This window comes from Hydrogenophaga intermedia, from assembly GCF_000723405.1.
GTDB classification, from domain to species: domain Bacteria; phylum Pseudomonadota; class Gammaproteobacteria; order Burkholderiales; family Burkholderiaceae_C; genus Hydrogenophaga; species Hydrogenophaga intermedia.
The window spans coordinates 1-55,558 of record NZ_CCAE010000024.1; the positions used below are offsets into that span (position 1 = coordinate 1).

Genomic DNA, 55,558 nt, shown 5'->3' on the forward strand with positions numbered 1-55,558 from the left:
CCCCCCGCGACCGCGTGATCACGGAAACGCTGGCGGCCTGCGGGGGCAACATCGCGCGCGCCGCGCGGCAGTTGGGGGTGTCGCGCGGGCTGCTGTACCGGCGGCTGCGCGCCCCGCCCGAGGCGGCGCCCGCCTCGGCCGACGCGCACTGAACGCTCGCACGGAACGCCCTTAACGCGCGGCGTTGAGTTCGGCCTGCACCTCGGCGCGCAAAGCCTCGGCCCAGGTGCGGCGGTCGCGACCACCCGCGCGCTGCGGGGTGCCATAGCGCACCACCGCGCGCACGGTGTCGGAACGCAGCGTGCGCCACACCGAGGCGATCAGCGTGTCGTCGCCCACGAACACCGGTCCGGGGTGCGGCTGGCCTCTCTCGCGGTCGAGGTAGCGCAGGGCCACCGGTTGCACCGGCGCGCTGGCCGAGATGGCGGCCTGCAGCAAGTTGGCGTGAAAGGGCAGCAATTGCGTGCCGTCGCCCGTGGTGCCCTCGGGAAACACGGAGACGGTCTCGCCTTCGCGCAGTCGATCCGCCATGCGGTGCACCACGCGCAACGCGTCGCGCCGGTTCTCGCGTTCGATGTAGAGCGTGCCCGCGCCGGTGATGAGCGAGCCCAACAGCGGCCAGTGCTGGGCGTCGGCCTTGGAGACGAAACGGCTGGGATGCGCGGCGTTCATCACCAGGATGTCGAGCCAGGAGAGGTGGTTGGCCACCACCAGCACGGGGCCGTGCGCTGGCGCCTGGCCCTGCACGTCGAGCGCAACGCCCATGATGGCCAACATGCGGCGCGACCATTCGCGAACGATGAGCTGGCTCTGCGCGTGCGTGAGGCGGCCGAACTCGGTGCGGATGATCCACAGCCCGCGCAGCACATGCCACACAGCGCGCAGGGCGCGCCACGCCGCGCGCAGGTGCCCCCCCCGAACCGTGTCGCCGGGTGCGTTCACGCCAGCGCCGCCACACCCTCGGCCGTGTGCGCGATCTGCCCGGCCACCAGCGTGGCGCGCACCGACACCGGCATCTCATGGCCCTCGAACGGCGTGTGCCGGCCCTGGCTGCGCAGGGCGGACGGCGCCACGGTCCAGGGCGCGTCGGGGTGGAAGACCAGCACATCGGCCGTGCCGCCCACCGCGAGCTGGCCCACGCTGGCCTGCAGCGTGCCCAGGCTGGCGCCCAGCACCTGCTGCGGCCCGTGCGTGAGCACCGACAGCGCCTGCATGAGGCCCATACCTTCCTGCTGCGCCCAGGTGCACGCCAGGCCCAGCAGCAGTTCCACCGCGCTCGCACCAGGCTCCGCCTCGGCGAAGGGCAGGGTCTTGGCGTCGCTGTCCACCGGGTTGTGGTCGGACACGAGCGCGTCGATGGTGCCGTCGGCCAGGCCGGCGCGCAGCGCGTCGCGGTCGCGCTGCTGGCGCAACGGCGGCTGCAGGCGGAAGCGGCTGTCGTAGAAGCCGATGTCCACGTCGGTCAGGTGCAGGTTGTGCACGCTCACGTCGCACGTGACAGGCAGGCCCTCGGCCTTGGCCGCGCGCACCAGGGCGACGCCGGCCGCGCTGCTGAGGCGGCACAGGTGCACGCGGGCACCGCCCTTGATGCCGCGCATGAGTTCGAACAGGGTGTGCAGGGCGATGGTCTCGGCCGCCGCGGGCACGCCGGCCAGGCCCAGGCGCGTGGCCAGCGGGCCACTGGCGGCCACGCCCTTGCCCAGCCACAGGTCCTGCGGGCGCAGCCACACGGTGTAGCCGAAGGTGGCGGCGTACTGCAGGGCGCGCAGCAGCACCTGGGTGTTCTGGATGGTGACCTCGGCCTGGCCGAAGCCCACGCAGCCGGCCTCGGTGAGCTCGGCCATTTCGGTGAGCACCTCTCCACCCAGGCCGCGCGTGAGCGCGCCGAGCGGGAAGACGCGCGAGCGGTGCAGTTTCTCGGCGCGGAACTTGAGCATGTCCACCAGGCCGGGCTCGTCGAGCACGGGCTCGGTGTCGGGCGGGCACACCAGCGAGGTGACGCCGCCGGCCACAGCCGCGGCGGTTTCGCTCTCGAGCATGCCGGCGTGTTCCTGGCCGGGCTCCTTCAGGCGCACGCACAGGTCCACCAGGCCGGGGGCGACGATGCAGCCGCTGGCGTCGAGGGTGCGCGCGGGGTGGAAGTCGGCGGCGATCTGGCCGATGGCGATGATGCGGCCCGCTGCGATGGCGACATCGGCCATCTCGTCGCGGCCGCTGGCCGGGTCGATCACACGGCCGTTCTGGATGAGGATCTTCATGCGGGTGTCACCTTGGAATCGCGGTGGCGGACGGGATCGATCAGCTCGCGCAGCGCGGCCACGAGGGCTTCGCACTCGGGCTGCGAGCCGACGGTGATGCGCAGGTGCTCGGCAATGCGCGGCTGCTTGAAGTGGCGCACCAGGATCTTGCGGTCGCGCAGGTCTTGCTGCAAGCGGGGCGCGCTGTGCCGCGGGTGCCGCACGAGCAGGAAGTTGGCGCGGGACGGCAGGCACTCGAAGCCCAAGGCGGTGAGTTCGCGCGCCAGCCACTCGCGGCTGTCGACGATGCGCCGGGTGAGGGAAGCGGTGTGGGCTTCGTCCTCCAGCGCGGCCTGCGCGCCCGCCAGCGCCACGCGGTCCAGCGGATAGGAGTTGAAGCTGTCCTTGACCGTGGTCAGCGCCTGGATGAGGTCGACGTGGCCGAGCGCGAAACCCACACGCAGGCCGGCCAGCCCGCGTGACTTGGACAGTGTCTGCACCACCAGCAGGTGGGGGAACTCATCGACCAGCGACGCGGCGCTCTCGGCACCGAAATCGACGTAGGCCTCGTCCACCACCAGCACGGAGCCCGTGTTGCGCGCCAGCAGCCAGCGGATGTCTTCGAGCGGCAGCGCGATGCCGGTGGGGGCGTTGGGGTTGGGCAGCACGATGCCGCTGTTGGGCTGCAGGTAGTCGGCCACCCGCACGCGGAAGTGCTCGTCCAGCGGCACCGGCTGGCAGGGCACGCCATAGAGCGCGCAGTACACCGGGTAGAAGGAATAGCTGATGTCGGGCACCAGCACAGGTTGGCCATGGCGCAGCAGGCCCATGAAGGCGTGGGCCAGCACCTCGTCGGAGCCGTTGCCCACGAAGACCTGCTCGGGCCGCAGCCCGTGTTGCGCGGCGATGGTCTGGCGCAGGGCCAGCGCCGTCGGGTCGGGGTAGAGGCGCAGGCGCTCGTCCGCCGCCTCGGCCATGCGCTGCAGGGCGAGTGGCGACGGCGGGTACGGGCATTCGTTGGTGTTGAGCTTGACCCAGCCCGTGCCCTGCGGCTGCTCGCCGGGTGTGTATGCGCTCAGTCCGCGCAGGGCCGGACTCCAGAAGCGCGTGGCGGGGTCGGGCGCGGTGGTGCTCACGCTTCGTTGCCCGCCACGATGCCCATGACCGCCATGCGCACCGCGATGCCGAAGGTGACCTGCGGCAGGATCACGCTCTGCGGGCCGTCGACGACGGCGGAGTCGATCTCCACGCCGCGGTTGATGGGGCCAGGGTGCATGACGATGGCGTCGGGCTTGGCCCACTTCAGCCGCTCGGGCGTGAGGCCGAAGCTCTTGTAGTACTCCTGGCTGGAAGGCAGCAGTGCGCCGCTCATGCGCTCGTTCTGCAGGCGCAGGGTGATGACCACGTCGCAACCCTTGATGCCTTCTTCCAGCGTGTGGCACACGCGCACGCCCATCTGCGACAGGTCGCTGGGCACCAGGGTGCGCGGGCCGACCACGCGCACGTCGGGGCAGCCCAGGGTGGTGAGCGCGTGGATGTCGGAGCGCGCCACGCGCGAGTGCAGCACGTCGCCCACGATGGCCACCGACAGCTTCGTGAAGTCCTGCTTGTAGTGGCGGATGGTGTACATGTCGAGCAGGCCCTGCGTGGGGTGCGCGTGGCGCCCATCGCCGGCATTGACCACGTGCACGTGCGGCGCCACGTGCTGCGCGATCAGGTAGGGCGCGCCCGACTCGCTGTGGCGCACGACGAAGATGTCGGCCGCCATGGCGCTGAGGTTGGCGATGGTGTCGAGCAGCGACTCGCCCTTGGCGGTGGAGCTGCGCGCGATGTCGAGGTTGATGACGTCGGCGCTCAGGCGCGTGGCCGCGATCTCGAAGGTGGTGCGCGTGCGCGTGCTGTTCTCGAAGAACAGGTTGAACACGCTCTTGCCACGCAGCAGCGGCACCTTCTTCACCTCGCGGTTGCTCACGCTGGTGAAGCTGGCCGCGGTGTCGAGGATGTGCGTGAGGATGTCGCGCGACAGGCCCTCGGTGGAGAGCAGATGGATCAGCTCGCCGTTCTTGTTGAGCTGGGGGTTGCGGGCGGGGGTCATGCTTGGATGGCCTCCAGCACGAAGCGCAGGCGGCCGCTGTCGTCGCGCGCGAGCTCGAGCGACTGGCCGGGGGGCACCTCGACCTGCGCCACGCACAGTTGTGGCTCGATCGGCAACTCGCGTCCGCCGCGATCGACCAGCACGGCCAGGCGCACGCTCTGCGGTCGGCCGTGATCGAAGAGTTCGTTGAGCACGGCGCGCAGCGTGCGGCCGGTGTAGAGAACGTCGTCGATCAGCAGCACCTTGGCGCCGTTCACGTCGAAGGGAAGCTGCGTCTGCACGCTGCTGGCCAGGCCGCGTCGCGCGAAATCGTCGCGGTGCATGACGGAGGACACCACGCCGCAGGCGCCGGGTTGTTTCAGATCGGCGTGCAGGCGCTCGGCGATCCAGGCGCCGCCGGTGGCGATGCCCACGAGCCGGGTAGCGGGCTCGGCGTCGAGCAGGGCCTGCACGCGCGTGCGCAGTTGCGCGTAGAGCGCTTCGGCATCGGGGGGGGTCAAGGCAGGCTCCTCAGGAACTGTTCCAGGATGATGCAGGCGGACGCGGCGTCGGCGTCTCGGGCGCCCTGCGAATGCGCCTCGGTGGTGCTGTAGCGCTCGTCCACCTCGAACACCGGCAGGCCGTGGCGCCCGTGCAGGCGGCGCGCGAACTTGCGCGCCATGGCGGTGTTGGCGTGTTCGGCCCCGTCGGGGTGGAAGGGCACGCCCACCACCAGGGCGTCGGGCGCCCACTCGCGGATGCGCTCGGCCGCGCGCTCCAGGCGCGCGTCGCCCGTGGCCACGATGGTGGGCTGCGGCGTGGCGCTGCGGGTGAGCCGGTTGCCGGTGGCGACACCGGTGCGGCGCTGGCCCAGGTCGAAGGCCAGGAAGGTCTGTAGCGTGGCGCAGGCCTGGGGCATCTCAGGCATGGCCGGCATCGGGCGACAGCATCCAGGGTTGCTGCAGACCCAGCAAGGCCAGGGCGCGGTCGTAGCGCTCGGCCACCGGGGCTTCGAAAATGATCTCGATGTCGGCCGCGACCGTGAGCCAGGCGTTCTCGGCCAGCTCGGACTCGAGCTGGCCCTGGCCCCAGGACGCATAGCCCAGCGAGACGAACACCCGGCGCGGGCCGGCACCGGCCGCCATGGCCTCCAGCACGTCCTTCGAGGTGGTCATCTCCAGGCCACCCGGGATGGAGAGCGTGGACGCGTAGACCGACTCACCGTCCTGCTCGGGATTCACGGCCTCGTGCAGCACGAAGCCGCGCTCCGTCTGCACCGGACCGCCCTGAAACACGGGCAGTTCCATGAGGTCCTCGCGCGAGAGGGGCAACTCGACCTTCTCGAACAGCTTGGGCAGCAGGATGTCGCTGGGCTTGTTGATGACGAGGCCGAGGGCGCCGCGCTCGCTGTGCTCGCACATGAACACCACGCTGCGGCCGAACAACTCGTCGGTCAACCCCGACATCGCGATCAGGAAATGATGGGTCAGGTTGGTCGGAGCAAAATCGGCGGCCATGCAGGGATTCTATGTCCCGCCCTCCGCCGGCCCCGGGTTCGCCGGTCACCTCGCCACCCCTGCCCCATGAGCGCCGCACGGCCGCCCGAAGGCGCTCGCACCGTAGTGCTTTGCACGGAGGTTTTCTCGTGAGCCATTTCGACACCGGCCTGATGTGGTTCCGCCGCGACCTGCGCGCCAACGACAACGCGGCCCTGCACCATGCGCTGCGCCACTGTCGCCGGCTGTGGTGCGTGTTCGTGTTCGACCGGGAGATCCTGGACCCGCTGCCGCGCGCCGACCGGCGCGTGGAGTTCATCCGCGAATCACTGGTGGCGCTGGACGCGCGGCTTCGCGAACTGGGCGCCGAGCACGGGCAGGCGAACACCGGCCTGATCGTGCTACACGACCGGGCCCAGCACGCCATTCCCGCGCTGGCGCAGCGCCTGGGCGCGCAGGCCGTGTTCGCCAACCACGACGACGAGCCCGCGGCGCTGACGCGCGACGCCCAGGTGCTGGGCGCCCTCGCGCACCAAGGGGTCCTGCTGCGCACCCACAAGGACCACGTGATCTTCGAGCGCCGCGAGGTGCTCACGCAGGCGGAGCGGGCCTTCGGTGTGTTCACGCCCTACAAGAACGCCTGGCTCAAGGCGCTCACGCCCTTCCATCTCAAGGCCTACCCGATCACCAAGCACGCGGGCGCGCTGGCGCCGCTGCCGGAGGGCCTATCGCGCCCGGTCCCCACGCTGGCCGAGATCGGCTTCGAACGCACCAACCTGGCGCAACTGCCGCTGCCCACGGGCGAAGACGGCGCGCATCAGCTCTTTGACGACTTCCTGCAGCGCATCGACCGCTACGACGAGGCGCGCGACTACCCCGCCATCAAGGGCCCCAGCTACCTCAGCGCGCACCTGCGCTTCGGCACCGTGTCCATCCGGGCACTGGCGTCCATCGCCCACGAGCTGCACGCCCAGGGCAACCCGGGCGCCAGCACCTGGCTGTCCGAACTCATCTGGCGCGACTTCTACCACCAGATCCTGTCCAACTTCCCGCATGTGGCGCAGAGCGCCTTCAAGCCCGCCTACGACGCGGTGCGCTACGAACACGGCAAGGCCGCGGACGCGCTGTTCAAGGCCTGGTGCGAGGGCCGCACCGGCTACCCGCTGGTGGACGCAGCCATGGCGCAGATCAACCAGACCGGCTACATGCACAACCGCCTGCGCATGGTGGTGGCGAGCTTCCTGGTGAAGGACCTCGGCATCCACTGGCAGTGGGGTGAGCGCTATTTCGCCGAACACCTCATCGACTACGACCTGGCGGCCAATAACGGCGGCTGGCAGTGGGCGAGTTCCAGCGGTTGCGACGCCCAACCCTGGTTCCGCATCTTCAACCCCGTCACGCAAAGTGAGCGCTTCGACCCGCAGGGCCGCTTCATCCGGCGCTACCTGCCGCAGCTTGCCGAACTGCCCGACCACGCGATCCATGCGCCCTGGAAAGCCACGCCGGTTGAGCTGGCCGCAGCGGGCGTGGAGATCGGCGTCCACTACCCTGCCCCGCTGGTAAACCATGTGGTGGCACGGGACAAGACGCTCGCGCGGTATGCGGTGGTGAAGGAACAGAAGGAAATCAACGCGACCTGAGGCCGGCGCAAACGAAGAACCCGGCGCAAGGCCGGGTTCGGTGTGCGAAGCGCAACGCGAATCAGGCGTCCGCGGTGGTCCGGGTGTACCGCGCCACCAGCACCAGCAACTCGTCTTCGGAATACGGCTTACCGAGGTAGTGGTCCACGCCCAGTTCGCGGGCGTGCTCGCGGTGCTTTTCGGCGATGCGCGAGGTGATCATGATCACCGGCAGGTCGGCCAGGCGGGCGTCGGCGCGGATGTTGCGCACGAGGTCGAAACCGTCCATGCGCGGCATTTCGATGTCGGACAACACCACCGCCGGACGCTCCACCTGGAGGCGCTCCAGGGCCTGCAGGCCGTCGGCGGCCATGACCACACGGTAGCCCTCACGCTGCAGCAGGCGCTGGGTGACGCGGCGCACGGTGATGGAGTCGTCGACCACCAGCACCAGCGGCACGCTGGCCAACGCGGTGTCCACACCGGCGTCGCCGCCCGCCGAAACCGCTGCCGTGGGTTGTGGCTGCGCCAGTTGCTTCTGAACCCAATCGGGCACCTGCGGCCCGTAGACCGTGGCCAGGGCCACCGGGTTGTAGATGAGCGCCACTGCACCCGAGGCGAGCACCGACATGCCCGCGAGGCCTGGCAGGCGCGAGAGCTGCGCGCCCAGGTTCTTGACCACAACTTCCTGGTTGCCCAGCACCTCGTCGATGTGCAGAGCCACGCGCTGCGCCGCGCTGCGGAAAATCACCACCGGCAGCGTGCGGTTCTGCGGCTCCTGCGACTGGGCAGAGGACTGCAGCAATGCCCCGCCCCAGAAGAAGGGCACGTCTTCGTCGCCATGGCGCATGCGCCCACTGGCGTATGCGGCCTGCAACTCGGCCGGTGGCACACGGCGCACCACCTCGACCACGTTGGACGGCACGCCGAACATGAGTTCGCCTGTGCGCAGCATCACCACCTGCGTGACCGCGGTGGTCAGCGGCAGCACCAGCTTGAACGAGGTGCCCTGGCCCGCTCGGGTGGAGGTTTCGATGCGTCCGCCCAGCGCGAGAACGTCGCTTCGCACCACGTCCATGCCGATGCCGCGGCCCGCGAGCTCCGACACCTCGCGGGCGGTGCTGATGCCGGCCTCGAAGATGAGCTGAGCCGCCTGTTCGTCGTCCAGTTCCGCGCCGGGCGCCAGAAGGCCGGCTTCGCGCGCCTTCTCACGAAGGCGATCGAGGTCGATGCCACCGCCATCGTCGGCGAACACCAGCGACACGTCGTTGCGCTCCTGGTGCAACTGGATGTCGATGCGGCCTTCGGCCGGTTTGCCGCGCTGTCCACGTACGTCGGGCGCTTCGATGCCGTGCGCCACGTGATTGCGCAGCAGGTGCTCGAAGGTGCCGGTCATGCGGTCCAGCACGCCACGGTCCATTTCGATGTTGCCGCCCGTGATGTCGAGGCGAACCTGTTTGCCGGTCTCCTTGGAGGCCTGGCGCACCACGCGGTACAGGCGCTCGGAGATGCCCTCGAACTCCACCATGCGCGTGCGCAGCAGATCGCGCTGCAGTTCGCGCGTCTGGCGCGCCTGAGCCACGAGGTTGTCTTCGGTCGATTCCACGGCACGTTGCAGGTTGCGCTGCAGCGTGGCCACATCGTTGACCGACTCGGCCATCATGCGGGTCAGTTCCTGCACGCGCGTGAAGCGGTCGAACTCCAGCGGGTCGAAGGATTGAACGTGGTCGCGCGCTTGTGCGAGCCGCGACTGCATCTGCGTCTCGGCCTGCAGCTCGATGTCGCGCAACTGCTGGCGAAGGCGGTCCAGGTTGCCCGTGAGGTCCTTGAGCGAGGTGCGCAGCGTGACGACCTCCGCCTCCATGCGCGAGCGCGAGATGATCACCTCACCAGTCTGGTTGACCAGGCGGTCCAGCAGTTCAGGCCGCACGCGCACGGCCGCTGCACTGCGCGCTGCGAGTTGCGCGGGCGCGATGGGTGCGACGAAATGGGCACCAAGGGCGGTCGTCTTGGCAGCGGGAATGGTGGCGGCCTGCGCCACGGAAGCGTCAGCGTCCGAGGACGTATCGGGCTGTTGCGCCTCCGGCGCCGACTGCACCATGGCACCGGTCTGTGCGTCGGGGTGCCGCAGGGCTTCGAAGCGGGCCGCAATGGCGTCAAAGGCGCTTTGCAAGACCTCCAGATCGCTGGCACGCTGAACGTCGGAGCCCAGGCGTTCCGCCGCCGTTTCCATGCGGTGGGCCATTTCGCCAAGGCGCAGGGCACCCGCCAGGCGCGCACTGCCCTTGAGCGTGTGCAGAGCCCGAAGCACCTCGCCACGCGCGGCTCCGTCTTCCGGATGGGCGCTCCATTGGCGCAGGGCGGACCCCATCTGCGGCAGCAGTTCCTGAGCCTCTTCCTCAAAGATGGGGAACAGGTCGACGTCGATTGTGTCGACGGCGTCGATGTCGTCGTCGATGTCCTGCTGCACGACACCTGAGGGTTCGGCGCGCACGGGCTCAAGTGCGACGGGAGGCTCCCAGTCGACCAGGGGTTGCGGCGCGGGCACGACGATCTCTTCGACCACCACAGGCGCCTCGACTGCAGCGGTCAGGGCGGGCTCGTCGTCCGCGGGCAGCAATTCGATATCGTCGGTGACCGTCAGGAAGACGTCGTCGAGAGCGGTGATCGGCGCGGCGGCCGGGGGTTCGCTGAAGGCCTGGGGATCGTGCACCACCCGAACGAGCGAAGCGAGCAAGTCGGGGTTGGCCTCTTTCAGGAAGCCGGCGGCGAACTGGTGCAGCAGGCGACGAATGTCTTCACCAGCCTCCACGAACAACTGGCCGAGGGAGGCCGATGCTTCGTGCCCTGCGCGCTGGCGAGCGGCGACCGAGCCCAATGCGTGCTCCAAGGCGCGCGCGATGCCGGACAACGACTCGAATCCCACCGTGCCCGAACTCCCGGCCAGAGAATGCGCCAGGGCCTCGGCCGACTCCGGCATCGGTGCGTGGGTTTCCAGCGCCCACTCCGACAGGCCTGTGTTGAGGCGACGGGACCACTCGTCGGCCTCGTTGAGAAAGACGTTGTAGAGCTTGTGGCCAATGCGCAGCGGACCGATTTCGCGCATCGGCTCCTCGGTGGGCGCATCCGCCGCCAGCGCGGGCTGGGCGACGGACAGCGGCACCGGGGCCGTGAGTTCGATCTCTTCGATCTCGGCAAACCCGGATTCGACCGCCTCGCGCGGAAAATCCTTCAACTGATCGAACTCGGGTGGCACCGTGGGCGCAGGCGACGGCGCCACGAGTTCGATTGGCACAGCAGACTGATCGATCGAATCTGCAGGGCCTTCCACCGATGCTGGCTGGGCCGCTACCGCCAGCAGATCCAGGTCGATGTCGGCCAGTTGCGGAACGTCCAGCGCGGTGTCGAGCAGGGGCTCGGGCATGGGAAGATCGCCCAGGCCAGTGGATGGTCCGGCGAAATCGGCTGTGGACGCGGGCTCGACCGGCTCGTCCAACGGAATGTCGACCTCTTCCGCGACCACAGCTTCAGGCGCCTGCAAGGGCTGCCACACACCGTGAACACGCAAGGCCTCGGCGCTCGCCCGGAAAGGCTGTGAACGCCAAGCGCCCGCCTGCTGCGCAGCGATGTCCCGCACCCAGCGTTCGAACTGGTCCAGCGATTCGCCCGACAGGCCCAGCAACGGTTCATTGGCCGGCCGCTGCTCCGCCAGCACAGCGTTGAGCAACTGCTCCATCGCCCACGCGGCCTCGCCGAATTCGTTGAGGCCCACCATGCGCGAACTGCCCTTGAGCGTATGAAACGCACGGCGTAGCGTGGTCAGGTGATCGAGGTCGGACGGCTGCTCGCGCAAGTGCGACACGGCTTCGCGGCCATTGGCCACGACCTCGCGGGCCTCTTCGAGAAAGATGTCGAGCAGGTCGTCTTCGCCGGCATCATCATCTGCAGACGCCTCCATTGCCGGGGCGACGGGCGCCTCGGGGACCGCGGCCTCGGTCAGGCCAACCAGAGCTTGAGCGCCAACCATCGCGTCATCGCGCACCACGGCTTCAGCGGCCTCGCGCGCCGCCTTGGCCACGGCTGGCTGTTCGGCCAAGGCAGCCTGATCAGCGAGCGAGTCCAGTTGCTGGCTCAAACCACTGAGGTCGTCGAGGCCGCCGAACACGCTGTCCACCACGCGTCGCACACCCTGCTGCAGCGCCTCCGCATCGTCACGCGCTGGTTGCGAACGGTCGCGGCCCACACTGGCGCGACCCATGAGGGGCACCAAACCACCCTTGTCTTCGTCAAAGACGAACAGCTTCTTGGCCAGAGACGGCTGATAGCTCAGCATATCGACCAGGAAGCTCAGCGCACTAAGATTGTCCCCCAGCTGCTGAAAGGTGCCCGCTTCACGCGCCAGCGCCTCGTCCACCTCGGTATCGAGAATCTGTTCGACGCTGCCACGCATGCGGGTCACAGCCTGCACCGCGTGATCCAGGCCCAGCACAGACAGCACGCCACGCATCTGCGCCAACTGGGTCACAGCCACGTGCAGACCGGCTTTCTCCTGCGGCTGGCGGAAGAACTGGTCGAGCGATTTCTCGACCTCGCCCAGAGACACCTTCAGCTCATCGACCACGCTGCCCATCGTTTGCCGGTCGCTGATGCGCCGATAGAGCTGCTCCATCCAGTCGTCCAGCGGGCGAGCGGGCTTGCCCTCGATGACACTGGTCAGACGCTGCGCGAGTTCCTGGGTGCGCACGGCGAGCTCGGGCTCGCTGGGGTCGAAGTCCTCGAAGGCCGCTTCAAGGTAGAGGGTGGTGGTGGCCACCTCCATCGCCAGTTCCGGGCGCACGCCACCCGGCTCGTTCACCGCGCGATCAGTGGCCTTGACCAGGGCCGACGCCAAGGGCGCACTGGGTGCGTGCAGCTTGAGCAGCGATTCGCCGATCAGGCCGAACTGGTCGCCCACCTGGCGGGCACGCGAGTTGTCGCCACCCGAGAACAGCGACCAAGCCTCCTTTGCGGTCTGGATGCGCTTGCGGGCCTGGGCGAGCACGGCAGGATCGTAGCGACCCAACGTGGCCTGGTGGTAGTCGGCCGGACGGTAGCGGTGCAAGCCATAGGCCTCGCGAACGGCCTCAAGGTGCTGGGTGGCGACACCAGCAGGGGGTTGGCTTTGGGCACAGAAGAACAGAAGGTCGTGAAGCAGCGTCTCGGACACCTGGCCCGTTCGCGACGCCAGTTGGCCGAACTGCATGAGCAGCCGCGATGCTGCTCGCTTCACATAGACGTCGAAGGGCAGGCCCTGTATCCCCGCCGACTCGAAGAAAGCGGCGGCCACACGCCAAAAGGTGCGCTGGCGAGGTTCTTCCATGGCGGCGGACAAGCCACCGCAGAGTTTGGCCAATTGCTGGCAGGCCGCGGCGCTCTGCGTCTTCACGACCAGCAACGTCAAACGGTCAAACAGCGAGCGCACCGCCGGGTTGACCTCCAGCGCCTTGGTGTTGAGCGGGGCCGGTACATCGATCGCACGATGATCGAAATCCCACAAATCCGCCGGGTGCACTCGCTCCGCGCCCGCCAGCTCGAGCACTTCGCGGTACTGATGGAACAAGGCCACCGGCTGCACCGCCTTGTGGTTGAGCACGGCCTCGAGATACTCGATCAGCGCGAAGCTGGCACGTTCGACCCGGGCCGCTGCCTGTTCGTCACAGGTGTCGGGCTTCTGCACGAAGCGCTGAACCGCGGATTCCATGCCACGCAGCACCTGCGCCGGCGCGCCCAGGCCGACGACTTCGAGCGCTCCCACGGCTTGGTGCAGCTGCTGACGCGCCATGCGCAGCGCCGCCGGATCGACCGCCTCCAGATCGCCGTGGCGCGACTGCTCGTTCTCACGCACGAATCGCCGAATGGCCTTGTTGGCCGCATCGAGCGATTTGCGCAACTCTTCGAAAACCCAGGCGAGCGGCCCGAGATCGGTGTTGGGCAAGTCCTGGAGGGCGGTTTCGGGCGCTTCGGTCATGGGGATCCCTGAAGGGTTCGACGTGGCCGGTGTCAGGCGATCTTGAATCGGGCCACCGATTGACGCAGTTCCTCGGCCATGGCCGACAGCTCGCGCACCTGCTGAGCCGTGGACCGCGTGCCTTCACCGGTCTGCTCGGTCACCGCAAAAATGTGCTGGATGCTGCCCGCCACCTCGTTGGCCGATTCGGCTTCGCGGGAAGCGGCGGTCGAGATCTGTTCAATCAGGTCGGCGAGTCGACGCGACACGCGGTCGATTTCGGACAGCGCGGTGCCGGCGTTGTCGGACAGCCTGGCTCCCGCGACCACACCCTGCGTGGAACGCTCCATGGCGGCCACCGCGTCCTGCGTGTCGGTCTGAATGGCTTTCACGAGCGCGGCGATCTGGCGAGTGGCGTCGGCCGAGCGCTCAGCCAATCGCTGCACCTCTTCCGCCACCACCGAGAAGCCACGGCCCGCTTCGCCTGCGGAGGCCGCTTGGATAGCGGCGTTGAGCGCCAGCACGTTGGTCTGCTCGGTAATGTCCGAGATCAGCTCGGTGATCTCACCAATCTCCTGCGAAGACTCGCCCAGTCGCTTGATCCTCTTGGAGGTTTCCTGGATCTGGTCGCGAATGGCGTTCATACCGCCGATGGCGTCCTGCACGGCCTGCAGGCCGGACTCGGCGGCTTCCAGTGAGGCGCGCGCCACCTGGGCCGATTCCTGCGCCTGGCTGGACACTTGGTTGATGCGCTGCGCCATGTCGAGCACCGACTGGCCGGTTTCGCGAATCTCGCGCAGCTGTTCGGTGGAGGCCGCGAGCAGCTCGGTCGAGGTGTTCTCCACCGCGGACGTGGTCTGTGCCACCCGCGTGGCCGTGGCTTGCACGTTGCCCACCAGCGACCGCAGTTCTTCCACGGTGTAGTTCACCGAGTCGGCGATGGCACCCGTGATGTCTTCCGTCACAGTGGCTTCCTGCGTCAGATCGCCTTCAGCCACCGTCTGCAGTTCGTTCATCAGGCGAAGAATGGCCGCCTGGTTGGCGTCGTTGACGCGCTTGGCTTCCTGCTCCTGCGCTTCGGCTGCCAGCCGCTGGCCTTCGGCCATCATCTGACGCTGCCGACTGTCCTGCAGCTGCACATACGCCAGGCCACCCGCGCACAACAGCGCGAACACGGTGGACAGCGCCAGGGCCAGCAGTTGACCACCACCCAGTCCGGAGCGGCCGGACAGATCCTGCTGCAACTTCTCCAGGCCCACACGCAGCGCCTCGCTGTCAGCCACGATGGCAGCCTGCGCCTCGCGTGCGGCTACCAGTCCTTGCAAGTTGCCCAGGATGGCGCCAGCCTCAACACGTGTCTCCTCGTAGCGCTGCAGCAGCACCTGCAGCCGCTCGCGTACCTGCGGGTCACGAGCGGCCACCAGCCGCAGTTCGTCACTGCCCTTGAGCAGACCGTCCGCGACCTCTTTGAAGGTGATCAGGTCTTTGCCGAGCAGGAACACGGCCTCGGGGCTCACTCCCTCCAGCGTCAGGAACTCGTTGGCCGACTTGCCGATGCGCTGCGTCAGCATCACCAGCTGACCGGAAGCAGAGATTTCAGCCGCAGGCGCGTTCTGTTGCAGCTTGAGGGAAGAAATCGTCTCAGCGATCTCCAGCAGGTCTGACGATTGACGGTTGATGGTGCGCAGCGCGGCACCCACCTGCGTCAGCGTAGCCTGCTGGCCCAGCACGGCCGAGGCGTTGCGCTCGGCCGCGTCGATGCGCGGCAACAAGTCGTCGAGCGCTCCGCCGTATTCGGGGCCCAGCGGCTCGATTGACATGTTGCTGTCGCCCTGCTTGAGACCGCGAACGCTCGTGGCCAGCACGCTGGCGCTATCGCGCACTTCGGGGAAGGCCGTCGGGCTGCCCACCAGCGCCTGCGACACGCTCTTGGCCAAGCGCTGCGACTGCATGAGTGCCTGACCACTGGCCGCCACCTGCTGACTGATTTTTTCCGCCTGACTCAGCACGAAAAAAGTGATGGCGCCGAGCACCAGCAGCGCGAAGGCCAGCAGCACAGCCAGTGAACGCTGGTGCTGTTCGGCCGGACGGCGACCCAGAATGGGCAGCGATACCAACGCATCCTTGACGACATCACCGTCGTCTTCGGTGATCAGCAGGTTGTCATCGATGTCACCCGAGTTCGCGTCCGGCGCCAGCCGCGCGGCCGCAAGTTCAGCAATCTCCTGATCGGTTACGCCGGCCAGGTCAGGCTCATCGGCCTCCTTGTTCTTCTTGGAGAACAGCCCTTGGAATCGATCAAGCGTGGCCATGGTTTACCTTCCAACTCACAACAGGTGACGAAAACGTCGGGTGCCGGGTATCGGCTTCGTCAGGCCGCGACGGCCAGAAATTCGGGTTCGCTCACCAGCAGTTGCAGATCGAGCTCTTGCCAGTCCTGCCCTTGCGCATCGACAAGAACACGGGTTACATAACCGGGCGCTTCGGCCGGGCGTTCGCCCATGGCGCTGAATGCGCCTGGATTGCGCAGACCCAACAGGCGGTCAATCCACAGCACGGCGTTCAATCCCAGTGCGCCATGCAGACTCACCAAGCGGGATTCGGACGTGATTCGTTCGGCCGGGCGCATCGATCCGCGCGCCGATCCTTGAACAAGGTCTGCCAGATCGATCACGCCATGCAAGCCGCCGCGCAGATTGGCCACACCGACGTACCACGACTTCGTGTAAGGCACCGCCTGCACCGTTGACCAGGGAAAGATCTCACCGGACTGCACCAGCGGCAGCAAGTAACGACGGCCACCTGCTTCAATCGCCAGCCACGTCGCGGTCAGCGCCTCGGATTTCGCAGCCGTGAGACGCTGAGCCAGTCGTTCCTGGAGTTCTTTCAGCGACTGTCGTTTGGCCATGCTGTTGGTGTTCTCGGGTGCGCGTCAGGCCAGCGCGCGGATCTTGGAAAGCAGCTCTTCGCCGTTGACCGGCTTGGTGACGTAATCGCGAGCGCCTTGGCGCATCCCCCACACGCGGTCCGTCTCCAGATTCTTGCTGGTGCACATGACGATGGGGATGCTGGAGTACTGCGGATCGCGCGTGATGGCACGCGTCAACTGAAAGCCATTCTGGCCGGGCATCACCACGTCCATCAAAATGAGATCGGGCTTTTCCTCACCAAGACGACGAAAGGCCTCGTCCGCATTCTCGGCGGTGCGAACGGTGTAGCCATTTTTGGTCAGTAGATCCGACAGGACCATGAGCTCGGTCTTCGAATCGTCGACGACGAGGATCTTGTGGATGGGCATCAGGAAACTCCGTTGAGGTTGGCGCCGAACTGCTGCACAGCTTGCAGCAACTGGTCTTTGGTGAATGGCTTGGTGAGGTAATCCTGGGACCCGACCATGCGGCCGCGCGCCTTGTCGAAGACGCCGTCCTTGGACGAAAGCATGACGACCGGAATGCCCGCGAAGCGAGCGTTGCGCTTGATGATTGCGCAGGTCTGATAGCCATCCAGCCGCGGCATCAGGATGTCGCAGAAAACCAGATCGGGCTGATAGTCGTTGATCTTGGCCAGGGCGTCGAAGCCATCATCGGCCAGCAGCACCTCGTGGCCGCCCTGCTTGAGGAAGATCTCGGCGCTGCGCCGGATGGTGTTGCTATCGTCGACGACGAGAACCTTCAGGGCAGGCGATGCACTCACGATGGACGGGCTCCTCAACCACAATCAGGTCCGAAGCGGCACGCCACTCCGGACCGGGACAACGGATCGACAGCCGAGAGCCGCCGTCCGATCAGATTTGAACCATCTCGAAATCTTCCTTGCGGGCCCCACACTCGGGACAGGTCCAGTTCATTGGAACCTCGGCCCAAGGGGTGCCCGCAGGCACGCCATGCTCGGGTGCGCCTGCTGCTTCGTCGTAAATCCAGCCGCAGATCAAGCACATCCAAGTCTTGCTATCGCTCATGGTTTTTGTGGTCTGTATCGTAGAATGCAACGATTGTATCCAGCCTGTTCAAGCGCTCTGCGGCGCGATTTCACAGGCGAATGGCCGGCGCCAGATGCCCTTGCACCACAGTGCCAGCGAGCCGGCTCAGCCCGCACAATCCCCTCATCATGTCCGATCCCGCCGATTCCTCCGTCGACCGCGAGGCCACGACGGCCCCGGTCGAGTCCGCTCTGCCCTGCGTGATGACGTTCAACGCCAACGACCCCAGTGGGGCCGGTGGCCTGAGTGCCGACCTCACCGCGATGGCGAGCGCCTCCACCTATGTACTGCCGGTCGTGACCGGTGCCTACGTTCGCGACACGTCCGCGATCCGCGACCACTTCAGCCTGGATGAGGAGGCCGTAGTCGATCAGGCACGCTGCGCGTTGGAGGACATGCCCGTGAGGGCCATCAAGGTCGGGTTCGTGGGAACACCAGAGAACCTCAGCGCCGTGGCCCAGATCACCAGCGACTACACCGAGGTGCCGGTGATCACCTACATGCCGGACCTGTCCTGGTGGGACGAACTCGACATCGAGAACTACCTTGACGCCTGCACCGAACTGCTGCTGCCGCAGACCACGGTGCTGGTTGGCAACCACAGCACCCTGTGCCGCTGGCTGCTGCCGGAGTGGGAGGGTGATCGCCCCCCGGGTCCTCGCGAGGTGGCGCGGGCCGCCGCAGTGCACGGCGTGCCCTACACCCTAGTGACCGGCTTCAACGCAGCAGATCAGCATTTGGAAAGCCATCTGGCCTCGCCCGAAACCGTGCTGGCCACCGCCCGCTACGAACGTTTCGAGGCGACGTTCGCCGGCGCCGGCGACACCTTGTCGGCCGCCCTGTGCGCGCTCATCGCCAGTGGGGCCGATCTGCAGACCGCTTGCGCGGAAGCGCTGACCTACCTGGACCAGTGCCTCGACGCCGGCTTCCAGCCCGGCATGGGTCATGCCGTGCCCGACCGCCTGTTCTGGGCCCACGACGACGAGCCCGCCTCAGACGACGAATCCACTGCCGATCCCGCCACGCCAGACAGCGCGCTGGACGCTGGTGACTTCCCCCTGGACACCACCCGACACTGACCCCATGCCCGACCGCAATCTGGACCTCTTCGAGAGAGCCAAAACCCTGATCCCCGGCGGCGTCAACTCGCCGGTGCGCGCCTTTCGCGCCGTCGGCGGCACGCCGCGCTTCGTGCAGCGCGCGCAAGGCGCCTACTTCTGGGACGCCAATGGCCAGCGCCACATCGACTACATCGGATCCTGGGGTCCGATGATCCTGGGCCATGGTCACCCTGCTGTGCTCGAGGCGGTGCAAAAAGCCGTGCTCGACGGCTTCTCGTTCGGTGCCCCTACCGAACGCGAGGTCGAGCTGGCGCAGGCCATCGTGGAGCTGGTGCCGAGTCTCGAAATGGTGCGGCTCGTGAGCTCTGGCACCGAGGCCAGCATGAGCGCGATCCGTCTGGCGCGCGGCGCCACCGGCCGGCGCAAGATCATCAAGTTCGAGGGCTGCTACCACGGTCACGCCGACGCGCTGCTGGTGAAGGCCGGCTCGGGCCTGGCCACCTTCGGCAATCCGACGAGCGCGGGTGTGCCGCCTGAGGTGGTGCAGCACACCCTGGTGCTCGAGTACAACAACCTCGAGCAGCTAGAGGCCGCGTTCGCCGAGCACGGCGCAGACATCGCGTGCCTGATGATCGAGCCGATCGCCGGCAACATGAACTTCGTGCGCGCCAGCGTGCCCTTCATGACGCGCTGTCGCGAGCTGTGCACTCGCCATGGTGCACTGCTTGTGTTCGACGAAGTCATGACCGGATTCCGCGTGGCCTTGGGCGGCGCGCAAAGCGTCTACGCAAAGCAGATTCCGGGCTTCGAGCCAGACATGACCGTGATGGGCAAGGTCATCGGCGGCGGCATGCCACTGGCCGCCTTTGGCGGTAAACGCGCGGTGATGGAACAACTCGCGCCGCTGGGCTCGGTCTATCAGGCGGGCACGCTGTCGGGCAACCCGGTGGCCACGGCTTGCGGTCTCGCAACCCTCGCCGAGATCCGCAAGCCCGGCTTCTTCGACGCGCTGTCGGCGCGCACCCGCCAGTTGGTGGATGGCCTCAAGGCCACGGCCGACTCAGCGGGCGTGCCTTTCAGTGTGGACGCCGAGGGTGGCATGTTCGGCTTCTTCCTCATGCCCGAGTTGCCACAGAACTACCAGACCGTCATGAAGACCGATGGCACGAAGTTCAATGCCCTGTTCCACGGCCTGCTCGATCGAGGCGTCTATATCGCGCCTGCACTGTATGAAGCCGGCTTCGTCAGCGCGGCCCACAGCGCGGCCGACGTCGAAGAGACGATCGCCGCCGCTGCCGAGAGCCTGCGCGCGCTGGCCTGAGCCCGCCGCCGGGCCAGCCGGCCGCCTCAGTGACGGAAGTGCCGCACCCCTGAGAACACCATCGCCACGCCGCGTTCGTTCGCGGCGTCGATGACCTCCTGGTCGCGCATGGAGCCACCGGGTTGGATCACGCAGCTCGCGCCGGCATCAACCACCACGTCCAGGCCATCGCGGAACGGGAAGAAGGCATCGCTGGCCACCGCCGTACCTTGCAGAGAGAGATTGGCATGGCCCGCCTTGATGCTGGCGATGCGCGCCGAGTCGAGGCGACTCATCTGGCCCGCGCCAACACCCATGGTCATGCCATCCTTGCAGAAGACGATGGCGTTGGACTTGACGAACTTGGCCACTTTCCAGGCAAACAGCAGGTCATCCAGTTGCTGTGACGTGGGTTGCTGCTTCGTTACCACTTTCAGGTCCTCGCGCTGAAGCACGTGGTTGTCGGCCGACTGGATCAGCAGGCCCGATCCCACGCGCTTCACGTCGGACAGGTTCAGTCCCTTGTCCCACGCGGTGGGACCGCCCGGAGGCAGGTCGATCTTCAACACGCGCACATTGGCCTTGGCTTTGAACACGGCCAGCGCCTCGGGTGAGTAACCCGGCGCCATGAGCACCTCGACGAACTGCTTGCTGATGGCCTCGGCCACGGCGCCATCGAGCGGGCGGTTGAGCGCGATGATGCCGCCAAAGGCGCTGGTCGGGTCGGTCTGGAAGGCCTTCTGGTAGGCCTGCAGCGGGCCGCTGCCCACGGCCACGCCGCAGGGGTTGGCATGTTTGACGATCACGCAGGCAGGCTCATCGAAACTCTTGACGCATTCCCAGGCAGCGTCGGCGTCGGCGATGTTGTTGTACGAGAGTTCCTTGCCCTGCAGCTGTGTCGCGGTGACCAGCGAGCCGGGCGCAGGGTACAGGTCTCGATAGAACGCGGCCGTCTGGTGCGGGTTCTCGCCGTAGCGCAGGTCCTGCAGCTTGACGAAGCGGCCGTTGGCCTGCGCCGAGTAGGCGTTGCGCTTCGGCACTTCGGCCGCTTCGTCGAACTCGACCGACGAGAGGTAGTCGCTGATCGCGCCGTCGTAGTTGCTGATGCGGTTGAACGCCGCCACCGAAAGGGCGAAGCGCGTCTTGTCGCTCAGCGTGCCGCTTGCCTTGAGTTCCTCGGCCACGCCAGCGTACTGCGACGCGTCGGTAAGCACCGCCACGTCCTTCCAGTTCTTGGCCGCGCTGCGCACCATGGCAGGGCCGCCGATGTCGATGTTCTCGATCGCGTCCGCCAGCGTGCAGCCTGCCTTGGCCACCGTGGCCTCGAAGGGGTAAAGGTTCACCACCAGGATGTCGATGGTCTCGATGCCGTGCTCACGCAGGGCGGCCATGTGATCGGGCAGGTCGCGCCGCGCCAGCAGACCGCCGTGCACCTTGGGGTGCAGCGTCTTCACTCGGCCGTCGAGCATCTCGGGAAAGCCGGTGACCTCGGCCACCTCGGTCACGGGCAGACCCTGATCCGCCAGCAGTTTGGCCGTACCGCCGGTGGATAGCAGGGTCACGCCGAGCGAGTGCAGCGAGCGGGCGAGATCGACGATGCCGGTCTTGTCGGAAACGGAGATGAGAGCGCGCATGGGGTAACAGAGGAAAGTTGGGAATTCAGTCGAGAAGGCCGTGATCGAGCAGCTTCTTGCGCAGGGTGTTGCGATTCAGGCCCAGCCACTGCGCCGCGCGCGACTGGTTGTACTGCGCCTGGGCCATCACCACCTCGAGCAGCGGGCGCTCCACGGCCTTCACCAGCATGTCGTGCAGGTTGGCGGGTTCGGTGCCGTCGAGGTCGCGGAAGTAGGCCTCGAGGCTGTCGCGGATGCACTCGTCCAACGTATTGGTCTTTTTCATGCGGCCAGCTTCCAGTCGGCAACGGCGCCGAAGTCCGCGTCGATCCAGGCATCAAAGGTCTGGGTCACGACGCGGCGTTGGTCATCGATGGTGTGGGTGGCGTTGACACTCGCGCGAAAGCGCGCGGCTTCGCCGGACGGCAGCGGCAACGACTGAACGTACCATCCCAGGTGCTTGCGCGCACTGCGCACGCCGGTGCTTTCGCCGTACAGGTCGTAGTGGTCGTCGAGGTGCTCCAGCAGCCAGGTCTTGACCTGCGACAGGCCGGGCGGAGGCAGGTGCTCGCCGGTGGCGAGGAAATGCGCAATCTCGCGGAAGATCCAGGGCCGGCCTTGCGCGGCGCGACCGACCATGATCGCGTCGGCGCCGGTGCGCCGCAGCACCTCGCGCGCGGCCTCGGGGGAAGCGATGTCGCCATTGGCCACCACCGGAATGCGCACGTGGCTCTTGATGTGTGCCACGGTGTCGTGCTCGGCCTGCCCCTTGTAGCCCTGCTCGCGCGTGCGGCCGTGCACGGTCAGCATCTGTACGCCAGCGCTCTCGGCGGCCAAGGCCAGCACGGGCGCGTTGCGCACCGCGTCGCACCAGCCGGTGCGCATCTTGAGCGTGACCGGCACGCCGTGCGGCTCGCAGGCCCGGACCACGGCCTCGACAATGCCGATCGCGAGGGCCTCGTCCTGCATGAGCGCGCTGCCCGCCCACTTGTTGCACACCTTCTTGGCCGGACAGCCCATGTTGATGTCGATGATCTGCGCGCCGCGGTCGATGTTGTAGCGCGCGGCATCGGCCATGGACTGCGGATCGGTGCCGGCGATCTGCACCGAAATCGGCGCAGGTTCGCCCTCGTGATTGGCGCGGCGCGAGGTCTTGAGGCTGTCCCACAGCTCGCGCCGGCTGGTCACCATCTCGCTTACCGCGTAGCCCGCGCCCAGCCGCTTGCACAGCTTGCGGAACGGCCGATCCGTCACCCCGGCCATGGGCGCGACGAACAAGGCGTTGGGCAGGACATGGGCCCCGATCTGCATGGCGTGGCGGGAACTGGCGTGGAGCGGTTCGGACGGGGGCGCCGGGCGCAGGCCGGCGGCGGAGGGCGGATTGTATCTGCTCAAAATTTCAGCACCCCAGGCAGGACTCGCCTCCAGGCGCCATCTCTTACGAAGACCGGAACCAGGCCAATTGCCTTGGTCACTTCAAGAACTATCTGCTCCGCACTGGCGGGCGCATTCGAGTTGTTCAAGCGGCAACAGAGTCCCACCTTTCAAGTCCTTCACTTTCGAGGCGATACGGTCGCTGTCGACAAGCTACTTGCACAGCAAAGTACGACTGTGATTGGCCGGCACTACCAGTCCCCGGGTGCAGGCACCGAGTACGCCCGCCAGTTGCTGGCGGAGGTCAACGACCTCGAAGTCGCTGCCGAAGCCAAACCGGAAAAGGAAAAGGCGCGATGGCTGCGTGCCACCGAAGCCGTCAAGGTATTGATGGGCAACGCGAGCTTCAAAGACACCCCGGACCTCAGGTAGCGATTGAAGCCTTGCACCGGCTGCAGAAGAACGCGCGCCTGCCACAGAGCGGAAGCCAGCTCGCCGCGGCGCGAGCTTGAAGCCCCTTCATTCCCTGCGCCGCCAGAAGCATGAACCCCTCCTGTACGGCGCGGGCTTGCGAGCACACACGCAGGGGTGGAATATCAGGCATCAGCTCGAGAGGATAGGAATCGATGACAGAATCCGCGCGCCCCCCCGCCGCGTCCATGCCCTCCTGGTTCCAGCACCTCGCCCAACTGCTCGCCCTGCCCGAGTACGGCCTGACGACCGTCTTCGTCGTGGCCTTCGTTTCGGCCACGCTGCTGCCCATGGGCTCCGAGCCCGCGGTGTTCGGGCTCATCAAACTTAATCCCGAGCTGTTCTGGCCGGCCGTGCTGGTGGCCACCGCGGGCAACACCCTGGGTGGCGCGGTGAGTTGGGCCATGGGCCTGGGCACCCACCGGCTGGTGGACCGCGCGCGCGGCAACAGCACCGAACTGCGCGCACTGCATTGGCTTGAGCGCTTCGGCCCCAAGGCCTGCCTGTTGAGCTGGCTGCCCGTGGTGGGCGATCCGCTGTGCGCGGTGGCTGGCTGGCTGCGCTTCCCGTTCTGGCCATGCCTGGCCTACATGGCGATCGGCAAGTTCGTGCGCTACCTGTGCATGACCGCGGCGCTGCTCTGGTTCTTTCCCGAAAGGCTTGCCCTGTGAGTCGCAACGCCCTGCCCCACAGCCTGTGGGCGCTGATGGTCGGTAACTTCGTCATCGGCACCGGCGTGATGGTGGTGCCGGGCACGCTCAACGACATCAGCCAATCACTGGCCATTTCGGTGCCACAGGCGGGGCAACTGATCACGGCCGCCGCCATTCTGATGGGCCTGGGCGCGCCGCTGTTCGCCGGCCTCGTGGCGGGCTGGGACCGGCGCCGCCTGCTCACGTGGTCCTTGATCTGGTATGGCCTGCTGCACGCCGCCTGCGCGCTGGCACCGAACTACGCCGCGCTGCTGCCCTTGCGCGTGTTGGCCGTGGTCTCGCCGGCCGTGTTCACGCCGCAGGCGGCGGCCTGCATCGGCCTGCTGGTGCCGCCGGAGCAGCGCGGTCGAGGCATCACCTTCGTGTTTCTGGGCTGGTCGGTGGCGTCGGTGATGGGCATGCCGCTGTCGGCCTGGATCAGTGGTGTGCTGGGCTGGCGCTGGGCCTTCGGGCTGGTGGCCGTGATGGCGCTGGTGGTCAGCGTCTGGGTGTGGCGCGCCGTGCCCAACGGTGTGCGGCCTGCCGCGCTGTCCCGCGAATCCTGGGGCCAGGCCCTGGGTTCGGCGCCGCTGATGATGGCCATCGGCGTGACGCTGCTGTCGGCGTTCTCGCAGTTCACGCTGTTTTCGTACTTCGCGCCTTACTTTGCGCAGACGCATGCGCTGGGTGGCGGCGGTTTGTCGCTGCTCTTCCTGTGGTTCGGCGCGTTCGGCCTACTGGGCAACGTGCTGGTTTCGCGGTCCATCGACCGCATGGGTGCGCCGCGCGCCGTGCTGCTCACCTTGAGCCTGATCGCCTTGTCTTTGCTGGCCTGGCCGCTGGGGCGTTCATCCATCTGGATGCAGGCCCTCGTCCTGATTCCCTGGGCGCTGGGGTGTTTCTCGGCCAACTCGGCTCAGCAGGCGCGGCTGGTGCAGATGTCGCCCGTCCTGGCACCTGCGACAGTCGCGCTCAATTCCTCGGCCATGTACAGCGGGCAGGCGCTGGGGGCGGGCCTGGGCGGCCTGTTGATTGCCCAAGGCCACATGCTCGAACTGCATCGGGTGGGGCTGTGCGTGGCGGTCTTGGCCATCGGGATGAGCCTGCTGGCGACACCGCGCGGGCGTTCGCCTGTGAGATGAACCAATTCTGACGGACCGTTCCTCAGCACCAGCACTCGCCATCGACATCGACATCGCTGGTACTTCTGTCAATCCGACATCTCAAAGACCGACCATGACACGCATTGCCTCCTATTTCAGAGCGCCCACCAAACCGAAGGTTGCGGATCGTGCTGACCGCCAGGCCTTGAAGCGCACAGTGATCGACTCCAAAACCGGAGAGATCAACTTCGATCATCTGAACAAGCTGCTGGGTCATTACCCGAACGCCCGAACGCTGTACGCCAAGAAGGACTGGCTGGGTCGGCTCTATGTTTCATTTAACGAGCCAGAGGACGGCAAGTACGAATATGCGGACAAGAAAGCGCTGGGTACCCTCGCCAAGCTTGGCCTGACGGACAGCTTCGTTGGCTACAAGCAAGCAGTCTTCGATGCCAAGCAAGATCTGCTTAGCAACCTCAACAGCCATGGCGGAGGCTTTGAGGTCACCTCCAAGTTCCGCCAAGCAGCCCTCACGCTAGAAAAGGCGCAGAAAGACGGCCCGGCGAAACAGGAAACCGCGCCGCCTGCTCCCGCGTCGCAGAATTCGCAGCCTAATTCGACGACCGCAACCTCACTCAGTATGTCCGGGCACGAACTCAAGATCGAAACACCCGCGCCAACAGTGGTAGCCATCGAGCCGATCAAGACCCAGGCGTCCGATACCCCCACCATCGACGCCGAAGATCTGGATTTGATGGATGCAATCGACAACGCCATTTCTGTACTCGATGCACGAACGGCGTTTGCGATTCAAAAGACGAACAGCGAGGTGTCGGATTCACTTGTGGATGGAGGTCGCCTCCCATTCGCGCGCACGCTGCTGAGCAATCTGCCGCAGCCGCCAGAGGTGGCAAACGATCAGCCCCTGAGTGATCTGGACAAACTGAACTACTACTTGGACAAAACCAACCTGCTGAAACAAGTCGGCAAAGGTGATCACCATGCGCTGACCGAATACCGAAGCGAACTGCTGAAAGCCGAGGAAAAGCAGCAGGCCATCTGATCAGCACCCGCAAATGGACGGCATCGCGACCCCGATTCGTCCCACAGCATGGCGTGGCGCCTTTACAAGAGGCGGCCACGCTTTGTCAGTTCCAGACCTGCCTCAAAACCTCGTCCACCCCGAGCGCAGAACACATCTCGCCTTTGTCGCCAGTATCGATCAATCGACCTAGCCCCCGGCCACGCCGAACCAATCACCCGGCCCCGGTACTCAAGCCAGCACATCCCCTGCCACCGACCGCCGAGGCCCCATGACCGAACTCCGCACCCCCGAAGACGCTGCCGCCTGCCTGGTGGCCGCGGCCGAACACAGCGAGGCCGTCGAGGCCGTGGTCGAACTGCGCGAAGCCACTTGGCTGGTGCACCTGGAGACCGGCGGCGAGTGCGTGGTGGAGTGGGCACAGCACCCCACCCGCCTGGTGCTCACCACGGCGCTGGGTGAACCTTCGGAAGCCGCGCGGCCCAAGGTGCATTCGGCCGCGCTAACCTTCAACCTGCTGTGGGGCGAACTGGGCAGCATGCGCCTGGCCAAGGACGACGAGGACGAGACCCTGCTCCTGATCAACGACGTGTTCCTGGAGGACGAGTCGAACCGGCACATCGTGCTGGCCAATGAGCTGCTGCGACTGGAAGGCCTGCGGCTGCTGTGGACCATGTACATCGAGGGAGCGGATTCGTCCAACAGCGAAGTGCCCAAAGTTCCGAGCGCCATGTTGACGCGCGCCTGAGTCGTGCCGATGCTCACTCATCTTTATTGAGGCCCCGCATGTCCACCAATACGCCCGCTTCCGATGACGCGACCGCAGCGCCCGCCAATGAAGAGGCGGATCAGCCCACACCGGCCACCACTCCCGCCCGCGGCAACCTGATCTTCCGCCGCCCCGGCGTGGCGCCGTCCGTAGCGGTCAACCCCAGAGACAGCGCCCGCCGCGAATGGCTGCTGGACCACGTGGCGCGACGCCAGGCGCGGCGCGACGCCACGGTGGCCTTGATGCGCAGCAGTCACCTGGCCGACGCGGCGGCGGCCGATCCGCAACTGCAATCGGAACTGAGCCGTCTGATGGCCTTCCTGCGCGATGCACCAGGCTCGGCCGGGCACGATCCCGAGGACTGCGCGGACGATCGCTGAACACCGCCGCTTCCCCGAAAAGAACAAGGGCCCGTTTCAGGGCCCTTGTCATTGGTTCATCGCAGCGCAGGCGATGTCTCTCAGCCCGAGAACAGGAAGTTCATGACGTCGCCGTCCTTGACGACGTAGTCCTTGCCCTCGGCGCGCATCTTGCCCGCCTCCTTCGCGCCTTGCTCGCCGCCGTGCGCGATGTAGTCGTCGAAGGCAATGGTCTGGGCGCGGATGTAGCCCTTTTCGAAGTCGGTGTGGATCACACCGGCGGCCTGGGGGCCCGTGTCACCCACGTGGATGGTCCAGGCGCGCACTTCCTTCTCGCCAGCGGTGAAGTAGGTCTGCAGGCCCAGCAGGCCATAGGCTGCGCGAATGAGGCGGTGCAGGCCGGGCTCCTCAAGGCCCATCTCCTCGAGGAACATCTGGCGGTCCTCGTCGTTCATCTCGGCCATCTCGGCTTCGAGCTTGGCGCAAATGGCCACCACTGGCGCCTGCTGGGCCTCGGCGTACGCCTTCAGGCGATCGAGCAGCGGGTTGTTCTCGAAACCGTCCTCGGCCACGTTGGCCACGAACATCGCGGGCTTGGCGGTGATGAGGAACAGGGGTTTGATCAGCGCGCGGTCTTCCTTGGAGAGGTCGAGCGTGCGCACGGGCCTGGCTTCGTTCAAGGCGGCCTGGCATTTCTCCAGCACCACCAGCAGCTTCTGCGCTTCCTTGTCGCCGGCACGCGCGGTCTTCTGCGCGCGCTGCACGCTCTTCTCGACCGTGGACAGGTCGGCCAGGCAGAGTTCGGTCTGGATCACCTCGATGTCGGCGATCGGGTCGACCTTGCCAGCCACGTGGATGACGTTCGGGTCTTCGAAGCAGCGCACCACGTTGACGGTGGCGTCGGTCTCGCGGATGTGCGCGAGAAACTGGTTGCCCAGACCCTCGCCCTTGCTGGCGCCGGCCACCAGGCCCGCGATGTCCACGAACTCGACGATGGCGGGCACGATGCGCTGCGGTTGAACCACCTTCGCAAGTTGCGCCAGGCGCGGATCGGGCACCTCGACCACGCCCGTGTTGGGCTCGATGGTGCAGAACGGGTAGTTCTCGGCCGCGATGCCGGCCTTGGTGAGGGCGTTGAAGAGCGTGGACTTGCCCACGTTGGGCAGGCCCACGATGCCGCATTTCAAGCTCATGACGTGGGTGGGGGGTGGTGGCGCGCCGGGGATGCCTTCCCCTTGGCGCCGGGAGAAGGGGACGCTGATTGTACTGAGCGTGTACCAAGCGGGCGTTCAGGCCCCGCCTCGGGCGGCCTGCGCGCGCACCCAGCTTGCGAAGGCCTGCGCGGCCGCCGAGTCGGCGGCCGCGCGCAGGCGGCACAGGTAGTAGCCCCGGTCGGTGGTGGCGGCGCCCGCCACCGGCATCACCAACCGGCCAGCCGCCAGTTCGCTCTGCACCATGCAGCGCTGGACCACCGCCACGCCCATGCCCGAACGGGCTGCCTCGATCAGGTTCATCACCAGGTCGAAGCCGGTGCCGCGCCAGTTCGCGGGCAGGTGGGCGCCCACGGCGTCGGCCCACAACCCCCAGTTGTCCCGGTAGTTGCTGTGGTAGAGCTTGGGCAGGCCCAGCAGCGCGTCCGCGCCCTCGACGCCCTGCGCCAGCGCGGGCGCGCACACCGCCACGATCTCGCGCCCGATGAGGTACTGCGCCGCCACCTGCCGGGGCCAGCGCCGCCGCGCACCGGTCTTGAGCGCGAGCCACAGGTCCACGTCGGCGCGGGTGAAGTCTTCGTCGTGGTGGTATTGGCGGAACTCGATGTCGATGTCCGGGTGCGCCTGGCGGAACGACTCCAGGCGCGGCAGGAGCCACAGGTTGCCCAGGCTGGGCACCACGGACAGGCGCAGGCGCCGGGTCTCGGGCCGGGCGCGCACACGGCCCGCGGCGGCTTCCAGCGCCGCCACTGGCGCCTCCACCTGGCCACGCAGTTCGCCGCCCGCCGCCGTGAGGCGCACGCCGCTGGCCGTGCGATCGAACAGGCGCACGCCGAGGTGGCTTTCTAGCCGGGCCACCGCGCGGCTCACGGCGGCCTGTGTCACGCACAGCTCGTCGGCCGCGCGCCGGAAGCTGCCGTGCCGGACCACCCCCAAGAAGGCGTGCAACTCCACCAGCGAGGGGCTCAGGATGCGCATGGCGGCGATTACATCATGTCATCACCCTCGCCGAAAATGTCGTTTGCCCACCCCTGCCCTCGTCCCTACGCTGCGGCTCCTCATTGCTGACGGAGGAGACACCCCATGAACATGCCCACCCTGCTGCGCGCCGCGCTGACCCTGACCGCCGCGCTGGCCCTGGGCAGCGCCCAGGCGCAGGCCCCTTACCCGAACCGCCCGATCAAGCTGGTCGTGCCCTTCGCGCCCGGCGGCTCCACCGACCTGGCCGCGCGCCTGGTGGCCGAATACGGCAGCCGCGAACTGGGCCAGTCGATCGTGGTGGAGAACAAGGCCGGTGCCGGCGGCTCCACCGGCATGGAATTCGTGGCGCGCTCGGCCCCCGACGGCTACACCCTGGGCATGGCCACGGTCAGCACGCACGGCAGCAACCCGGCGGTGTACGGCAACCGGCTGCGTTACGACCCGGTGAAGGACTTTGCGCCGATCACCAACGTGGCGACCACGCCCAGCGTGTTCGCGGTGCACCCGAGCACGCCAGCGAACACCATGAAGGAGTTCATCGCCCTGGCCCAGGCCAACCCCGGCAAATACAGCTTCGCCTCGCCCGGCATGGGCTCGCTGGGCCACGCCAACATCGAGCACTTCATGGCCCTGGCGAAGTTCCAGTTGCTGCACATCCCCTACAAGGGCGCGGGGCAAGCCATGACGGATGCCCTCTCGGGCCAGGTGACCGCCATTACCGACAACCTGCCGTCGGCACTGACGAACATCCAGTCCGGCAAGCTGCGCGCACTGGCGGTGCTGAGCGAGAAACGCTCGCCCTCGCTGCCGGATGTGCCCACGTACGGCGAGCTCGGATTCCCGCAGATGGGCACGGGCGGCTGGTTCGGCGTCGTGGCGCCGGCGGGCACGCCGCCCGAGGTGGTCGCCAGGCTCAATGCCGCCCTGCACAAGGCCATGAAGATCCCCGCCTTCATCCAGAAGATGGACGAGTCGGGCGCGACGCTGATTCCGGGCACGCCGCAGGCATTCGCCCAGCAGATCCAGCAGGCCATGGAGCGCTACGCGCGCGTGGCGAAGATGGCCAAGATCTCGCTGGACTGATCGATGCCGCTCGACACGCCGTTCACGCTGCACCGTCCACTGACCGCGCCCGTGCCGCTGGTGTGCGACTCGCCGCACAGCGGCACCGACTACCCGGCCGACTACGACCACGCCGTGCCGCGCGCCTTGCTGCGCCGCGGCGAGGACACGCACGTGGACGCGCTGTGGGCGGCGGTGCCCGCGGTGGGCGGCAGCCTGCTGGCCGCCCACTTTCCGCGCACCTACATCGACTGCAACCGCACGGAGGACGACCTCGACGCGGACCTGCTCGATGGCCCCTGGCCGCAGCCGCTGAACCCCGGCGAGAAAACGCGCCTGGGCTACGGCCTGGTCTGGCGCAACATCGCCGCCGACACGCCGATCTATGCCCGCCGGCTCACGGTGTCCGAGGTGCGCGCGCGCATCGAACGCTGCTACCGCCCCTACCACGCGGCGCTGACGCGCTGCATCGAGGACACCGCCGTGCGCTTCGGGGCGGTCTGGCACCTCAACCTGCATTCCATGCCCAACGACGCCTACGAGCGCCTGCGCATCCGCAGCCCGCGCCCGCTGGCGGATTTCGTGCTGGGCGACCGCGACGGCAGCACCTGTGAGCCGGCCTTCGTCGATCTGGTGGAGAGCGGGCTGCGCGCCCGCGGGTACACCGTGGCCCGCAACGACCCGTACAAGGGCGTGCAACTGATCGCACGCATCGGCCAGCCCGCGCGGCGGCGGCACAGCCTGCAGATCGAGATCCGCCGACCGACCTACATGGATGAGGTCACGCGCGAGCGCAACGCCGGCTTCGCCACTGTGCAGCGCGACCTGGGCGACCTGGCCGCCACGCTGGCGCGCTACGCGAGCGAACAGGCCGCCCGCTAAGGCGGCGCACCCGCCACGCGTCACGCGTGGCGTGATCGTTCAAGACGGCGGAGCGGCCGGCGCGCAGCATGCGGGCTCCTCGATTGGGAGACCCGCCATGGAACTCGACATCAACGGACAGCGCCAGGCCATCGCGCCGGCTTGGCGCGACGAGCGACTGCTCTGGGTGCTGCGCGAACACCTGGGCCTCGTGGGCAGCAAGCACGGCTGTGGTGTGGGCCAGTGCGGCGCCTGCACGGTGCTGGTGGACGGCGTGCCGGCGCGCAGTTGCCTGCTGCCGGTCAGCGCCGCCGCCGGCCGACGCATCACCACCGTGGAAGGACTGGCCAGCGCCGGGAAGGGCCTGCACCCCGTCCAGCAGGCCTGGCTCGACGAGCGCGTGCCGCAATGCGGCTACTGCCAGGCCGGCCAGATCGTCGCCGCGGCCGCCCTGCTGCACGAGCACCCGGTGCCCAGCGACGCGCAGATCGACGCCGCGCTGGCCGGGCACCTGTGCCGCTGCGGCACGCAGCAGCGCGTGCGCGCGGCCGTGCACCGCGCGGCCCGCGCGCTGGCCGAGGGCGCGCAATGAAGCGCCGTGGCTTCCTGCAGGCGGGTACGGGCCTTGTGGTGGGCTTCGCCCTGCCGGGCTGCACGTTGCCGGTGTTTCCCAAGCGGCCGGTGTCGGGCTACGAGGACGCGCTCGGCTGGATCCACCATGAGCAGGGGCGCTTCACGCTGCGCCTGCCGCGCGCCGAGATGGGCCAGCAGATCGCAACGGCGCTGCGGCAAGTGGCGGCAGACGAACTGGGCGTGGACGCCCGCAGCGTCGAACTCGTCCTGCCCACCACGGGCGACACGGCCCGTGTGCGCGCCACCGTGGGCAGCGAATCGGTGCGCGACTTCGCGCTGCCCCTGGCCCAGGCCTGCGCCACCTTGCGCGAGGCCCTGGCGCGCGGCGACACGCAGGGGCAACTCGAGGCCGAACCCTTGCCGGCGTCGTCGCTGCGCGCGTTCCGCCGCCGCCCTGAGCCGCGGGCGCCACTGCCGCTCGTGCACGGCCACGAGATCGTCACCGGCGCCCCGCTGTACGTGGCGGACGTTCGGCCTCCCGGCCTGCTGTTCGGTCGCGTGCTGCGCGCACCGACCTCGCCCGAACTCCCGTCGCGGCCCGTGGAGTGGAACGACGCCGCCGCCCGCGCCGTGCCCGGCTTCGTGGCCTTGGTGCGCGACGAGCGCCTGCGTCAGGCTCAGGCCCACGGACTGGGCCTCGTGGCGCGCACACCGGGCGCGCTCGACCGCATCGAGGCCGCCCTGTCCGTGCGCTGGCAAAGTAAGAGTGGTGGCCACGACGGCGCCAGCGTCGCGCGGCTGCTCGACGTCGACACGCACCGCGCGCGCGGGCGCCTGCCGCACGAGGTGCTGGACGCGGGCCGCGTGGACGAAGGCGCGGCCTGGGACGTCGATCTGCGCATCGACATTCCCTTCGCGGCCCACGCCGCCATCGAGCCGCGCGCGGCGGTAGCCGCGCCGGGTGCTGACGGCACGCTTGATCTGTGGGTCGGCTCGCAGGACGCCTGGTACCAGCGCGACGTGGTGAGCCAGACCCTGGGCCTCGACGCGCAGCGCGTGCGCGTGCACCCCTGCCGCGTGGGCGGCGCCTTCGGCGGCAAAACGATCTGCACGGTGGAACTTGAGGCCGCGTTGCTGTGCGAAGCCGTGCGCGCGCCCGTGAAGGTGCAATGGACCCGCACGCAGGAGTTGCGCCAGGGCTTCCACCGCCCGCCTTCCAGCCACCGCCTGCGCGCACGCCTTCGCGAGGGGCGGCTGGTCGACTGGCAGCACCACTTCGCCAGCAGCCACATCCTGTTCACCTCGGCCGGCGTGCCGGCCTGGCTGCAGCGCATCACCGACACCGTGGCCGGCGACCCCGGCGTGGCGCGCGGCGCCGCGCTGCCCTACCGCGTGCCGAACACCGACGTGCGCTTCGCGCTGGTACGCCTGCCGGTGTTCACCGGCCCCTGGCGCGGGCTGGGCGCGGGGCCGAACGGCCTGGCCATCGAGTCCGCCATCGACGAGTGCGCGCACGCCGCCGGGCTGGACCCGGTCGCCTTCCACCTCGACCACCTCACCGATGCGCGCCTGGCGCGCACGCTGCGCGCCGCCGTGGCCGCCGCGCCACCCGCGCCAAGCGGCCCGCGCAGTGGACGCGGCGTGGCCTGCGGCACCTACAAGCAGCTCAGCCACGCAGCCGTGGTGGCCGACGTGCAGGTGGCGCCCGACGGCACGGTGCGGATCACGCGCCTGGGCTGCGCACACGACAGCGGTCACCTCATCGACCCCGACACGGTGCGCGCCCAGTGCGAAGGCAACCTCGTGTGGGGCTTGGGCATGGCCTTGAGCGACGCGCTGGAGGTGGCCGCGGGTGGCGTGAGCAGCGACAGCTTCGCCAGCGCGCCCATCCCCCGCATCCACGACCTGCCGCCGCTGGACGTGGTGCTGATCGACGAAGGCGAGGCGCCGGGCGGCGCGGGCGAAACGATCATCGTCGCCGCGGCGGCGGCGATCGCCAACGCCGTGCGCGCCGCCACCGGCCACCGGGTCACGCGATTTCCCATCAACCCGGCCGTTCTGGCGCAGACTTGAGCCCATGGACGATTTCGCGCCGGCCGCGATGATGCGCGTGGTGCACCAGGGCCTGCGCCGCCAGGGCCTGGCACTACCCCCCGCCGCGCCCAGCCACCTGGGCCGCGTGGCGCTGCCCGACAAGCGCGCGCGCCTGCAGGCCGTGTGGCAGGCGCATGGCCCCGGCGTCATCGCGCGCCTGGGCGAAGCCGTGCACGACCTGCCGGACGACCCCCTGCTCACCGCCTTCGCCCCGGCGCGCGACCCGTTCGATCTGCTGGAACGCTGGCAGCGGCTGGAGCGCTTCGTGCACTCGCGCCACCGCGTCGAGGTGCGCGCCACCGGGCCAGCGGCGCTGAGCCTGCGCCACCTGTCGCTGCGCCGCGCGGAGCCGCCCACCGACGCCGAGGACCTGCTGGTCGTCGGCCTGCTGCTGGCGCTGACGCAGCGGCTGGGTATATCGGGTCTGCGCGCGCGGCCATGCGGTACGCGGTCCTGGCTGTTCGACGATGGCTGGCGCGCCACGCGCTGGCCCCCGCCACTGCACGCCTGGGAATGGGAATGGCGTGGCACCACGCGGCCGCCGGCCGCCGATGCATCGCACACGCCGCTCAACCTGCTTCAAGCCGACCCGGCGCGTGGCTGGACGCTCGCGCGCCTGTCGCAGGCCATGGGCCTGGCGCCGCGCACCCTGCAGCGCCGACTCGCCGACCAGGGCGCGCACTTCAGTGGCCTGCTCGTGCAGGCGCGCCTGAACCATTCGGCGCACCATCTCGCCAGCGGTGCGACCTCACTCGCCGAGGTGGGTTACCTCAGCGGTTTTGCCGACCAGCCGCACTTCACGCGGCAGTTTCGCGCCCACACCGGCCTCACCCCGGCGCAGTTCCGCGACCAGTTCGGCACCGGGGCGCCAGGCCCGCTCAGTCGAAGCGCCAGTCCCCGCTGACGCGCTGCCCCACGCGCAGCATCCGGCCATCGCCTTCCAGCACGATGGCGTTCATGCCGAAAGTGATGGCGCCGCCCACGCGCGGGTCCGCGCGGTAGCCGCGCAGCGCGTCGCCCACCACGTGGCCGGGCAGCGCGGAATCGGGGTCGACGTCGGGGATCGGGCAGCGCGCGCAAGGCTTCACCGGTTCGATCACGGCCGGGCCGTCGTCGGTGGTGATGGTCAGCGCGCCCACGCGGTCCTCGTCGTGCGACTGCAGGCCGCCGAGCACGATGTTCGGCCGCACGCGGCGCTGGTCCACCGGCGCGTGGCCATCACCCACCAGGCGGGCGTTGAGTTCGTCCAGCGAGGCGGCGCTGGTCAGCAGCACCGCGAAGCCGTCGGCGAACTGGGTAGCGGCCTCGCGGCCACCGGTCCACTTCGGGTCGCTGGGGCGGCGCACCTCGGGGTCAAAGCGCGCCAGGCGCAGGCGTTTGAGCGAATCGGGCGCGTCCGGCCCCAGGAAATCGCTGAACCACTGGGCCGCGATGTCGCCCATGTCGTAGGCCTCGACGGTGTCGTTCCACACGCGCACCGTGGCCGGGTCCTCGGCTGCGTCCAGCGCCAGATGCAGCGACAGCATGCCCGGCGCGCGCAGCACCAGTTGCCCCAACTTGAAGCTGGGCTGGATCAGCGCCATGCGCGGCAGTTCGCGCTGCGTCACGAATTCGCCTTGTTGGTCGACCACCATCCAGGCCCGGTCGTAGAGCAGGCCGGTGTCGGTCAGCTCGGCTTCTTCCAGGCGCACCCCGGCGCAGGATTTGACGGGGTAGATCCAGAGTTGCTCGATGGTGGCCTGGACGTCGTCGGTGTCGCTCATGGTGGCTGATGGGATGGATGCGGGGTATCGGTATCGGCGAAACGCCGGATTGTGCCGCGCTCCTAGAATCCCGCTCATGCCCAGTTCATCCTCCCCCCGACGCGCCGACGTGGCCATCCGCGGCGCCGGCGTGGTGGGCCAGGCGCTGGCCCTGCTGCTCGCGCAAGACCGCCTGCGCGTGGCCCTGGTGGCCCCCGAATCCCCTCCCCGCGCCCACGACGTGCGCGCCTACGCCCTGAACAAGGCCTCGCGCGAGCTGCTCGTGTCCCTGCGCGCCTGGCCCGACGCCGTGCCCGGCGCCGTGACGCCCGTGCGCGCCATGCAGGTCTGGGGCGACGACGGCGGGCAACTGGGTTTCGACGCGGGCGAATTGGGCGCCGAGGCCCTGGCCTGGATCGTGGACGTGCCCGCGCTGGAACAGCGCCTGGCCGACGCGGTGGGCTTCGCCGCCGGCGTCGAACGGGTCAACGAGGCCCCGCCCGCCCGCCTGACGGTGGTGTGCGAGGGCCGCCACAGCGCCACCCGGGAGGCCCTGGGCATCGACTACGACACCCACGCCTACCCTCACAAGGCCCTGGCCGCGCGGCTGCGCGCCGAACAGCCGCACGGCGGCGTGGCGCGCCAGTGGTTCGCCCACGGCGAGGTGCTGGCCCTGCTGCCCATGGGCGGCGCCGACGGCCACGAACTCGCCCTGGTGTGGTCGCTGCCGGCGCAGCAGGCCGACGAATGGCTCAAGGCCGAGCCCGCGGCCTTCGCCGAGGCCGTGCAGGCGCGCAGCGCCCAGGCCCTGGGCGCCCTCACGCCGTTGGCCCCGGCGCAGGCCTGGCCACTGCAGCTCTCCCGCGCGCAGCGCTGGTTCACCCATACCCCGCAGGGCGCCGTGGCCCTGGCCGGCGACGCCGCCCACGCCGTGCACCCGCTGGCCGGCCAGGGCCTGAACCTGGGCCTGGCCGACGCCGCCGAGCTGGCCCGCGTGCTGCACGCCCGCGAGTACTGGCGCGAACTCGGCGACGCCAAACTGCTCAGACGCTACGAACGCGCCCGCGCGGCCGACGTTCAGGCCATGTCCGCCGTCACCGACGGCCTGTTCTCCCTGTTCGGCCTGAGCGATCCGCGCGTGCAGTTGCTGCGCAACCGCGGGCTCGCCGGCTTTCACCGCAGCGGCCCGCTCAAGCGCTGGTTCGCGCGCCAGGCCATGGGCCTGTCGCTCTGAACCGCCACGCCCCCTTCCTACACGGTTTCCCACGAGGCCCATTCATGAAACTCTCGTTCAAGTCCCTATGGCTGCCGCTGCTCGCGTGCCTGGCCTTCGCCGCCTCGGCCAACGAAGCCACCATCCGCAAGAACCTGAGCGAGCGCCTGCCCAACCTGCCGCCCATCGAAGAGGTCAGCAAGACGCCCTTCCCCGGCGTCTGGGAGATCCGCATCAACCGCTCCGAGATCCTCTACTCGGACAGCGAGGGCAACTACCTGATGCAGGGCTCGATCTTCGACACCCGCAACCGCGTGGATCTGACCGAGCAGCGCACGCAGAAACTCAGCGCGGTCGATTTCTCCAGCCTGCCCCTGAAGGATTCGTTCAAGGTGGTGCACGGCAAGGGTACCCGCCAGATCGCCGTGTTCAGCGACCCCAACTGCGGCTACTGCAAGCGGCTGGAGAAAACGCTGGCCGATGTGGAGGACGTGACCATCCACGTGTTCATGTACCCCATCCTCGGCCCCGATTCGGTGAAGAAAGCCCAGTCGCTCTGGTGCGCCAAGGACAAGGGCAAGACCTACCTCGACTGGATGGTGCGCGGCACCGCCATCCCGAACGCCAGTTGCGACACCGCCGCCGTGGAGCGCAACGTGGCCCTGGGGCGTGACCTTCGCATCAACGGCACGCCCACCATCTTCTTCGTCGATGGCACGCGCGTGCCGGGCGCGGTGGATGCGGAGCGCCTGGAGACCCTGCTCAAGAGCGCCAAGGCCAAATGAGCCGAGGGCGCCGTTCCCCGCGCGACGCGGCCGCCGCCGTTCACTACCGCATCGCGGTGGAGAACTCGCACAGCCACCTGTTCACGGTCACGCTCACCGTCGACCAACCCGCCGCCGGGCAGCGCTTCGCGTTGCCGGTGTGGATTCCGGGCAGCTACCTGGTGCGCGAGTTCTCCCAGCACCTGCAGGGCCTGAGCGCACGCCAGGGCGGCCACGAGGTGCCGCTCAAGCAGCTCGACAAACACCGCTGGCAGGCCGACTGCGCCGCAGGCCAGCCGCTGGAACTGCGCTACCAGGTCTACGCCTTCGACGCTTCGGTGCGCACCGCCTTCCTGGACGCCACGCGCGGCTTCTTCAACGCCACCAGCACCTGCCTGCGCGCCATCGGCCTCGAAGACAAACCCCACGCGCTGACGCTCGAGCGCGGCGCCGCGCCTGACGACTGGCAGGCGGTCAGCGGCCTCGGCGCCACGGGCCTGGACGACGACGGCTTCGGCGACTACCTCGCCGCCGATTACGACTACCTCGCCGATTGCCCCTTCACGCTCGGCCGCTTCTTCAGCGCCGAGTTCGTGGCCGGTGGCGTGCCGCACCGCTTCGTGCTCACCGGCGCGGGCGGCTGGGTCGACACCGAACGACTGGTGGAGGACACACGCCGCATCTGCGAGACGCAGATCGCTTTCTGGCACGGCGACGGCGCCCCGCCCTTCGATCGCTACGTCTTCATGCTGCACGCCAGCGGCGACGGCTACGGCGGCCTCGAGCACCGCAACAGCACGGCCCTCATCTGCCAGCGCAACGACCTGCCGCGCGCCGGCGCCAAGGACCGCGCGCTCAAGGCCACCGACGGCTACACCACGCTGCTGGGCCTCATCAGCCACGAGTACTTCCACACCTGGAACGTCAAGCGCCTGCGTCCCAAGGAGTTCGCGCGCTACGGCTACGACAGCGAAAACTACACCGAGCTGTTGTGGTTCTTCGAAGGCTTCACCAGCTACTACGACGACCTGTTCCTGCGCCGCGCGGGCCTGATCGACGACGCCACCTACCTGCAGCTCGTGGCCAAGAACATCAACCAGGTGAACCAGACCCCCGGGCGCCTGCTGCAAAGCGTGGCCCAGGCCAGCTTCGACGCCTGGGTGAAGTACTACCGCATCGGCGAGAACACGCCCAACGCCACCGTGAGCTACTACACCAAGGGCGCGCTGGTGGCGTTGTGCCTGGACCTCACGCTGCGCGATGAGGGCAGCGGCTCGCTGGACGAACTCATGCGCGAGCTCTGGCGCCGCTGCGGGGGCGGCCCCATGCGCGAGAGCGACGTGCGCGCGGCGCTGCGCCGCGTCGGTGGTCGCGCCTACGACGGTGAACTCGCCGCCTGGGTGCACGGCACGGATGACCTGCCCGCGGAGCGACTGCTCAAGGCCCTGGGCGCCAAGGTGCAGCACGACGCCGCGCCGCTCGCCCAGCGCCTGGGCCTGCGCGTGGGCGAAGCGGGCGGCGCGCTCACCATCAAGACCGTGTTGCGGGGTGGCGCCGCCGAGGCCGCCGGCTTCGCGGCGGGTGACGAGTGGCTGGGCGTGGAGTTTGCGCCCGCGCGGCGCGGCGCACCGGCGGAGGCCTGGCGCGTGCACCGCCTGGACGAGGTCGACGCCCTGCGCGGCGAGCGCGTGAAGCTCACGGCCCTGGTCTCGCGCGACCGGCAGATGCTGAGGCTGACGCTGAACTGGCCCGCCGAGCAGCAGGCCCTGCGCCTGGGCGTGGACGATGCCCAGCGCTTGGCGGGGTGGTTGAGCGCCTGAGCGCCACCGTGGTCCGTGCCGCCTCAGGGCAGGCGCGAGGCCACGTCCTGATCGAACTGCGCGACCGTCGCGGCGTTCTTGAAGTTGAGCAGGCCGTCGCGCACGCGCGGCAGGATGGCCTGCAGATCGGCCGGCGTCTTGCAGCCCTCGACGCGCATGGCCAGCGGCTCGCCCATGGGGCCGAGCTGATCGTTGACGAAGCGCACCACCAGGCGGCGCGCGTCGGCGAAAGGCAGTGCCGGCGCGGCGGGCACGGCATCGGTGAGCACGGGCACACCTGACACGGCGCCACCGGCGGCACCGGCGGCACCGTTGAGCGCAGCGCCCGTCGTGGCTGCGTCGCTCTCCACCCAGCCCTGCGCGGCCAGTTGCTCCAGCAAGGGGGCCGCGTCGGCCCCCAGCAGCTTGTCGAACTCGGCCACGCTGCGCTTGCCGTCCACCATGATCAACAGGGAACGCAGGCGCGGGCCGAGGCCGGCGGGGCGGCTGGTCAGGGCCTCGCGGCCCTGGTCCGTCTTGAAGAAGATGAGCTGTTTGTCCATCACATCCCAGGTTTTCGCCGGGAATGTAACGATACCCCCCAGGGGTGACCAGCGGGTTTGACCTCAATTCACCACAAACCCGCCCCCGCCCGTGCGATTCATCTCGGCCGTTGGTCGATCACCCGCTTGGCCTTGCCCTGGCTGCGCTCCACGCCGCCTTCGGCGATCAGCACCACCTCGATGCTGGTGCCCACGAAGGTCTTCACGTCGTGCTGCAGTTCACGCGCGGCGCCGCGCGCCTCCTCGGCCTCGGGCGACAGGCCCGGGCGCGTCTCCACGCGCACGGTCAGGCTGTCCATGGGGCCCTCGCGCGTGAGCACGCACTGGTAGTGCGCGGTCAGCGCGCTGCGCTTGAGGATCAGTTCCTCGATCTGCGTGGGGAACACGTTCACGCCGCGCACGATCATCATGTCGTCGCTGCGGCCCGTGATCTTCTCCATGCGGCGCATGGTGCGCGCCGTACCCGGCAGCAGGCGCGTCAGGTCGCGCGTGCGGTAGCGGATGATCGGCAGCGCCTCTTTCGTGAGGCTGGTGAACACCAGCTCGCCCAGCTCGCCGTCGGGCAGCACCTCGCCGGTCTCGGGGTCGATGATCTCGGGGTAGAAGTGGTCCTCCCAGATGGTCGGGCCGTCCTTGGTTTCCACACACTCGTTGGCCACGCCGGGGCCCATCACCTCGGAGAGGCCGTAGATGTCCACCGCGTCGATGCCCATGCGCTGCTCGATGGCCAGACGCATGTCGTTGGTCCAGGGCTCGGCGCCGAAGATGCCGATGCGAAGGCTGCTCTCGCGCGGGTCCAGGCCCTGGCGCTCGAACTCGTCGGCGATGGCCAGCATGTAGCTCGGCGTGACCATGATGATGTCGGGCCGGAAGTCCTGCATCAGCTGCACCTGGCGCTCGGTCTGGCCGCCGCCGAAGGGCACCACCGTCAGGCCCAGCTTTTCGGCGCCGTAGTGCGCGCCCAGGCCACCGGTGAACAGGCCGTAGCCGTAGCTCACGTGCACCAGGTCGCCAGGGCGCGCGCCGCTGGCGCGGATACTGCGCGCCACCACGTGCGCCCAGGTGTCGATGTCGCGCTGGGTGTAGCCCACCACCGTGGGCTTGCCCGTGGTGCCGCTGCTGGCGTGGATGCGCGCGCAGCGCTCGCGCGGCACGGCGAACATGCCGAAGGGGTAGTTGTCGCGCAGGTCGGCCTTGGTGGTGAAGGGAAACTTCGCCAGGTCGTCGAGCGAGCGGCAGTCGTCCGGGTGCACGCCGGCCGCGTCGAACTTGGCCCGGTACACGGGAGAGTTGGCGTAGGCGTGGGCCAGCGTGGCGCGCAGGCGCTTGAGCTGCAGGCCGCGCAATTCGTCGACGCTGGCCTTTTCGATGGGTTCAAGCGGAAAACTGTTCATGCCTTGGCCTCTTCGGGAAACACATGGCCGGGGATCTGCGCGCTCTTGCCGCGGAACATCGCCACCACCTCGCCGCGCTGGTTGCTGACCTTCATGTCGTAGATGCCGTGGCGGCCCGACAGCGTCTGTTCCACACCCTCGCAGGTGAGCACGTCGCCCGCGTGCGCGGGGCGCAGGAACTCGATGCTGCAGCCGGCGGCCACGGCGTTCTTGTTGTGGCTGTTGCAGGCAAAAGCGAAAGTGGAATCGGCCAGCGTGAAGATGAAGCCGCCGTGGCAGATCTGGTGGCCGTTGAGGTGCAGGGGCTTCACCGCCATGCGCATGGTGGCGCGGCCGGGCCCGCAGGCCAGCAGTTCCATGCCCATGGTGTCCTTGCTTGCCACGTCGACGGCGAACATGGATTCGCCCACACGGGCGGCGCGTTGTTCAGGCGTCATCACTCCCCCTTGAAGCGCGCGGGGCGCTTCTCGCGAAAGGCCATCACGCCCTCGATGTAATCGTGCGTCTTGCCCAGGGCCGACTGCGTGTCGCGCTCGGCGTCGAGTTGTTGCGTGAAGCTGCGCGTGGAGGCGTCGCGCAGCAGGCCACGCGTGGCCACCAAGGCCTTGGTAGGCATGGCCGCGAGCTTGTCGGCCAGAGCCAGGGCGCTGGCCACGCAATCCTCGGCCACGTCCCAGACCATGCCCCAGTCCTTCGCCTGCTGGGCCGGCAGCTTGTCGCCCGTCATGGCCAGAGCCATGGCGCGCGCCAGACCCAGGCGCTCCACCAGCAACCAGCTACCGCCGGCATCGGGGATCAGGCCGATCTTGCTGAAGGCCTGGATGAAGCTGGCGTTGGGCGCGGCGATGGCGATGTCGCAGCACATGGCCATGGAGGCGCCCGCGCCCGCCGCCACGCCATTGACGGCCGCGATGGTGGGCATGCGCAGCGCCATCAGCCGGCGCGCCGTGGGGTTGAAGGCCTGCTCGATCACCGGGCCGGGGTCGGCGCGCTGCACCAGGTCCGGGCCGGGCTCGAAATCGAACTCGGCCAGGTCGGCGCCCGCGCAGAAGCCGCGCCCCGCGCCGGTGATGACCAGCGCACGGACAGCGGCATTGGCCTCGGCGCGGTCCAGCGCGGCCCACAGGTCCCGGTGCATGGCGCGGGTGAAGCTGTTCAGCGCCTCGGGGCGGTTCAGGGTCAGCAGGGCCACGGCCCCGCGTTCCTCGTACACCACGGTGGTGTCGCTCATCGTGTCTCCTCGTTGGGTGGCTGGGCGGCAATTTACCATTAACCAACCGATCGGTCGGCTAATATTTTCCCTGAGGCTATAGTGATTGGTTGGACAGAACCACCACCCCGAGGAGATCCATGAGCACCGCCCCCGAATGCATCACCGTGCGCACCGAAGGCCGCGTCGGCATCGTCACGCTCAACCGCCCCAAGCAGCTCAACGCGCTGAACAACCAGCTCATGGACGAGCTGGGCGCCGCGCTCAAGGCCTTCGACGCCGACGAGAACATCGGCTGCATGATCGTCACCGGCAGCGAGAAGGCCTTCGCCGCGGGCGCCGATATCGGCGCCATGGCGACCTACACCTTCGCTGATGTCTACAAGGGCGACTACATCACCCGCAACTGGGAAACCATCCGCTCGGTGCGCAAGCCCGTGATCGCGGCCGTGAGCGGCTTCGCGCTCGGCGGCGGCTGCGAGCTGGCCATGATGTGCGACTTCATCATCGCCGCCGACAACGCCAAATTCGGCCAGCCCGAGATCAAGCTGGGCATCATCCCCGGTGCCGGCGGCACGCAGCGCCTGCCGCGCGCCGTGGGCAAGTCCAAGGCCATGGACCTGGCGCTCACCGGCCGCATGATGGACGCCACCGAGGCCGAGCGCGCCGGCCTGGTGAGCCGCGTGGTGCCGCTGGACAAGCTCATGGACGAGGCCCTGGGCGCCGCGCTCATCATCTGCGACTTCTCCCAGCTCGCCGTGATGGCGGCCAAGGAATCGGTCAACCGCGCCTTCGAAAGCGGCCTGTCGGACGGCGTGATGTTCGAGCGCCGCATGTTCCACGCCCTGTTCGCCACCCAGGACCAAAAGGAAGGCATGGCCGCGTTCGTGGAAAAGCGCAAACCCGACTTCCGCAACGTCTGAGGCCTTCCAGACCGCCCCGGCGCTTGGGATATAATGCCGGGCTTCGGCGATATAGCTCAGTTGGTTAGAGCGCAGCATTCATAATGCTGATGTCGGTGGTTCAAGTCCACCTATCGCCACCAGATTCGCGAGGCGGGTTCCGGCAACGGAACCCGCCTTTTTCATTCCCGCCGCCCGATCCGCCATGGCCCTCAAGTCCACCGTCTTCAAGGCGAACCTGCAGGTCGCCGACATCGACCACGGCTATTACGCCGACCACGCCCTCACCCTGGCCCGCCACCCCAGCGAGACCGACGAGCGCATGATGGTCCGCCTGGCCGCGCTGGCCCTGAACGCGCACGAACTGGTCGACACCTGCAAGGGCGACGGCACCCTGGCCTTCGGGGCGGGCCTGTCCGACCCGGACGACCCCGACCTGCACCTCACCGACTTCACCGGCCGCAAGCGCCTGTGGGTGGAGGTGGGCCAGCCCGAGGACAAGCCGATGGCCAAGGCCTGCAGCCAGGCCGACGCGGTGCGCGTCTACCCGTTCGGACCCGCGGCCGAGGTCTGGTGGCGCGGCATCGAAGGCAAGCTCACGCGGCTGGACAAATTGCAGGTCTGGCGCCTGCCGGCCGAGGCCGCGCCCGCCCTGGCGGCGCTGGCCGAGCGCAGCATGCAGTTGCAGGCCACCGTGCTCGAAGGCGTGCTCACCTTGAGCAGCGAGCGCGGCAGCGTGAGCCTGGAGCCGATCCGCTGGCGGTGACGTGAGCGCGTGAGACAATCGCGCCCTTCGTTCAGCCTCTGGATCTACACCATGAACCGCTGTCTCAAGCCCCTCACGATCGTGGCCTTGCTGGCCTTCGGTGGCGCCGCCCAGGCGCAATCCGAAGCATCCACCACCAGCACCACCACGACGACCACCACCACGATCCTGCCAGCGCCCGCCATCGGCGCCCAGCCGGGCGTGCGCCAGTTCCCCAGGCAGGCCTTGCGCGGCACCATGACCGTCAAGCAGCCGCCGTACCTCGAGATGGACGATCGGATCACCCGCTTCACGCCCGGCGCACGCATCCTCGACGAAGGCAACCGCATACGACAGTCGGCCGCGCTGGTGAACCGAGAGCTCACGGTCAACTACCTCATGGACCGCCAGGGCCAGGTCACCCAGGTCTGGGTCCTCAACGAGGCCGAGAAGAAGGAACGCCGCCGCACGTTGGGCGTCGAACGCAACTTCGAATTCGAATCGCAGCAGGGCGCGGCCACGCCGACCACCCTGCCCGCGAAAGCCAACTGACCCCACGTGAATACGCGCCCCGCCACGGGGCGCACCGGGCGCACCGCGCCCGCAGGAGCCATGCCATGAGCGAACAGATCCCACACAAAAAGGTGTTCATCAAGACCTTCGGTTGTCAGATGAACGAGTACGACTCGGACAAGATGGCCGACGTGCTGGGCGCGGCCCAGGGCTATGAGCCCACCGACGACCCCGAGCAGGCCGACCTGATCCTCTTCAACACCTGCTCGGTGCGCGAGAAGGCGCAGGAGAAGGTCTTCTCCGACCTCGGCCGCGTGAAGCACCTCAAGCAGAAGGGCGTGCTCATCGGCGTGGGCGGCTGCGTGGCCAGCCAGGAGGGCGAGGCCATCATCCAGCGCGCGCCTTTCGTGGACGTGGTCTTCGGCCCGCAGACCCTGCACCGCCTGCCCGAGCTGCTCGCGCAGCGCGAGCGCCAGGCGAAGCCTCAGGTGGACATCAGCTTCCCCGAAATCGAGAAGTTCGACCACCTGCCTCCCGCCAAGGTGGACGGCGCCTCGGCCTTCGTCTCCATCATGGAAGGCTGCTCCAAGTACTGCAGCTACTGCGTAGTGCCCTACACGCGCGGCGAGGAAGTGAGCCGCCCCTTCGACGACGTGCTGGTGGAGATCGCCGGCTTGGCCGACCAGGGCGTGAAGGAGGTGACGCTGCTGGGCCAGAACGTCAACGCCTACCGCGGCGCCATGGGCGACACGACCGAGATCGCCGACTTCGCCCTGCTCATCGAGTACGTGGCCGAGATTCCTGGCATCGAGCGCATTCGCTACACCACCAGCCACCCCAATGAGTTCACGCCGCGCCTGATCGAGGCCTACGCGAAGGTGCCCAAGCTCGTGAACCACCTGCACCTGCCCGTGCAGCACGGCAGCGACCGCATCCTCATGGCCATGAAGCGCGGTTACACCGCCATGGAATACAAGAGCACGATCCGCAAGCTGCGCGCGATCCGGCCCGATATCTCCATGAGCAGCGACTTCATCGTCGGCTTCCCGGGCGAGACCGAGGACGACTTCAACAAGATGATGAAACTGATCGAGGACGTGGGCTTCGACAGCAGCTTCTCCTTCATCTTCAGCCCGCGCCCAGGCACACCCGCAGCCAACCTCACCGACGACACGCCGCACGAGGTCAAGCTCAAGCGCCTGCAGCACCTGCAGGCCACCATCGAGGCCAACGTGCGCCGCATCAGCGCCAGCCGCGAAGGCACGGTGCAGCGCATCCTGGTGGAAGGCGCCGCGCGCCGCCTGGGGCCGACCGGCGCGCCCGAACTCATGGGCCGCACCGAGTGCAACCGCATCGTCAACTTCGACGGCGGCCCGCAGGGCGCGCGCCTGATCGGTCAGATGCTCGACGTGCGCATCACCCAGGCCCTGCCGCACTCGCTGCGCGGCGAGGTCATGGTGCGCGAAGCCGCCTGAGGCAAGGGAGCGCGTGCGACCCTCCTCGCTCTCCTTCCAGCAGCTGCTGCTGGTCGCCTTCCTGCTCATCGGGGCACTGCTCGGTGGCGCGGCGGTGCGCTCGCTGCTCTCGCTCGAGACCCTGCTGCAGCAAAGCCGCGAGGGCGCGGAGCAGGCCATCGCCCTGTCCACGGCCGCGCAGTCGCTGTCCGAACGCAGCCTCACCATGGAGCGCGCGGCGCGCCAGTCGCTGGTGCTGCGCGACAACCAGTTGCGCCAGCGCTTCAGCGAGGCCGCGGAGGACGCTCGCAATATCCTGCAGCGCCTGCAGGACAACGAACTGCCGCCCGAGTTCGCGCAGAACTGGCGCGAACGGATGCAGGTGGTGGCCGAGCTGCTCGACGGCCCGCCCGAGACCGCGCTGGACCGCGAGCGCGACGTGGCGCGCGCCTTCCGCGAGCTCGACGGCCACAGCGCCTCCATCGCACAGAAGGTGCAGTCCATCATCGCCGCGCGCAACGCCGCGCTGCAGGCGCGCTTCCAGCGCAACCAGGACCAGCTCACCCGCATCGTCACCGGCGCCATCCTGCTGGCCGCGGGCATGGCGCTGGGCTTCGGCATCTGGCTGGCCAAACCCTTCAAGCGGCTGGAGCGCGCCATCGTCTCGCTCGGCGAGAACCGGCTCGACCAGCCGATCGACATCGTCGGTCCGCGCGACGTGCGCCGCGTGGGCCAGCAGCTCGACTGGCTGCGTCTGCGCCTGATGGAACTCGACGCCGACAAGGCGCGCTTCCTGCGCCATATCTCGCACGAGCTGAAGACGCCCCTGGCCTCGCTGCGCGAGGGTGTGTCCGTGCTGGGGGACGGCATCGCCGGCCCGCTTAACCCCGACCAGGCCGAGGTGGTGAACATCCTGCAGCACAACACCCAGGTGCTGCAAACGCAGATCGAGGCGCTGCTGCGCTTCAACGCCCTGGCCTTCGAAGCGCGCCAGCTCAAGCGCGAGCGCACCGACCTGCGCGCCCTGCTCGACGACCTGGTCGAGGCCCAGCGCCTGCACTGGCTGGCGCATGGCCTGCGAATCAGCGTCGAGGGAGAGCCGGTCTGGCTGCAGGTCGATCGCGAAAAAATGGCTTCGGCCATCGGCAATCTTCTGCTCAACGCCATCCGTTTTTCACCGCAAGGTGGCACCATCCGCCTGGTGCTGCTGAGCCTGCCCGGCCGCGTGAGCGTCGACATCGTCGACCAGGGGCCCGGCGTGGCCCTGGCGGACCGCGACCGCATCTTCGAGCCCTTTTACCGGGGCGAACGTCAGCCCGAGGGCGCGGTGCGTGGCACCGGCATCGGCCTGTCCATCGTCCATGAATACATCGTCGCCCACGGTGGCCGCGTCGAGTTGCTCGCCGGCTCCCCGGGCGCCCACTTCCGCATCGAGCTGCCCCATGCCACATGACTCCGCGCGCCCCACGGCGCCTGCCCGCTTCGACCAGACCCATGTCCGGGTCGGGCTCTGGCTGGCCACCTGCGCCCTGAGCGCGTGCGCCACCACGCCCCTGCCGCCTGCACCGGCCAGCGCGCCCCCGGCCCCCGTGAGCGCGGCGACGCCCCGGCCACCGCAGGCACCGACACCTGCGCCCGTGGCCGCGCCCCCTGCCACCCAAGTGGCCACCTCACTGGTGCAAGCCGCACCGGCCAGTGCGCCCGAAGGCGAGGCCGCCGCGCAACTGCTGCGCTACGCCGACCGGGTACGCGGGCTCACACCCGCCGAACTGAGCCTGGAGATCGCCGCCCTGGGCGACCCGGGCGGCGTCCCCGAGCGGCAGTTGCAGCTCTCGCTCGCGCTGATGCACCTGAACCAGCCGGTGGAGACGGCCCGCGCGCTAGGCCTGGCCCAACGCGTGGCGAACAGCCCGGCGCCCGAGGCCGCGCCGCTCAAGCCGCTGGCGCGCCTGCTCGTGCAGCGCTTCATGGAGCAGCGCAAGCTCGAGGAAGCCATGGACAAGCAGGCCGCGCAATTGCGCGAGCACCAGCGCCGCATCGACCAGCTCAACGAACGCCTGGAGGCCATGCGCGCCATCGAACGCAGCATCAACAACCGCGCGCCAGCGCCCGCCGCGCCCGCGCCGCGCGCACCGTGACCGGGAGGCCGGCATGAGCGAACACCCGCACCACCGCGCCCGCATCCTCGTCGTCGACGACGACCCGGACATGCTGCGCCTGCTGTCCATGCGTCTGGGCTCGGCGGGCTACCAGGTCACGGCCGTGGGCTCGGCCGAGGCCGCGCTGGCCCAGCTCGAGATCGAGCGCCCCCAGCTCGTGCTGTCCGACGTGCGCCTGCCCGGGCGCGACGGCCTGGCCCTGTTCGCCGAGGTGCGCGCGCGCCATCCCTCGCTGCCGGTCATCCTGCTCACCGCGCACGGCACCATCCCCGACGCCGTGGACGCCACCGCGCGCGGCGTGTTCGGCTACCTCACCAAGCCCTACGAAGCCAAGGAACTGCTCGACAAGATCGCCCAGGCCCTGGCCCTGAGCACGCCGGCCGGCCCCTCGCGGCGCGCCGACGAAGCCTGGCGCCGCGACATCGTCAGCCGCTCCAACCGAATGGACGACCTGCTGGCCGAGGCGCGCATGGTCGCGCAGAGCGACGCCAGCGTGCTGCTGCGCGGCGATTCGGGCACCGGCAAGGAGATGCTGGCGCACGCCATCCACAAGGCCAGCGCGCGCGCCGGCAAGCCCTTCGTGGCCGTCAACTGCGGCGCCATCCCCGAGGCCCTGCTCGAATCCGAACTGTTCGGCCACATGAAGGGCGCCTTCACCGACGCCGTGGCCAACCACAAGGGCCTGTTCCAGGCAGCCGACGGCGGCACCCTGCTGCTCGATGAGATCGGCGACATGCCGCCGGCGCTGCAGGTCAAGCTGCTGCGCGTGCTGCAGGAACGCGCGGTGCGGCCGCTGGGCTCCAGCCAGTCGGTGCCGGTGGACGTGCGCATCGTCTCGGCCACCCACCGCGACCTGGAAGCCGCCATGGCCGAGGGCCAGTTCCGCGAGGACCTGTACTACCGCCTCAACGTCGTCACGCTCACCCTGCCCACGCTGGCCGAGCGGCGCGAGGACATCCCCCTGCTGGCGAACCACTTCCTGGCCAAGCTGGCGGCCAAGTACGGCAAGCGCAGCTCGGGCTTCGCGCCCGAGGCGCTCAAGGCCCTGACCATGGCCACCTGGCCCGGCAACGTGCGCCAGCTCTACAACGTGGTGGAGCAGGTCTGCGCCCTGTCCACCACGCCGCTGGTGCCGCTGGCTCTGGTGCAGCGCGCGCTGCGCACCCCATCGGTGGAGGTGCTCAGCTTCACCGAGGCCCGGCAGCGCTTCGAGCGCGACTACCTCGTCGACCTGCTCAAGATGACCGACGGCAACGTGGCAGACGCCGCCCGCCTGGCCCAGCGCAACCGCACCGAGTTCTACCGCCTGCTGCAGAAGCACGCGCTCACCCCTGGCCTGTTCAAGAGCGACGGATCGGGCGCCCCCGACAGCGGCGAAGACGAGGCTGTCGCCGATACCTGACAGCCAAAACTCTTTGATTTCATTGGGGATTTTTCAGACCACCCCAGCATCCGTCGCTGATCGACGACAAATTCAAGGGTTTACCCGCAGTTCGACGGCCTCTTCCGCCGAAATGCCGACTTCGGCGAAGCCAAGTCCTTGATCTGAAAGCACTTTTCAGCTTTGGCACAGGGCTTGCCCTTGAGAGGGCATGCCTTTGGTTTTTCCCCTCCCCCTGCGTGCCACGGCCTGGCGCCTGAGCGGCCTGCTGGCCGCGCTGGCGCTGGTGTCTTCCCCGGCCCGGGCCTTCAGTTGGGAGCAGCTCACCCACCTCGCCCAGACCCGCGCCGCCGAGCCCTGGCGCGAAAGCGGCGACAAGCTGCCCCCGGCCCTGGCGAACATCACCTACGACCAGCTGCGCGACATCCGCTTCCGCACCGAGCGCTCCACCTGGCGTGACCTGAACCTACCTTTCGAGGCGCAGTACTTCCACCTCGGCCTGTACCAGACGCAGCCCGTGCGCATTCACGAGGTCGCGCCCGATGGCCAGGTGCGAAGTCTCTCCTACCGCGCCGAGGACTTCCACTTCGGCAAGAACAGCTTCGACACCAGCGGCTGGGGCGACCTCGGCCATGCGGGTTTTCGCCTGCACTACCCGCTCAACAACATCGCCTACAAGGACGAGCTGGCCGTCTTCCTCGGTGCCAGCTACTTCCGTGCCCTGGGCGCGCAGCAGGGCTACGGCCTGTCGGCGCGCGGCCTGGCCATCGACACCGTGGGCGGCAAGGGCGAGGAATTCCCGCGCTTCAGCGAGTTCTGGCTGCGCCGCCCCACCGCCGACGCGCGTGAGCTCACGGTCATGGCCCTGCTCGAATCGCAGCGCGTCACGGGCGCCTACGAGTTCGTCATCCGCCCCGGCTTCACCACCACCATGAGCGTGCGCCTGCGCCTGTTCGCGCGCGAGGGCGCCGGGCCGGTGGCCACCCTGGGCATCGCACCGCTCACCAGCATGTTCCTGTCGGGCGAGAACCAGCCCCTGCCCGGCGACTTCCGCCCCGAGGTGCACGACTCCGACGGCCTGATGCTCGTCACCGGCGAAGGCGAGTGGATGTGGCGCCCGCTGCAGCGGCCCAAGTCCATCGCGGTGAGCTCCTTCACCACCACCAACCCGCGCGGCTTCGGCCTCATGCAGCGCGATCGGCGCTTCGCCAGCTACGAAGACGTCGAGGCCCGCTACGAACGCCGCCCCAGCGCCTGGGTGCAGCCCCAGGGCGACTGGGGCGCCGGCCGAGTGGAACTGGTCCAGTTGCCCACGCCCGACGAGACGCACGACAACATCGTCGCCTACTGGGTGCCGACGCAGCCGCTGTTGCCCGGCCAGCCGCTGGAACTGCGCTATGACCTCGCCTGGCAGGGCGACGAGCAGCAGCGCCCGCCCTCGAGCTGGGTGACGCAGAGCCGCCGTGGCTACGGCTACACCAAGCTCAGCGCCGCCGAACAGGCCGCCCAGCCCAAGTTCGTGCTCGACTTCGCCGGCCCTGCACTGGACGCGCTGCCCGCTGGCGCCACCGTCGAACCCAAGGTCAGCACCAACGCCAACGGCCGCGTGCTCGAAGCCGTCGCCTACCCCAACCCGGCCACGCGCACCTGGCGCCTGAGCCTGCGCGTCGAGCGCATCGACCCGACCCAACCGGTCGAGCTGCGCGCCTTCCTCCAACACCAGCAACACACCGTGAGCGAAACATGGACGCAACTTCTACTGCCCGAATGAAGCCCCGCAGCCTGCTGCGGGAAGAGCGTCACCCGAACGCGGTGACCGCCCCTCCCATCAACCGTGGGTCCATGACGCCGCGCCCCTGGCGCGGCTTCTGGAACAGCATCGGCACCGCCCTGCTGAGCACGGCCAGCGGCTTGCTGCCGCCGTATGGCCAGCGCCCGGCGCAGGCCGGCGAGCCGATGGAGCCCTGGCAGAACGCGGCCAACTGGCGCCGTGCGATCTTCGTCGCGCTCACCCTGGCCTGGACGCTGATGGCCGGCCTCATGTTCTGGGAACTGCAGCCTGAAGGTGGCAATGGCCTGCTGCGCGTGGCCCAGCTCACGCTGTTCGTGGTGCTCTCGGCCTGGGTGCTCACCGGCTTCGTCACCGCGCTCATGGGCTTCTGGGTTTCGCTCTTCGGCGACCGGCACACGCTGCGCGCCGCCGAGGTGCGCGACCACGTGATGAACCCGGAGGCGCGCACCGCCATCATCATGCCCATCTGCAACGAGGACGTCGCCACCGTCTTCGCCGGTCTGCGCGCCACCTGCGAATCGCTCGCCGCCACCGGCGAGTCGAAGGTCTTCGACGTCTTCGTGCTGTCCGACAGCTACGACCCCGAGATCCAGCGCGCCGAGCGCGACGCCTGGGAAAACCTGCGCAGCGAACTCGCCACCAGCGGCCTGCCCGCCATCGAGGTGTACTACCGCCTGCGCACGCGCCGCAGCCATCGCAAAGCCGGCAACGTGGCCGACTTCTGCCGCCGCTGGGGCAAGGACTACCGCTACATGGTCGTGCTCGACGCCGACAGCGTCATGAGCGGCCGCTGCCTGGCCGACATGGTCAAGCTGATGGAGGCGCACCCGCGCGCCGGCATCATCCAGACCGCGACCCAGGCCGTGGGCCACGCCACCCTGCACGCGCGCTCGCAGCAGTTCGCCTCGCGCGTCACCGGCCGCCTGTTCACGCTGGGCATGCAGTTCTGGCAGCTCGGCGAATCGCACTACTGGGGCCACAACGCCATCATCCGCCTCGAGCCCTTCATGAAGCACTGCGCGCTCGCGCCCATCAAGGGCACGGGCGGCATGTCCGGCGGCATCATGTCGCACGACTTCGTCGAAGCCGCGCTGATGCGCCGCGCCGGCTACCAGGTGTGGCTGGTCTCCGACCTGCAGGGCAGCTACGAGCAACAACCGCCCGACCTGCTGAGCGAACTGCAGCGCGACCGCCGCTGGTGCCAGGGCAACCTGCAGAACGCGCGCCTGATGGCCGAGCCCGGCATCCACCGCGTGCATCGCAGCATGTTCGCCATCGGCGCCATGTCCTACTTGTCGGCGCCGCTGTGGCTGGGCTTCCTCACCATCGGCACTGCCCTGTGGGTGGCCGACAGCACCCTGCTGCCGAGCTGGCACGCCCTGCCCGCCGAACTGCGCGGCCTGTGGATCTGGACCCTGTGCCTGCTGTTCATGCCGCGCATCCTGGGCCTGATCGCGGTGTTCCTCAAGCGCGAGCAGCGCCAGTTCGGTGGCACGGGCACGTTGATGCTCAGCGCCGTGGCCGAGACCGTGCTGGCCGTGCTGCAGGCGCCCATCCGCATGCTGGCGCACTCGCTGTTCGTGCTGGTCGCGCTCACCGGCTTGAAGCTGGAGTGGAAGTCGCCCCCGAGAGAAGCCAATGGTGTGAGCTGGCGCGACGCGGCCCAGCGCCTGGCACCCATGACCATCGTCATCGCCCTCATGGGCCTGGGCGTGGCGCTGCTCAACGCCGCCGCCCTGCTGTGGCTGGCGCCCGTGGCCCTGCCGCTGCTGCTGGCCATTCCGCTCACCGTGGCCACCAGCCATGTGGACCTGGGCCAGTGGATGCGCTCGCGCGGCGTGCTGCTGATTCCTGAAGAGTCGTGGTCGCCGGCCGTGCTGCGACGGGCGTGGAAACACGCGAGCCGGCTGGCCTTGAAGGCGGCCTGACCCGCCCGCCTGATCGGTCTGATCCGCCCGCCGCCGGGGCGACCGATCAGGCCCGGGCCGCCTGCGGCACCGCCGCCGGCACCGCGTCGTACACCAGGCGCTCGGGGTTGGCGTAGCACAGGAAGTGCTTGTTGGTGGCGCGACCCACCGCGCACAGGCCCACGCGCCGCGCCACCTGCAGGCCCATCTGCGTGATGCCGCTGCGTGAGATGACGCCCGCCACGCCCATCTGGGCGCTCTTGATGACCATCTCGCTGGTCAGGCGGCCGGTGGTGTAGAACACCTTGTCCAGCATGCCGCCCGTGTCGCGTGGGCTGTCTTGTTGGAGCGCGAGCCAACCCGCGATCGTGTCCACCGCGTTGTGGCGGCCCACGTCCTCCACGAACAGCGCGAGTTCGGTGCCGCGGAACAGCGCGCAGGCGTGCACCGACCCGGCCGACTTGTAGGTGCTCTCCTTGACCCGGATCGCGTCCACGATGGCGTAGACCTGCGACTGACGCAGCACGCCCTCGGGCAGGGCGATGCGGTCCAGGTCGTCCATGAGCCCACCGAACACGCTGCCCTGCCCACAGCCCGTGGTGACGACGCGTTTGGCCGTGCGCTCCTCGATGCGGTCGATGCCGTGGCGCGTCTTCACGCTCGCGGCGTTCACGTCCCAATCGACGGTGATGGACTCGATGTCCTCCACCGAGGCGATGAGCCGCTGGTTGAGCAGGTAGCCCAGCACCAGCCACTCGGGCTGCGCGCCCAGCGTCATCAGCGTCACCAGCTCGCGCTTGTCCACGTAGATCGTCAGGTCGCGCTCGGCCGGGATGTGGATGGCCCGGCGCTGGCCGAACTCGTCCACGGCGTCGATGGATTCGGTCAGCGGGGCACGGGCCTCGGTCAGTTGGGGCAGGCGCATGGGGGCGAGACTACTAAAGAAAAAGGCCGGCACCCGGGGGTGCGGCCTTTGGCGCTGCCCCGCGCGGGGGCATCGGGTGCTGCGGACGCGGGCCCGCCCTCAGGGCTTCTTGGGCGTCGGCGCGCCCGCCGGGGCCTGGCTGCTCGGCGGCTTGGTGGCCGTTTCGGGCGGCGAATGCGCGCCCGCCGCTTCGGCCGGCTTGGGCGGCGTGTAGGCGAACGCGCCGGGGTCGGTGCAGGCCGGCGCGCCGGCGGTGGGCTGCTTGCCCGCGCCCGCCGTGGTCTTGAAGTGGTTGGCCGCCGCCTTGTCCATGGCCTTGCACAGCTTGTAGGCCTCGACCTTGGTGTTGTAGGCGGCGCGCGCCTTGGCCTCGTCGGCCTTGGCGGCTGCTTCCGGCGTGGGCGGCGGCGGTGCGGGCAGTTTGGCCTGGGCCAGGGCGGCTGCGGCCAGCAGGCCCACGGCGATGGCGGTCTTGCGGATCATGTCGTCGGTCTCCTGATGGGGCTCAGGCCTTGGCGGGCCGGCCGGGCGCACCCTCGGGCTTGTCGGCCGAGCGCTGCGCGGGAATCTTGCCGGCCTTGATGTCGTCGTACCAGAGCTCGTGGTGTTCCTTGGCCCAGGTCTCGTCAACGTAGCCGGTCTTCATGGCCTTGTAGGCGCCCTTCATGCCGATGGTGCCCAGGTAGATGTGCCCCATGAAGAGCGCCATCATCAGCGCCGCGGCGCTGGCGTGGATCATGTGCGCCACCTGCATGTTGGCGCGGGTGAACTCCACCACCGGCAGCAACTTGTCGAGGAACAGGCCGGAGCCCACCACGATCAATCCGAAGAAGAACACACCGGCCCAGAACACCACCTTCTCACCCGCGTTGAAGCGGTGCGAGGGCACTTCCTTGCCGCTGAGCAGGCCGCCACCCTTGAGCAGCCAGTTGATGTCCTCCCTGGCCGGCAGGTTGTCCTTGATGAAGGTGAAGATCACCACCACCAGCGACACCGCGAACAGCGGGCCCACGAAGTTGTGCAGGTTCTTGAGCGCGTAGGTGAGCCAGCCGAACAGCGTGGCGCCCATGATCGGCAGCAGGAAGAACTTGCCGAAGGCCATCACGATGCCGGAGATGGCGAGGGTCACGAAAGCGGT

53 protein-coding genes and 1 tRNA gene (1 of these 54 cut by a window edge) are annotated in these 55,558 nt (G+C 68.6%); 28 read left to right on the forward strand and 26 right to left on the reverse strand.

Annotation, left to right across the window (positions count from 1 at the left end; genetic code table 11):
• The first annotated feature begins 14 nt into the window (after positions 1 to 14).
• Positions 15 to 152, forward strand: coding sequence for a helix-turn-helix domain-containing protein (locus BN948_RS26195; protein WP_420319432.1), 138 nt, complete (start codon positions 15 to 17; stop codon positions 150 to 152).
• Between the two features lie 19 nt (positions 153 to 171).
• On the opposite strand, the gene BN948_RS14405 is transcribed toward BN948_RS26195, so the two are convergent.
• The 7 genes from BN948_RS14405 to BN948_RS14435 are packed head-to-tail and all read right to left on the reverse strand — an operon-like array spanning position 172 to position 5,828.
• Entirely contained in the window at positions 172 to 942 is a 771-nt protein-coding gene (locus BN948_RS14405; protein WP_009517760.1) for a lysophospholipid acyltransferase family protein, read from the reverse strand.
• Entirely contained in the window at positions 939 to 2,258 is a 1,320-nt protein-coding gene (locus BN948_RS14410; protein ID WP_009517761.1) for a dihydroorotase, read from the reverse strand. The genes BN948_RS14405 and BN948_RS14410 overlap by 4 nt, the downstream gene beginning before the upstream one ends.
• Positions 2,255 to 3,373, reverse strand: coding sequence for a histidinol-phosphate transaminase (gene hisC, locus BN948_RS14415; protein ID WP_009517762.1), 1,119 nt, complete (start codon positions 3,371 to 3,373; stop codon positions 2,255 to 2,257). Before hisC ends, BN948_RS14410 begins: the two co-directional genes overlap by 4 nt.
• Complete coding sequence (locus tag BN948_RS14420; protein ID WP_009517763.1) at positions 3,370 to 4,332, reverse strand: aspartate carbamoyltransferase catalytic subunit; 963 nt, start codon at positions 4,330 to 4,332, stop codon at positions 3,370 to 3,372. The genes hisC and BN948_RS14420 overlap by 4 nt, the downstream gene beginning before the upstream one ends.
• Positions 4,329 to 4,832, reverse strand: coding sequence for a bifunctional pyr operon transcriptional regulator/uracil phosphoribosyltransferase PyrR (gene pyrR, locus BN948_RS14425; protein WP_009517764.1), 504 nt, complete (start codon positions 4,830 to 4,832; stop codon positions 4,329 to 4,331). The genes BN948_RS14420 and pyrR overlap by 4 nt, the downstream gene beginning before the upstream one ends.
• Complete coding sequence (ruvX, locus tag BN948_RS14430; RefSeq protein ID WP_009517765.1) at positions 4,829 to 5,248, reverse strand: Holliday junction resolvase RuvX; 420 nt, start codon at positions 5,246 to 5,248, stop codon at positions 4,829 to 4,831. The genes pyrR and ruvX overlap by 4 nt, the downstream gene beginning before the upstream one ends.
• On the reverse strand, positions 5,232 to 5,828 hold the full coding sequence (locus BN948_RS14435) for a YqgE/AlgH family protein (RefSeq protein ID WP_009517766.1): 597 nt from the start codon (positions 5,826 to 5,828) through the stop codon (positions 5,232 to 5,234). The genes ruvX and BN948_RS14435 overlap by 17 nt, the downstream gene beginning before the upstream one ends.
• Before the next feature lie 152 nt (positions 5,829 to 5,980).
• Here BN948_RS14435 and BN948_RS14440 point away from each other — a divergent pair, with 152 nt between their 5' ends.
• Complete coding sequence (locus tag BN948_RS14440; RefSeq protein WP_035622290.1) at positions 5,981 to 7,447, forward strand: cryptochrome/photolyase family protein; 1,467 nt, start codon at positions 5,981 to 5,983, stop codon at positions 7,445 to 7,447.
• 61 nt (positions 7,448 to 7,508) lie between these two features.
• On the opposite strand, the gene BN948_RS14445 is transcribed toward BN948_RS14440, so the two are convergent.
• The 6 genes from BN948_RS14445 to BN948_RS26200 form a co-directional block, all read right to left on the reverse strand.
• The gene (locus BN948_RS14445; protein WP_009517768.1) at positions 7,509 to 13,433 is read right to left on the reverse strand and encodes an Hpt domain-containing protein; all 5,925 of its coding nucleotides are present in this window, start codon (positions 13,431 to 13,433) and stop codon (positions 7,509 to 7,511) included.
• 32 nt (positions 13,434 to 13,465) lie between these two features.
• Positions 13,466 to 15,724 carry a methyl-accepting chemotaxis protein gene (locus BN948_RS14450; protein WP_009517769.1) on the reverse strand — a complete coding sequence of 753 codons (2,259 nt, stop codon included), beginning with the start codon at positions 15,722 to 15,724 and terminating at the stop codon, positions 13,466 to 13,468.
• 59 nt (positions 15,725 to 15,783) lie between these two features.
• On the reverse strand, positions 15,784 to 16,320 hold the full coding sequence (locus BN948_RS14455; protein WP_009517770.1) for a chemotaxis protein CheW: 537 nt from the start codon (positions 16,318 to 16,320) through the stop codon (positions 15,784 to 15,786).
• A 24-nt stretch (positions 16,321 to 16,344) separates the two neighbouring features.
• Positions 16,345 to 16,710: a response regulator gene (locus tag BN948_RS14460; RefSeq protein ID WP_009517771.1), complete on the reverse strand. Its 366-nt coding sequence runs from the start codon at positions 16,708 to 16,710 to the stop codon at positions 16,345 to 16,347.
• Positions 16,710 to 17,105 carry a response regulator gene (locus tag BN948_RS14465; RefSeq protein ID WP_009517772.1) on the reverse strand — a complete coding sequence of 132 codons (396 nt, stop codon included), beginning with the start codon at positions 17,103 to 17,105 and terminating at the stop codon, positions 16,710 to 16,712. Before BN948_RS14465 ends, BN948_RS14460 begins: the two co-directional genes overlap by 1 nt.
• Before the next feature lie 91 nt (positions 17,106 to 17,196).
• Entirely contained in the window at positions 17,197 to 17,370 is a 174-nt protein-coding gene (locus BN948_RS26200) for a rubredoxin (protein ID WP_081921962.1), read from the reverse strand.
• A gap of 149 nt (positions 17,371 to 17,519) precedes the next feature.
• Here BN948_RS26200 and thiD point away from each other — a divergent pair, with 149 nt between their 5' ends.
• Positions 17,520 to 18,470: a bifunctional hydroxymethylpyrimidine kinase/phosphomethylpyrimidine kinase gene (gene thiD / locus BN948_RS14470; protein ID WP_009517773.1), complete on the forward strand. Its 951-nt coding sequence runs from the start codon at positions 17,520 to 17,522 to the stop codon at positions 18,468 to 18,470.
• Between the two features lie 4 nt (positions 18,471 to 18,474).
• Positions 18,475 to 19,773, forward strand: a complete 1,299-nt coding sequence (gene hemL / locus BN948_RS14475; protein ID WP_009517774.1) for a glutamate-1-semialdehyde 2,1-aminomutase — start codon at positions 18,475 to 18,477, stop codon at positions 19,771 to 19,773.
• 26 nt (positions 19,774 to 19,799) lie between these two features.
• Here the strand turns inward: hemL and purH are convergent, their stop codons facing one another.
• The 3 genes from purH to dusB are packed head-to-tail and all read right to left on the reverse strand — an operon-like array spanning position 19,800 to position 22,676.
• Entirely contained in the window at positions 19,800 to 21,386 is a 1,587-nt protein-coding gene (gene purH / locus BN948_RS14480; protein WP_009517775.1) for a bifunctional phosphoribosylaminoimidazolecarboxamide formyltransferase/IMP cyclohydrolase, read from the reverse strand.
• Positions 21,387 to 21,411: 25 nt separating this feature from the next.
• The gene (locus BN948_RS14485) at positions 21,412 to 21,651 is read right to left on the reverse strand and encodes a Fis family transcriptional regulator (protein WP_009517776.1); all 240 of its coding nucleotides are present in this window, start codon (positions 21,649 to 21,651) and stop codon (positions 21,412 to 21,414) included.
• Complete coding sequence (dusB, locus tag BN948_RS14490) at positions 21,648 to 22,676, reverse strand: tRNA dihydrouridine synthase DusB (RefSeq protein ID WP_009517777.1); 1,029 nt, start codon at positions 22,674 to 22,676, stop codon at positions 21,648 to 21,650. The genes BN948_RS14485 and dusB overlap by 4 nt, the downstream gene beginning before the upstream one ends.
• Between dusB and BN948_RS26685 the strand changes: the two genes are divergently transcribed.
• The 6 genes from BN948_RS26685 to BN948_RS14520 all read left to right on the forward strand — a co-directional run bounded on the left by BN948_RS26685 (position 22,659) and on the right by BN948_RS14520 (position 27,196).
• Positions 22,659 to 23,171: a hypothetical protein gene (locus tag BN948_RS26685; protein WP_138819824.1), complete on the forward strand. Its 513-nt coding sequence runs from the start codon at positions 22,659 to 22,661 to the stop codon at positions 23,169 to 23,171. The two genes, dusB and BN948_RS26685, sit on opposite strands and share 18 nt — an antisense overlap.
• Before the next feature lie 194 nt (positions 23,172 to 23,365).
• On the forward strand, positions 23,366 to 23,881 hold the full coding sequence (locus BN948_RS14500) for a YqaA family protein (RefSeq protein WP_009517779.1): 516 nt from the start codon (positions 23,366 to 23,368) through the stop codon (positions 23,879 to 23,881).
• Complete coding sequence (locus BN948_RS14505) at positions 23,878 to 25,044, forward strand: MFS transporter (protein WP_009517780.1); 1,167 nt, start codon at positions 23,878 to 23,880, stop codon at positions 25,042 to 25,044. The genes BN948_RS14500 and BN948_RS14505 overlap by 4 nt, the downstream gene beginning before the upstream one ends.
• Positions 25,045 to 25,138: 94 nt before the next feature.
• Positions 25,139 to 26,068, forward strand: coding sequence for a hypothetical protein (locus tag BN948_RS14510; protein WP_009517781.1), 930 nt, complete (start codon positions 25,139 to 25,141; stop codon positions 26,066 to 26,068).
• A gap of 250 nt (positions 26,069 to 26,318) precedes the next feature.
• Positions 26,319 to 26,795, forward strand: a complete 477-nt coding sequence (locus BN948_RS14515) for a type III secretion system chaperone (protein WP_009517782.1) — start codon at positions 26,319 to 26,321, stop codon at positions 26,793 to 26,795.
• Positions 26,796 to 26,833: 38 nt separating this feature from the next.
• A complete protein-coding gene (locus BN948_RS14520; RefSeq protein WP_009517783.1) occupies positions 26,834 to 27,196 on the forward strand; it encodes a hypothetical protein in 363 nt (120 codons plus the stop codon).
• A gap of 80 nt (positions 27,197 to 27,276) precedes the next feature.
• On the opposite strand, the gene ychF is transcribed toward BN948_RS14520, so the two are convergent.
• Both ychF and BN948_RS14530 read right to left on the reverse strand, forming a co-directional pair.
• A complete protein-coding gene (gene ychF / locus BN948_RS14525) occupies positions 27,277 to 28,368 on the reverse strand; it encodes a redox-regulated ATPase YchF (protein WP_009517784.1) in 1,092 nt (363 codons plus the stop codon).
• 96 nt (positions 28,369 to 28,464) lie between these two features.
• On the reverse strand, positions 28,465 to 29,364 hold the full coding sequence (locus tag BN948_RS14530; RefSeq protein WP_009517785.1) for a LysR substrate-binding domain-containing protein: 900 nt from the start codon (positions 29,362 to 29,364) through the stop codon (positions 28,465 to 28,467).
• 105 nt (positions 29,365 to 29,469) lie between these two features.
• Here BN948_RS14530 and BN948_RS14535 point away from each other — a divergent pair, with 105 nt between their 5' ends.
• The 5 genes from BN948_RS14535 (at position 29,470) to BN948_RS14555 (ending at position 34,861) form a co-directional block, all read left to right on the forward strand.
• Positions 29,470 to 30,450, forward strand: a complete 981-nt coding sequence (locus BN948_RS14535; RefSeq protein ID WP_009517786.1) for a tripartite tricarboxylate transporter substrate binding protein BugE — start codon at positions 29,470 to 29,472, stop codon at positions 30,448 to 30,450.
• A gap of 3 nt (positions 30,451 to 30,453) precedes the next feature.
• Positions 30,454 to 31,311, forward strand: a complete 858-nt coding sequence (locus tag BN948_RS14540; RefSeq protein ID WP_009517787.1) for an N-formylglutamate amidohydrolase — start codon at positions 30,454 to 30,456, stop codon at positions 31,309 to 31,311.
• A 97-nt stretch (positions 31,312 to 31,408) separates the two neighbouring features.
• Positions 31,409 to 31,882 (forward strand): (2Fe-2S)-binding protein, encoded by a 474-nt coding sequence (locus BN948_RS14545; protein WP_009517788.1) that lies wholly within the window; start codon positions 31,409 to 31,411, stop codon positions 31,880 to 31,882.
• Positions 31,879 to 33,936, forward strand: a complete 2,058-nt coding sequence (locus BN948_RS14550) for a xanthine dehydrogenase family protein molybdopterin-binding subunit (protein WP_009517789.1) — start codon at positions 31,879 to 31,881, stop codon at positions 33,934 to 33,936. The genes BN948_RS14545 and BN948_RS14550 overlap by 4 nt, the downstream gene beginning before the upstream one ends.
• Positions 33,937 to 33,940: 4 nt before the next feature.
• Complete coding sequence (locus BN948_RS14555; RefSeq protein ID WP_009517790.1) at positions 33,941 to 34,861, forward strand: helix-turn-helix transcriptional regulator; 921 nt, start codon at positions 33,941 to 33,943, stop codon at positions 34,859 to 34,861.
• Here the strand turns inward: BN948_RS14555 and BN948_RS14560 are convergent.
• On the reverse strand, positions 34,836 to 35,720 hold the full coding sequence (locus BN948_RS14560) for an MOSC domain-containing protein (protein ID WP_009517791.1): 885 nt from the start codon (positions 35,718 to 35,720) through the stop codon (positions 34,836 to 34,838). The two genes, BN948_RS14555 and BN948_RS14560, sit on opposite strands and share 26 nt — an antisense overlap.
• Positions 35,721 to 35,796: 76 nt before the next feature.
• Between BN948_RS14560 and BN948_RS14565 the strand changes: the two genes are divergently transcribed.
• The 3 genes from BN948_RS14565 to BN948_RS14575 are packed head-to-tail and all read left to right on the forward strand — an operon-like array spanning position 35,797 to position 39,496.
• Positions 35,797 to 36,933 carry an FAD-dependent monooxygenase gene (locus tag BN948_RS14565; RefSeq protein ID WP_009517792.1) on the forward strand — a complete coding sequence of 379 codons (1,137 nt, stop codon included), beginning with the start codon at positions 35,797 to 35,799 and terminating at the stop codon, positions 36,931 to 36,933.
• A 44-nt stretch (positions 36,934 to 36,977) separates the two neighbouring features.
• Complete coding sequence (locus tag BN948_RS14570) at positions 36,978 to 37,697, forward strand: DsbC family protein (RefSeq protein WP_009517793.1); 720 nt, start codon at positions 36,978 to 36,980, stop codon at positions 37,695 to 37,697.
• On the forward strand, positions 37,694 to 39,496 hold the full coding sequence (locus tag BN948_RS14575; RefSeq protein ID WP_009517794.1) for a M61 family metallopeptidase: 1,803 nt from the start codon (positions 37,694 to 37,696) through the stop codon (positions 39,494 to 39,496). Before BN948_RS14570 ends, BN948_RS14575 begins: the two co-directional genes overlap by 4 nt.
• A 23-nt stretch (positions 39,497 to 39,519) precedes the next feature.
• Here the strand turns inward: BN948_RS14575 and BN948_RS25720 are convergent, their stop codons facing one another.
• The 4 genes from BN948_RS25720 to BN948_RS14595 all read right to left on the reverse strand — a co-directional run bounded on the left by BN948_RS25720 (position 39,520) and on the right by BN948_RS14595 (position 42,663).
• Entirely contained in the window at positions 39,520 to 40,038 is a 519-nt protein-coding gene (locus BN948_RS25720; RefSeq protein ID WP_009517795.1) for a hypothetical protein, read from the reverse strand.
• 98 nt (positions 40,039 to 40,136) lie between these two features.
• The gene (gene paaK / locus BN948_RS14585; RefSeq protein ID WP_009517796.1) at positions 40,137 to 41,432 is read right to left on the reverse strand and encodes a phenylacetate--CoA ligase PaaK; all 1,296 of its coding nucleotides are present in this window, start codon (positions 41,430 to 41,432) and stop codon (positions 40,137 to 40,139) included.
• Complete coding sequence (gene paaI / locus BN948_RS14590; protein ID WP_411914400.1) at positions 41,429 to 41,830, reverse strand: hydroxyphenylacetyl-CoA thioesterase PaaI; 402 nt, start codon at positions 41,828 to 41,830, stop codon at positions 41,429 to 41,431. Before paaI ends, paaK begins: the two co-directional genes overlap by 4 nt.
• 38 nt (positions 41,831 to 41,868) lie before the next feature.
• Positions 41,869 to 42,663: an enoyl-CoA hydratase-related protein gene (locus BN948_RS14595; RefSeq protein ID WP_009517798.1), complete on the reverse strand. Its 795-nt coding sequence runs from the start codon at positions 42,661 to 42,663 to the stop codon at positions 41,869 to 41,871.
• Positions 42,664 to 42,782: 119 nt separating this feature from the next.
• Here BN948_RS14595 and BN948_RS14600 point away from each other — a divergent pair, with 119 nt between their 5' ends.
• The 10 genes from BN948_RS14600 to mdoH all read left to right on the forward strand — a co-directional run bounded on the left by BN948_RS14600 (position 42,783) and on the right by mdoH (position 53,516).
• Complete coding sequence (locus BN948_RS14600) at positions 42,783 to 43,565, forward strand: enoyl-CoA hydratase (RefSeq protein WP_009517799.1); 783 nt, start codon at positions 42,783 to 42,785, stop codon at positions 43,563 to 43,565.
• A 45-nt stretch (positions 43,566 to 43,610) separates the two neighbouring features.
• Positions 43,611 to 43,687, forward strand: a tRNA-Met gene (locus BN948_RS14605).
• A gap of 62 nt (positions 43,688 to 43,749) precedes the next feature.
• A complete protein-coding gene (locus BN948_RS14610) occupies positions 43,750 to 44,310 on the forward strand; it encodes a YaeQ family protein (protein ID WP_009517801.1) in 561 nt (186 codons plus the stop codon).
• 51 nt (positions 44,311 to 44,361) lie between these two features.
• Positions 44,362 to 44,841 (forward strand): hypothetical protein, encoded by a 480-nt coding sequence (locus BN948_RS25725; protein WP_009517802.1) that lies wholly within the window; start codon positions 44,362 to 44,364, stop codon positions 44,839 to 44,841.
• Between the two features lie 65 nt (positions 44,842 to 44,906).
• Positions 44,907 to 46,277, forward strand: coding sequence for a tRNA (N6-isopentenyl adenosine(37)-C2)-methylthiotransferase MiaB (gene miaB, locus BN948_RS14620; protein WP_009517804.1), 1,371 nt, complete (start codon positions 44,907 to 44,909; stop codon positions 46,275 to 46,277).
• A gap of 13 nt (positions 46,278 to 46,290) precedes the next feature.
• Positions 46,291 to 47,709 (forward strand): ATP-binding protein, encoded by a 1,419-nt coding sequence (locus tag BN948_RS14625; RefSeq protein ID WP_009517805.1) that lies wholly within the window; start codon positions 46,291 to 46,293, stop codon positions 47,707 to 47,709.
• Positions 47,699 to 48,394, forward strand: coding sequence for a translation initiation factor (locus BN948_RS14630; RefSeq protein ID WP_009517806.1), 696 nt, complete (start codon positions 47,699 to 47,701; stop codon positions 48,392 to 48,394). The genes BN948_RS14625 and BN948_RS14630 overlap by 11 nt, the downstream gene beginning before the upstream one ends.
• Positions 48,395 to 48,407: 13 nt before the next feature.
• Positions 48,408 to 49,817, forward strand: a complete 1,410-nt coding sequence (locus BN948_RS14635) for a sigma 54-interacting transcriptional regulator (protein ID WP_009517807.1) — start codon at positions 48,408 to 48,410, stop codon at positions 49,815 to 49,817.
• A 190-nt stretch (positions 49,818 to 50,007) separates the two neighbouring features.
• Positions 50,008 to 51,567 carry an OpgD/OpgG family glucan biosynthesis protein gene (locus tag BN948_RS14640; RefSeq protein ID WP_009517808.1) on the forward strand — a complete coding sequence of 520 codons (1,560 nt, stop codon included), beginning with the start codon at positions 50,008 to 50,010 and terminating at the stop codon, positions 51,565 to 51,567.
• Complete coding sequence (gene mdoH / locus BN948_RS14645) at positions 51,540 to 53,516, forward strand: glucans biosynthesis glucosyltransferase MdoH (protein WP_035622278.1); 1,977 nt, start codon at positions 51,540 to 51,542, stop codon at positions 53,514 to 53,516. Before BN948_RS14640 ends, mdoH begins: the two co-directional genes overlap by 28 nt.
• Before the next feature lie 46 nt (positions 53,517 to 53,562).
• Here the strand turns inward: mdoH and BN948_RS14650 are convergent, their stop codons facing one another.
• The 3 genes from BN948_RS14650 to BN948_RS14660 form a co-directional block, all read right to left on the reverse strand.
• Positions 53,563 to 54,420 (reverse strand): formate dehydrogenase accessory sulfurtransferase FdhD, encoded by an 858-nt coding sequence (locus tag BN948_RS14650; RefSeq protein WP_009517810.1) that lies wholly within the window; start codon positions 54,418 to 54,420, stop codon positions 53,563 to 53,565.
• A 99-nt stretch (positions 54,421 to 54,519) separates the two neighbouring features.
• Complete coding sequence (locus BN948_RS14655) at positions 54,520 to 54,903, reverse strand: hypothetical protein (protein ID WP_009517811.1); 384 nt, start codon at positions 54,901 to 54,903, stop codon at positions 54,520 to 54,522.
• A 22-nt stretch (positions 54,904 to 54,925) separates the two neighbouring features.
• Positions 54,926 to 55,558, reverse strand: partial view of a formate dehydrogenase subunit gamma gene (locus BN948_RS14660; RefSeq protein ID WP_009517812.1) — the 3' portion only. Its footprint extends 567 nt past the window's final position; 633 of the gene's 1,200 nt are visible here — the last part of the coding sequence; the start codon falls outside the window, past its right edge — the gene reads right to left on this strand; the stop codon is at positions 54,926 to 54,928.

Excerpts from the sequence above, each read along its gene's own strand:
- BN948_RS14560 (WP_009517791.1), bottom strand. The coding sequence starts at position 35,720 with ATGAGCGACACCGACGACGTCCAGGCCACCATCGAGCAACTCTGGATC.
- BN948_RS14485 (WP_009517776.1), bottom strand. The coding sequence starts at position 21,651 with ATGAAAAAGACCAATACGTTGGACGAGTGCATCCGCGACAGCCTCGAG.
- BN948_RS14460 (WP_009517771.1), bottom strand. The coding sequence starts at position 16,710 with ATGCCCATCCACAAGATCCTCGTCGTCGACGATTCGAAGACCGAGCTC.
- BN948_RS14410 (WP_009517761.1), bottom strand. The coding sequence starts at position 2,258 with ATGAAGATCCTCATCCAGAACGGCCGTGTGATCGACCCGGCCAGCGGC.
- ruvX (WP_009517765.1), bottom strand. The coding sequence starts at position 5,248 with ATGCCGGCCATGCCTGAGATGCCCCAGGCCTGCGCCACGCTACAGACC.
- dusB (WP_009517777.1), bottom strand. The coding sequence starts at position 22,676 with ATGCAGATCGGGGCCCATGTCCTGCCCAACGCCTTGTTCGTCGCGCCC.
- BN948_RS26685 (WP_138819824.1), top strand. The coding sequence starts at position 22,659 with ATGGGCCCCGATCTGCATGGCGTGGCGGGAACTGGCGTGGAGCGGTTC.
- BN948_RS14530 (WP_009517785.1), bottom strand. The coding sequence starts at position 29,364 with ATGCGCATCCTGAGCCCCTCGCTGGTGGAGTTGCACGCCTTCTTGGGG.
- miaB (WP_009517804.1), top strand. The coding sequence starts at position 44,907 with ATGAGCGAACAGATCCCACACAAAAAGGTGTTCATCAAGACCTTCGGT.
- BN948_RS14550 (WP_009517789.1), top strand. The coding sequence starts at position 31,879 with ATGAAGCGCCGTGGCTTCCTGCAGGCGGGTACGGGCCTTGTGGTGGGC.
- BN948_RS14440 (WP_035622290.1), top strand. The coding sequence starts at position 5,981 with ATGTGGTTCCGCCGCGACCTGCGCGCCAACGACAACGCGGCCCTGCAC.
- BN948_RS14520 (WP_009517783.1), top strand. The coding sequence starts at position 26,834 with ATGTCCACCAATACGCCCGCTTCCGATGACGCGACCGCAGCGCCCGCC.
- BN948_RS14565 (WP_009517792.1), top strand. The coding sequence starts at position 35,797 with ATGCCCAGTTCATCCTCCCCCCGACGCGCCGACGTGGCCATCCGCGGC.
- paaK (WP_009517796.1), bottom strand. The coding sequence starts at position 41,432 with ATGAACAGTTTTCCGCTTGAACCCATCGAAAAGGCCAGCGTCGACGAA.
- BN948_RS14450 (WP_009517769.1), bottom strand. The coding sequence starts at position 15,724 with ATGGCCACGCTTGATCGATTCCAAGGGCTGTTCTCCAAGAAGAACAAG.
- hemL (WP_009517774.1), top strand. The coding sequence starts at position 18,475 with ATGCCCGACCGCAATCTGGACCTCTTCGAGAGAGCCAAAACCCTGATC.
- BN948_RS14510 (WP_009517781.1), top strand. The coding sequence starts at position 25,139 with ATGACACGCATTGCCTCCTATTTCAGAGCGCCCACCAAACCGAAGGTT.
- BN948_RS14555 (WP_009517790.1), top strand. The coding sequence starts at position 33,941 with ATGGACGATTTCGCGCCGGCCGCGATGATGCGCGTGGTGCACCAGGGC.
- BN948_RS14635 (WP_009517807.1), top strand. The coding sequence starts at position 48,408 with ATGAGCGAACACCCGCACCACCGCGCCCGCATCCTCGTCGTCGACGAC.
- BN948_RS14610 (WP_009517801.1), top strand. The coding sequence starts at position 43,750 with ATGGCCCTCAAGTCCACCGTCTTCAAGGCGAACCTGCAGGTCGCCGAC.
- BN948_RS14570 (WP_009517793.1), top strand. The coding sequence starts at position 36,978 with ATGAAACTCTCGTTCAAGTCCCTATGGCTGCCGCTGCTCGCGTGCCTG.
- BN948_RS25720 (WP_009517795.1), bottom strand. The coding sequence starts at position 40,038 with ATGGACAAACAGCTCATCTTCTTCAAGACGGACCAGGGCCGCGAGGCC.
- BN948_RS14455 (WP_009517770.1), bottom strand. The coding sequence starts at position 16,320 with ATGGCCAAACGACAGTCGCTGAAAGAACTCCAGGAACGACTGGCTCAG.
- purH (WP_009517775.1), bottom strand. The coding sequence starts at position 21,386 with ATGCGCGCTCTCATCTCCGTTTCCGACAAGACCGGCATCGTCGATCTC.
- mdoH (WP_035622278.1), top strand. The coding sequence starts at position 51,540 with ATGGACGCAACTTCTACTGCCCGAATGAAGCCCCGCAGCCTGCTGCGG.
- BN948_RS14420 (WP_009517763.1), bottom strand. The coding sequence starts at position 4,332 with ATGACCCCCGCCCGCAACCCCCAGCTCAACAAGAACGGCGAGCTGATC.
- BN948_RS14655 (WP_009517811.1), bottom strand. The coding sequence starts at position 54,903 with ATGATCCGCAAGACCGCCATCGCCGTGGGCCTGCTGGCCGCAGCCGCC.
- BN948_RS14600 (WP_009517799.1), top strand. The coding sequence starts at position 42,783 with ATGAGCACCGCCCCCGAATGCATCACCGTGCGCACCGAAGGCCGCGTC.
- BN948_RS14650 (WP_009517810.1), bottom strand. The coding sequence starts at position 54,420 with ATGCGCCTGCCCCAACTGACCGAGGCCCGTGCCCCGCTGACCGAATCC.
- BN948_RS25725 (WP_009517802.1), top strand. The coding sequence starts at position 44,362 with ATGAACCGCTGTCTCAAGCCCCTCACGATCGTGGCCTTGCTGGCCTTC.
- BN948_RS14595 (WP_009517798.1), bottom strand. The coding sequence starts at position 42,663 with ATGAGCGACACCACCGTGGTGTACGAGGAACGCGGGGCCGTGGCCCTG.
- ychF (WP_009517784.1), bottom strand. The coding sequence starts at position 28,368 with ATGAGCTTGAAATGCGGCATCGTGGGCCTGCCCAACGTGGGCAAGTCC.
- BN948_RS14435 (WP_009517766.1), bottom strand. The coding sequence starts at position 5,828 with ATGGCCGCCGATTTTGCTCCGACCAACCTGACCCATCATTTCCTGATC.
- BN948_RS14545 (WP_009517788.1), top strand. The coding sequence starts at position 31,409 with ATGGAACTCGACATCAACGGACAGCGCCAGGCCATCGCGCCGGCTTGG.
- BN948_RS14540 (WP_009517787.1), top strand. The coding sequence starts at position 30,454 with ATGCCGCTCGACACGCCGTTCACGCTGCACCGTCCACTGACCGCGCCC.
- BN948_RS26200 (WP_081921962.1), bottom strand. The coding sequence starts at position 17,370 with ATGAGCGATAGCAAGACTTGGATGTGCTTGATCTGCGGCTGGATTTAC.
- BN948_RS14445 (WP_009517768.1), bottom strand. The coding sequence starts at position 13,433 with ATGACCGAAGCGCCCGAAACCGCCCTCCAGGACTTGCCCAACACCGAT.
- BN948_RS14515 (WP_009517782.1), top strand. The coding sequence starts at position 26,319 with ATGACCGAACTCCGCACCCCCGAAGACGCTGCCGCCTGCCTGGTGGCC.
- paaI (WP_411914400.1), bottom strand. The coding sequence starts at position 41,830 with ATGTTCGCCGTCGACGTGGCAAGCAAGGACACCATGGGCATGGAACTG.
- thiD (WP_009517773.1), top strand. The coding sequence starts at position 17,520 with ATGTCCGATCCCGCCGATTCCTCCGTCGACCGCGAGGCCACGACGGCC.
- BN948_RS14535 (WP_009517786.1), top strand. The coding sequence starts at position 29,470 with ATGAACATGCCCACCCTGCTGCGCGCCGCGCTGACCCTGACCGCCGCG.
- BN948_RS14630 (WP_009517806.1), top strand. The coding sequence starts at position 47,699 with ATGCCACATGACTCCGCGCGCCCCACGGCGCCTGCCCGCTTCGACCAG.
- BN948_RS14575 (WP_009517794.1), top strand. The coding sequence starts at position 37,694 with ATGAGCCGAGGGCGCCGTTCCCCGCGCGACGCGGCCGCCGCCGTTCAC.
- BN948_RS14500 (WP_009517779.1), top strand. The coding sequence starts at position 23,366 with ATGACAGAATCCGCGCGCCCCCCCGCCGCGTCCATGCCCTCCTGGTTC.
- BN948_RS14640 (WP_009517808.1), top strand. The coding sequence starts at position 50,008 with ATGCCTTTGGTTTTTCCCCTCCCCCTGCGTGCCACGGCCTGGCGCCTG.